The following is a 57,671-nucleotide window of genomic DNA, read 5'->3' as shown; positions in this document are numbered from 1 at the left end:
AGGCAGATGCTATAGTGGTGGCGGTGGCATATAGGCAGGCGCCGGAATATAAGTTTCCAACTGCCAATAATGATGCTTACGAGGCTTACTTGTGGACTTTGGATAATGCTGAATCCTTTAATGGAGATAGCGAAAATGTTGCAGTGGTAGGTGAAAGTGCAGGCGGTAATCTTGCTGCAGGGGTGAGTTTAATGGCCAGGAACAACGGAGTGCAACTTCCTGTTCATCAGACGCTTATTTATCCTATTGCAAATGATAATTTTAGTACAGCCTCTTATTTAGAGTATCAAAATGCGGTACCGTTAAACAGGCCTTTAATGATGTGGTTCTTTGATAAATATCTTAATTCTCCTTCAGAAGGTGATAACCCGTTAATTTCTCTTGTGGAAGCAGATTTGAGCGGTTTACCATCAACCACAGTAATAAGTGCCGAGATTGACCCGCTGCAGAGCGAAGGTAGACAACTGGGGCAGGAACTACAGAGGGCAGGTGTGCAAACAACTTATGAACTTTTTACCGGGGTAACGCATGAATTCTTTGGAATGGCAGCTGTGGTACCACAGGCAGAGGAAGCTCAAAATTTGGTAGCTTCAGAATTAAGGGAAGCATTTAATAATTAGTATAAATAAATTTCTAATTCATTAAACAAAAAAGAGGCTGCCCTTCCAAAGCAGCCTCTTTTTATAATTAACACTTAAAATTAAATTATCCGCATTTGGAAGACCCACAGTCTTTACAGGTAAGGCAACCTTCCTGATAAATTAAACTGGTGGAATTACAATTATTACATTTTTCTTTTCTGGCAACAGTTCCATCGGCAATATAGCGTTTAAGAGCCCTTGCCACCCCATTTTTCCATGTATTGATAGACTCGGTATCAAGTTGAAGGCTGGCGATAAGATCCACCACTTTTTCTATGGACATTCCATGCCTTAGGGTACTGGAAATTAGTTTAGCATAATTCCAGAATTCGGGATTGAATTTATGCGAAAGCCCTTCAATAGTGGTTTTATAGCCTCTTTTATTCTGATACTGAAAATCGTACCTGGAGGTGCCATCTTCATTCCTGTTCTTGATAATGAGGCCTTCATTTACCCATCTCGGAATTAAGATTCCGTCTTCATCATCGGCAAAACCGGTAAAGATCTCGTAAGGACGGTCATCAATAAGGCCTATAAAAGCGATCCACTTATCTTTATTGTTCTGGAACCTTACCACATCGGCTTTTAAAACCTGTGGCCTTTTTGTTGGAAAAACGGCATTGCCTTCTTCCTTTTCTTCTTCTTTTTTCTCTTCATTGGAAATAAGCACTCCGGAACGGGAACCGTCACGATATACCGTCACCCCTTTACATCCCGCCTGCCAGGCTTCCAGATAAAGCTGTCCCACAAGTTCTTCAGAAGCGTCATTTGGAAGATTTATGGTTACACTAATGGAATGGTCTACCCATTTTTGAACCGCGCCCTGCATTTTTACTTTGCTTAACCAATCCACATCGTTGGAAGTTGCCTGGTAATAAGGGGAACTTTTTACCAGTTTATCCAGTTCTTCCTGAGTGTAATTTTTTGTTGTGTCGTGGCCTTTGGCTTTCATCCATTCCTTAAAGCGGTGGTGAAAGACCACATATTCTTCCCAGGAATCCCCAACTTCATCTACAAAATCTACTCTTACATCCTTATCATTTGGGTTCACTTTTCTTCTTCTTTTATAAACCGGAAGGAAAACAGGTTCAATACCAGAGGTGGTTTGCGTCATTAAACTTGTAGTGCCGGTGGGGGCAATAGTCAAAAGAGCAATGTTTCTTCGGCCGTATTCCAGCATATCATAATACAGCTTTTCATCAGCTTCCCGCAGGCGCTGGATAAAAGGATTTTCTTTTTCCCTGTCGGAATCAAAAATGCTGAAAGCACCACGTTCCTTTGCAGTATTTACTGAACCTCTGTATGCTTCCAGCGCCACTTGTTTATGAATATCCACTGAAAAATCCACACCTTCTTTGCTGCCGTATTTCAAACCTAATCCTGCAAGCATATCACCTTCCGCAGTAATCCCGATTCCTGTTCTTCGGCCTTCCTGTGCTTTTTTTCTAATGTTAAGCCATAGGTTTCTTTCTACTCCTTTAATGTCAAGATTCTCAGGATCGGCATCAATTTTGGCGAGAATTCCATCAATTTTTTCCAGCTCCAGGTCAATGATATCATCCATTATTCTCTGCGCGGCTGCAATATGTTTCTTAAAAAGGTCATAGTTAAAAGAAGCATTTTCAGTAAAAGGCTCTTCTACATAAGAGAATAAATTGATGGCCAGCAGGCGACAGGAATCGTAAGGGCAAAGCGGTATTTCCCCACAAGGGTTGGTAGACACAGTCTTATAACCGAGATCTGCATAACAATCTGGTACAGATTCATTTATTACAGTATCCCAGAATAGGATTCCAGGTTCCGCCGATTGCCACGCATTATGAACAATTTTTTTCCACAGCTTTTCTGCTTCAATATCTTTTACATTTACAGGATCTTTACTGTGAATTGGGTATTTTTGGGTGTAGGTGCCGTTATCTTTTACAGCTTTCATAAAAGCGTCATCAATCCTTACCGATACATTGGCTCCGGTAACTTTTCCCTGTTCCATTTTCGCATCTATAAAATCTTCAGCGTCGGGATGGTTGATAGAAACTGAAAGCATTAAGGCGCCTCTTCTTCCATCCTGTGCCACTTCACGGGTAGAGTTGGAATAGCGCTCCATAAAAGGAACGATACCGGTAGAAGTTAAAGCAGAATTCTTTACCGGCGAACCTTTAGGGCGAATGTGCGAAAGATCGTGACCAACACCGCCACGGCGTTTCATAAGCTGTACCTGTTCCTGGTCTATTTTCATAATTCCGCCGTAGGAGTCTGAGTCGCCTTCGTTACCAATCACAAAACAATTGGAAAGGGACGCGATTTGGTATGGATTCCCAATACCGGCCATTGGACTCCCCTGTGGTACGATATATTTGAAGTCCCTGATGAGATCAAAAACTTCATCTTCTGTCATGGGATTAGGATACCGCTGCTCAATTCTCGCTATTTCCTTAGCGATCCTTCTGTGCATATCATTGGGAGTAAGCTCATAGATGTTGCCGAAGGAATCCTTAAGAGCGTATTTGTTGACCCAAACCCTCGCGGCAAGGTCATCTCCTTTAAAATACTCTACAGAGGCTTTAAATGCTTCTTCCTGGGAATATGTTTTAGGAGCCGTTGGTTTTTCTTGTACTGGCATACAATGTTAGATTTTTGGGATTAGTAATTCTGGTAAAAGATGAATGTAAATGTAGGTAAGAAAACCATATGTTTTCAAATATATCTTTTCAAAGTTATCAAGAAAAAGGTGTTAATAAATTGAATTTCAATAATTTGGTAATTTATCAACATACAAAAGTTGACAAATAATTAAAATTTAACTAAGAAGAGTGGAATAAGCTATGAGCGGCTTTAAAGCAGGTTTGGGATGAAAATAAAAAAAAGAGGCTGATTGAAAATTCAATCAGCCTGCTTTGAATTAACACCTATGAAAATTCAAAATAAAAACTTATTCTATAATATACGCTAACAAATAACTTCTTAATTCATGCCCCATTTTCATCGGAGGTAGGGTAATATTTTTACCGGAAAAGCTTAAATTTCATCCGGATAATGTTAATCTTTCTGTTAAAGCAGGCAATATAGGAACTTTTTTTCTGGTTACCATGAAAAATCACTGGTATAACTATTATTGATATCTTGGCTGGTTTTAAAATGCGTTTGGTAAGCAAAAGGTATACTATGAAGAATAGTGGAGCGGTAATATTTGATCTTGACGGGATAGTGGTGGATACTACAGGTTTACAGTTCCTGGCCTGGAGAAAAATAGCCAATGATTTTGGTTTTGATTTTTCCAAAGATCAAAATGAAGGGTTAAAAGGCCTTAGCAGGGAAGATTGCCTGAAGCAAATCCTCGCCTGGGGCAATATTAAGCTTTCTGTGAAAGATTTCCATAAATGGATGGATATTAAGAACAGTTATTACCTTAATTATATATACGAAATGGATGCTTCGGCAATTTTGCCGGGCACTCTTGAGCTAATGGATGTTCTTCAGGAAGAAAATATTCCCTTTGCCCTGGGATCTGCTAGTAAAAGCGGGAAAATTGTTTTGAAGCAACTGGGCATATATTCCCGGTTTGATGCTGTTGTTGACGGGAATGATGTGAAGAATGGAAAGCCTGACCCAGAAATTTTCCTTCTGGCTGCAAATAGATTAGGTTTTGCACCTTCTGCCTGTGTGGTGTTTGAAGATGCCGTGGCAGGAGTGCAGGCGGCTAATCGTGCCGGGATGATAAGTATAGGAGTTGGAAATAAGGGACTGCAGAAAGAAGCTGATTTCACTTTTAATAATCTTACTGAAGTAACCCGGGAATTCTTACAAAATTTCCTTTTATTTCAATCATAGTAAGTAAACCAGATGATATAAACAACAGAGGAATAGAAACTTCGATTATTCCCTTTTCCTGCGGAATCCTGATAATATGGAACCAAAAATCATAAAACTTTAAAAAGCCAAGGTTAAAATTGTTCAAATTTGCTAGTTATTAACCGAAAACGATTTAGTTTTTTACTAAATTAGGTTATGTAGAATAATTAAAATAGCTTTGGCTTAATGTCAAAGAAAATCAACACAATAGGAGTACTAACCTCGGGAGGAGATGCTCCGGGAATGAATGCTGCAATAAGGGCAGTTGTTAGGGCTTGCTCATATTATCATTTAGATTGTAAAGGTGTTTATCGCGGTTATCAGGGCCTAATAGAAGGGGACCTGGAGGAGTTAAACGCTAGATCTGTAAGAAATATTATTAATAAAGGAGGAACTTTCCTTAAATCAACCCGTTCAGAAGAATTCAAAACAAAGGAAGGTCGTGCCAAAGCGCATGAACAATTGAAGAAAGCCGGTGTGGATGCGCTGGTAGTTATTGGTGGGGACGGAACTTTTACCGGAGGGGTTCATTTTTTTGATGAGTTCAGGTTTCCTATTGTAGGAATCCCGGCAACTATAGATAATGATATTAATGGCACAGATTATACCCTTGGGTATGACACCGCTTTAAATACCGTTGTGGAAGCTATAGACAAAATTCGCGATACGGCCAGTTCCCATAACAGGCTTTTCCTTGTGGAGGTTATGGGCCGGGACGCAGGAGATATAGCGTTAAATAGTGGTATTGGCGCCGGGGCTGAAGAAATTCTTATTCCCGAAGAAAGCGCAGGGGTAGAAAGAATGCTAGAATCTCTCCATAAAAGCAAGAAATCTGGTAAAACCTCAAGCATCATAGTGGTGGCTGAAGGAGAAAAAAGCGGTAAGAACATTTTTGAGCTCGCCGATTTTATACATGAACAGGATGAAGATTATGATATAAGGGTTTCAGTATTAGGCCATATCCAGCGGGGAGGTTCCCCAAGCTGTTTCGATCGTGTCCTTGCCAGTAAGCTGGGAGTAGGGGCAGTGGAAGCCCTGCTTGATGGACGTACAAAAGTAATGATAGGCCTGCATCATCAAAAAGTAGTAAGGATTCCTTTGGAAGATGCGATTAAAGGACATTCAAAAATAGATAAAGAATTAAGAAGGGTGGCAGACATCACTTCAGTTTAAATTTTAAAAATAGAAAAATGAGTACAAAAATTGGAATTAACGGTTTTGGCCGGATCGGGCGTATAGCATTTAGAATAGCTGCTGAAAATAATGATGTTGAAGTTGTGGCAATTAATGATTTGCTGGAAGTAGATCACTTAGCTTATTTGTTAGCCCATGATTCGGTGCATGGAAAATTTAAAGGAGATGTTTCTGTAAAAGACGGAAATCTTGTGGTTAACGGAAAAACCATTCGTGTAACTGCAGAACGCAATCCTGAAGATTTAAAATGGGATGAAGCCGGAGCTGAAGTGGTTTTGGAATGTACCGGTATTTTCACCTTAAAAGACAAAGCTGAAGCCCACCTTAAAGCCGGAGCGAAAAAAGTAGTGATTTCAGCACCTTCAAAAGATGCCCCAATGTTTGTTATGGGAGTAAATCATACTGAAGTTAAAGCGGAAGACAAAGTAATCTCTGGTGCTTCATGTACTACTAACTGCCTTGCTCCCCTTGCTAAAGTGATGGAAGATGAATTTGGTATTGTTGAAGGACTTATGACTACTGTTCACGCAAGTACTTCTACACAATTCACTGTAGATTCTCCTTCTAAAAAGAACTATAGGCTGGGAAGAAGTGCTATGGCTAATATTATCCCTAGTTCTACCGGGGCTGCTGTGGCTGTAACCAAAGTAATTCCTGAGCTAAAAGGAAAATTGACCGGCATGGCTTTTCGAGTTCCAACTACAGATGTTTCTGTGGTGGACCTTACAGTAAGAACAGAGAAGTCTGTATCTTATGATGACATTAAAGCTGCCTTTAAAAAGGCTGCGGAAGGTGACCTTAAAGGAGTTATTTCCTATACTGAAGAAGAAGTGGTTTCCCAGGATTTTGTTTCAGATCCACATACCTGTAATTTTGATGCAGGAGCCGGAATCGCTCTTAATGATAATTTCTTTAAACTAATTGCATGGTATGACAACGAGTACGGTTATTCAGCAAAATTAATTGATTTGGCTGCTCACGTTGCTTCACTATAATTACTCCATAAGCCTGAAAATTCGTTGAGCTGTAAATATTGTTACAGGAAACGTGGTTTTCAGGCTTTTTTGTCTCTCATTATCAAATAAAAAATTATGATTTTAATTACCGACGGGGGATCTACCAAATGTGACTGGATTCTTTTGGATCATCAGGGGGAACAGGTATTTAAAACCCGTACCAAGGGATTAAACCCCGCGGTATTCCCAGAGCTGGTGCTGGAACAACGTATTGAGGAAAATCCGGAACTAAGATCTGTTAAAGACAAGATTGAAAAAGTTCATTTTTTTGGAGCTGGTTGCGGGACTGAAACACCACGTAAACTACTTCAGGATATTATTGCCAATTTTTTCACTAATGCAGATGAAGTTCTGGTAAGGGAAGATACAGTGGCCGCAGTATATGCTACCGGAACAAATCCCGGGATTGTTTGTATTCTGGGGACTGGTTCCAACAGTAGTTATTTTGATGGTAAAGAGATTCACCAAACAATACCTTCACTGGGTTATATCCTTATGGATGAAGCCAGTGGGAATTACTTCGGAAAAAGACTCATCAGGGATTATTATTACAAAAGAATGCCCCCGGAACTGGTCTTGAAATTTGAAGAAAAGTTCAACCTGGATTCCGATGAAATAAAAAAGAACCTTTACAGAAGGGAAAATCCCAATACTTACCTGGCTTCTTTCGCGGAATTTATTTTTACCAATGAAAGGAATGGTTATTTCTACAAGCTGGTATATGAGGGAATTCATGATTTTGTGCAAACCCGTGTTCTTTGTTATAAGCAGGCGCAAAGCGTGCCAATCCATTTTATAGGAAGTATAGCTTATTTTAGCGAAGACATCATCAGGGCAGTACTCCAACCATACGGACTGGAAATAGGAAATATAGTGCGTCGTCCCATCGATGGATTAATAGAACATTACAGGACCAATTTTTTCAATAAAACTACTCAGGATTAAAAAATTATCTGAGGAATTATAGAAGCCGGTTTCATGTTGAAGCCGGCTTTTTTGTTGAATTATTTTTCAGGAGAAGAAAAAATATCTCCCTTCAACATAAATTTTGATTACTTTTAAAAGATTCAATTTTATTAAATGCTGGTAAAAGTCTACGGTAGTGCCGTTTTTGGAGTAGAGGCCACCACTATAACCGTAGAGGTTAATGTGGCCACAGGCATAGGATATCACCTGGTAGGTTTACCAGACAATGCGGTAAAAGAAAGCAGTTTTAGGATTGCGGCCGCGCTGCAAAATAACGGCTACAAATTTCCGGGCAAAAAGATAATTGTAAATATGGCCCCGGCCGATCTTCGCAAAGAAGGCTCAGCCTACGATCTTACTTTCGCTCTTGGGATTCTTGCCGCTTCAGATCAAATTAAAGCTGAACAAATAGCAGATTTCATCATTATGGGGGAACTTTCTCTGGATGGAAGTCTTCAGCCCATAAAAGGAGCGCTTCCCATAGCCATTAAAGCAAAAGAGGAAGGTTTCAAAGGTTTTATCCTGCCGGTACAAAATGCCAAAGAAGCAGCTATTGTGAAAGGACTGGATGTTTACGGGGTTGAAAATATACTTGAATTAATCAATTTTTTTAATGAAGGAGCGCCTTTAGAACCCACAGTAATTAATACCAGGGAAGAGTTTTATAAAAACCTGGAAAATCCCGATCATGATTTTGCCGATGTAAAAGGTCAGGAGTCCATTAAGCGTTGTATGGAAATCGCTGCGGCCGGCGGGCATAATATAATTCTTATAGGGCCGCCGGGTGCGGGAAAAACTATGCTGGCAAAGCGCCTGCCCAGCATCTTACCACCAATGACTTTACATGAAGCGCTGGAAACCACGAAGATCCATAGCGTGGTTGGGCGGATAAAAGAAAATGTTGGATTAATGTCCCAAAGGCCTTTCCGTAGTCCGCACCACACCATTTCCGATGTCGCGCTTGTTGGCGGAGGGGCTTATCCGCAGCCGGGTGAAATTTCCCTTTCCCATAATGGGGTACTTTTCCTGGACGAACTGCCGGAATTTAAAAGAAGTGTGCTGGAGGTAATGCGGCAGCCGCTGGAAGATCGTGAAGTTACCATATCAAGGGCTAAATTTACAGTTACTTATCCTTCCAGTTTTATGTTGGTGGCCAGTATGAATCCAAGCCCCAGCGGTTTTTTTAATGATCCCGGCGGGCCTGCCACTTCCTCTCCGGCAGAGATGCAGCGCTATATGAGCAGAATAAGTGGGCCGCTTCTGGACAGGATAGATATTCACATAGAGGTTACCCCGGTGCCTTTTGAAAAGCTCACCGAAGAAAGAAAGGGAGAAAGTAGCATGGCTATTCGCGAACGTGTTACCAATGCCAGAAAAAAACAAACCGACCGGTTTAAAGATTTTGAAAATGTACATTACAATGCCCAGATGAATGTAAAGCATATCCGGCAATTCTGCGTGCTAAGTGATTCTTCCAAGCAGCTTCTTAAAACAGCAATGGAACGGCTTAACCTTTCCGCAAGGGCTTATGACCGGATTTTAAAAGTCTCCAGGACCATAGCCGATTTAGAGGCTTCAGATGCCATTAAAGACGCTCACATTAGTGAGGCTATTCAGTATCGCAGCCTGGATCGTGAGGGCTGGTTGGGATAAATTGTAAGATTTTATCAATTTTATACGAGTTAGTACGAGAACTGTTATATTTACGTGCAACAACATCTTAAACAATGAAAAGAATTCTACTACTGCTTATTTCCCTTGCAATATTTGGATGTAAAGGAGATAAATCTAACGATATGGAAAAATCTTCAGAACCTAAGACAGACAGTATAATGGATGAAGATATTATTCCAGATTCCATAATGGGTGAGGAAAAAGTAGATTTCACAGTTGAAGAGGCTAATAAGCTGGCAGAATTGCCGTTAGGTTGTATAAATACCGAGTATCCGAATAAACTTGGTCAAACCCTTGAAAATGCAGAGGCTATGGGCGAACCAAAGGAACTGCACCCCGCCTTTTATGGCTGTTTTGACTGGCATTCTTCCGTGCATGCGCACTGGTCTCTGGTTAGCCTTTTAAAACAATTTCCTGACCTGGAAAAGAAAGAGCAAATAAAGGAAACGCTTAAAAAGTCCCTTTCTGCGGAAAATATAAAGGCTGAGGTAGATTACTTTAAAAGGCCTCAAAGTGACTCCTATGAAAGAACATATGGATGGGCGTGGCTTTTAAAACTTTCCGAAGAATTGCAGACATGGAATGATCCTCTTGCTGAAGAACTAGCACAAAACCTTCAGCCACTTACAGATTTAGTTGTGGAGCGTTTTATGGAATTCCTGCCAAAACTCAATTACCCGATACGTGTTGGTGAGCATGAAAATACAGCCTTTGCTCTAAGCTTTGCCTATGATTATGCTGAGGCTGTAAAAAACCAGGAATTGATGGAACTCATTTCCAAACGTGCTAAGGACTTTTATTTAAAAGATGATAATTGTCCTGTAAGCTGGGAACCGGGAGGATTCGATTTTCTTTCCCCATGTTTGGAAGAAGTAGACATCATGCAGAAAATTTTGCCTAAAAATGCTTTCAATCTCTGGATCCAGGATTTTATGCCAGAGCTAACACAGGAGGATTTTAGTATGGAAGTAGGAGAAGTTTCCGACCGTACAGACGGCAAGTTGGTGCATCTGGACGGCCTTAATTTTAGCAGGGCATGGGTTTTTTATCATCTTGCCAACAAATATCCTGAAGATTTTAAACATCTTGAAACTCTTGCAAATGAGCATATTGCTTATTCTTTTCCCAATCTTATGGAAGATAGTTATGAAGGTGGGCACTGGCTGGGCATTTTTGCCATTTATGCTTTGAAGCAATCCAGGGCGGGAGAGTGAAGAAATTTTTAAACCAGTTAGGCCCGGGTGTATTGGTGTCGGCGGCTTTTATTGGGCCGGGTACGGTCACCGTATGCACCCTGGCCGGGGTACATTTTCAGTACGGGCTGCTTTGGGCGCTGGTTTTATCTATAGTTTCCTGCATTGTACTTCAGGAAATGTCTGCCAGGCTTGGGCTTATCTCCCAAAAAGGATTAAGTGAATGTATAAGGGAAGAGATTAAAAATCCAATTTTCAGGATTTTTTCCCTTGTGCTTATTTTTTCAGCTATTGTATTGGGAAATGCAGCTTACGAAGCTGGAAATATTACGGGTGCAGTCCTTGGAGTGGAAGCTTTTTTTGGGCCGGGCAATTTTATCACGGGCAATTTACAAATAAACCTCTGGAGTTTTTTAATTGGAGGTGCTGCTTTTATTATGCTCGCTATAGGAAACTATAAAGCACTGGAAAGAATTTTTATTGCCCTGGTAATACTTATGAGTCTTTCCTTTTTAATCACGGCAGTAATCACAAAACCGGAAATTATCGGAATTTTGAAAGGTTTTATTCCCTCTGCCAATTCTGCTGAAATCCTTACAGTTATTGCTCTTATCGGTACCACTGTCGTGCCTTATAACCTTTTTTTACACGCTTCCCTCGTAAGCGAAAAATGGCAAAATGCTACCGATTTGCCTGTTGCCAGAAAGGAGCTTATTGTTTCGATTATCCTGGGCGGACTGGTTTCTATGGCGGTAGTAATTTGCGGGGCATCTTCAAGATTAACCGAAATTTCTTCAGCGGCAGATATGGCTGCAGGCCTGGAGCCGTTATTCGGCAAATCCGCCACTTTTTTTATGGCAATGGGATTACTGGCAGCCGGAATAACATCGTCTGTTACAGCACCTCTTGCAGCTGCTTACGTAGTAAAAGGTTGCCTTGGCTGGAAAGGCGGCATGAAATCTTTTAGATTTAAGTTGGTATGGGCAATTGTACTTCTAATGGGCATCTTTTTTTCTTCCCTGGGCTTAAAACCCATACAAATTATCCAGTTTGCCCAAATTGCCAATGGTATTTTGCTGCCTGTCATAGCATTTTTCTTATTTTGGATTGTAAACCAAAAATCTGTGCTGGGCGACTACAGCAATACGAAAAAGCAAAATATCATTGCGCTTCTTGTATTGGCTATTGCCTTTTTTCTTGGAGTTAAATCCATTTATGCAGTGATTTCGAATTTTTAGAAGATGAAAAAAATACATATTAACTGCGACCTTGGGGAGGGGGCGACTTTTGATGCTGAACTTATGCCACACATTTCAGCCTGCAATATTGCCTGTGGCGGACACGCGGGGGACGAGGAAAGCATCAGGAAAACCATACATCTTGCGATTGAAAATAATGTTGAAATTGGGGCGCATCCTTCTTATCCCGATAAGGAAAATTTCGGAAGAAATTCATTAAATATTTCTGCGGAAGATCTTAAGGCATCAATTAAAAAGCAGGTAAAACTGGTCCAAAAAATAGCTGAACAAAAAGGAGTAAAGGTTACTCATGTAAAACCTCACGGCGCATTGTATAACGATGCTGCAAAAAACAAAAAGATAGCCGAGTTGGTATTAGAATCTTTGAATGAGGTTGAAGGTGATTTTTCCCTTTATGCGCCTTTTGGTTCTGTGATTTCCAAACTTGCTGAAGGTAAGATAAAGGTAGTTTTTGAGGCTTTTGCAGACCGTAATTACAACCCCGATTTAAGCCTGGTTTCCCGTTCAAAAAAACATGCGATAATTCATGAAAAAGAAGCGGTTTTTGAGCACGTTTTCAGGATGTATTCTGAAGGGAAAATACAGATGGAATCAGGGGAGGAATTGCCTATTAAAGCAGATACTTTTTGTGTACATAGCGATACGGAAAACGCAGTGGAAATTCTTCAGTTTTTACAGCAGAAGCTGCGTGATAAAAACGTAAAATTAGCGAAGATATGAACCAGGAATTTCCAAAGATAAAACCGATGGGGGAGCGGGCAATTTTGGTGCAATTTGAGCCCGAAATAAGTGAAGTCATGCTTCAAAAAGTCCTTTTTTATAAGGATAAAACAGAAGTATTTTATGATGAAGTAAAGGTTGAGGTAATCAATACATATAACTCGTTATTAATAAATTATGAATCATATATAGAGGATGTCTATGGAGAGGTTTCTGCACTGGAAAAGTTATTTAAAAATGCTAATATAGCTGAAACCGCTGAAGCCAGACTTTTCAAGCTTCCGGTTTGCTACAGCAGCAAATTGGGACCAGATATGGAATTGATTTCTTCAGAAAAGAAAATGGAACCTGAGGAAATTATCAGGCTGCATTCGGAGGCAATTTATACGGTCTATTTTGCTGGTTTTTTACCAGGCTTTTTATACCTGGGCGGCCTGGATGAAAAACTTCATTTTCCACGAAAAAATGAACCCAGATTGAAGATAGAAAAAGGAGCGGTTGGAATAGGTGGAAAGCAAACCGGAATTTACCCTAAATCCAGCCCCGGCGGATGGCAGATTATTGGCAATTGCCCGGTGCCGGTTTTTGTAAAAAATAAACTTCCGCCGATTGAAATTTCAGCAGGAGATAAGATAAAATTTTATCCTGTTTCCGAAGCGGAATTTGAGAAGATTTCCGAAGAGATAAACACTGGAAAATTTAATTTAAAAGCTGAAAAATATGATGGGTGAAATTGAGGTTTTACAGCCTGGTTTATTCTCAACTATCCAGGATTATGGGAGAATGGGATTTCAGAAATATGGAGTTCCATTAAGTGGTGCAATGGATACCTATGCCGCTAAAACCGCAAATTTGGTTCTAAGAAATAAAGTCTCAGATGCCGTACTTGAAATCACCCAGATGGGGCCAAAATTAAAATTTCATCAACCTGCCAAAATTGCCATTGCCGGGGCAGATTTATCACCACGGGTAGAAGGAAGAGCTGTTGCGCAAAATTCTGTAGTAAAAATTAACAGCGGCGAAGTGTTGTCCTTTGGAAGGCGAAAGATTGGATGCCGTGCTTATTTAGCCGTAAAGGGCGGCTTTAAAACAGAAAGCATTTTTGAAAGCCGGAGCTGGTACGAAGGGATAACAACTTACTTTAAATTGGAAAAAGGCTTAAAATTAGCTTTTGAAGCTAATGAAAAGGAAAAGGCAGAAATTAATGCCGGGCTAAAACCACTTCAGGATTATATAAGATCTGGCGAAATTGAAGTTTATCCCGGCCCGGAATATGACGTGTTATGCGATGCGCAAAAGCTGCTTCTGGAAAAAACCGAGTATGGAATAGGAAAAAATAACAACCGTATGGCCATACAACTGGCAGAACCTTTGGTAAATGAACTTGATGCTATCATTACCGGGCCTGTTTTGCCGGGAACCGTACAGCTCACTCCTTCGGGAAAAATGATTGTTCTTATGAAGGATGCCCAAACAACAGGAGGCTACCCAAGGATTCTTCAGTTAAGCGAAAAGGGAATGAATGCTCTTGCACAAAAGGTGATGGGGGACAGGATTAAATTTAAACTACGGCCTTATTAAATTGAAAAGTGCCGCTTCAGCTATAAGAAATAATAAAGACCCTACTCAGAACTATTTCCCGCATCCACAGCACTTCTTTCCCCAAAACACTTTAGCTAACTAAAATGACTTTGTAAAACTACTTCCTAAGGCTGCGCACCACAAGGGGAAAAATCCCCTTTTTGGTTTTTCATGCTTGCTCTTTTTGATGAAAAAGCTAGTTTTACGATAACAAACTATAAAATTCCAAAGAAAAGTGGCAAAGCCATTACAAAAGATTAGCGTAAAAGCAGCAAAAGAACTGCAAGAGCGATGGTGGAAAACAAGAAGTAAAGTAATTACCGATGGCGAAGAACACAGGGATACCTGCGAATTTAAATTCAGCATAGCAGAACTACAGGAGTATCTTGATTATGTAAAAGAAAAATCGGCCCGGCAGGGAATAAAAGATCCCGGGATAAGCATCTGGCTTGGTGCTTATGCTAAAACGGAGGAGAAGCCAGGTTTGACCACTCTCTTTTTTTCTGCTACTAAAGAAAGTGCAGCCGAAGATTGCCGTTATGAAAGTAATGATGAGATAGAACCATCGAATGAGATAACCGGCAAGTGGCCACCTGAACCTTATGGTGGATAATGGACTTACTCGAATATATTATTTCCAACAAGTTTTATTTTACTTACCTTCTGGAGCTTGGTGCAGCAATTTGCGGTAGCTACTACCTTAAAAAAAATCCGTTTGCCACAAAAGAGCTTAGATGGTTTGTGTATTATCTCTGGCTCGTTTTTGTAGTGGACTTCTCCGGGACTTATGCTATCTGGGCGTACCTGGATAATTACGAAACCTTTCCTGCATTGCGAAATTCTGTTTTTGCGCGGAATACCTGGATGTACAATATTTTAAAGATTATATCTTTTTTAGCCTATTGTCAGCTATTTATACTTCAGTTGCAAAATCAAAAAACAAAGAAGATACTCAAAGCCTGCCTAGGGTTATACCTTATTTTTGCTGTTTACCAGTGCCTTACTTCTGAAAATTTTTTTATAGATTATATCGTGATTAACTCCTTCGTAGGAACATTTTTGCTTCTAATTTGTATAGGAGCCTATTTCTATGAGATGCTGATTAGTGACAAAATCCTTTACTTTTCAAAAAATGTTGTGTTTTACATTTCCCTGGGAGCAATGATCTGGCACTTAACCTACATGCCACTTAACATTTACAATGCGTACTTTAATGCAAACAATGTGTTCTTTATGAAAATCTACAGCTTTGTGCTCACGTACTCTAATGTTTTTATGTATTCCGTTTTTAGCTTCGGATTTATCTTCTGTTCCCGAAAGAAAAAAGAAAAGCTGTAAAAAAACAGATTTCAAAATAGTCAATTTTCGGCTTGATAAAATATATGTTTTTGTATTTTTGGTGATAACCTGCCTTAATGCTTGAAAAAGAACAAATACTGCTTATTGTTTATTTTATCCTGGTGGTTCTGTTTCTTGCAGCGTTTACCGTGATCTTCTTCATTACCTATCAGAAACGAAAAAATAAGCTTTTACAGGAAAAATCCCAGGCTGAAAAACAATATGAAGAGGAAATTACCAAATCCAGGATAGAAATTCAGGAACAAACCCTTAAAAATGTAAGCAGAGAGCTGCACGATAATATTGGGCAGTTACTATCGGTTGCTAATTTGCAGCTGAATATCTTATCCAGGAACAATAATAATCCTGAAAATGAAGGGCTTATGGAAATAAAAGAAATTGTAAGCACCTCTTTGCAGGAAGTACGCGCCCTTTCAAAATCATTAAATAATGAAGTAGTCGGTTATGCCGGCTTAAAGGAATCGGTTCAGAATGAATTGCAGCGTTTCCAGCGCCTGAATATTTTAAAAACGCTATTTAAAATTTCAGGAGAAGAATTTTACATCAGGGGAAATGATGAAATTATTCTATTCAGGATCCTGCAGGAATTTTTTTCCAATGTGATTAAACATGCCAACGCAACAGAACTGGTTGTTAGGTTTAATTATTCCGTAGAAAATTTACATATTGAAGTTAAGGATAACGGTGAAGGTTTTAATCCTGAAGAAGTGCGGAAAAGTTCCGGCCTGTTAAATATGCAGAGCCGGGCAGACCTGATTGGGGCAGACTTTACCCTTGAATCTTTCCAAAACAAGGGAACTTCCTTATCTTTACAATATCCAGCCAACCAACCACAATATGAAGAAAAAGATCATAATAGTTGATGATCATACGCTTTTTGCCCAATCCCTTCACGGATTAATTAAATCCTACGAGAATTTTGAAGTTCTGAAAGTTTGTAAAAACGGAAAAGAACTTATGGAATATTTTAATGCGGGTAATCTTCAGCCAGACCTTATTCTTCTTGATATTATCATGCCTGTAAAAAATGGCCTGGAAACCATGGAATGGTTAAAGAAAACAGTTCCTGAGCAAAAGGCGCTTGCGCTAAGCATGGAGCATGATGAAAAAACTATTATTGCCATGCTTAAAATGGGCTGCCGCGGTTATTTGCTGAAGGATATTGATCCCGATGAATTTATTCATGCCATGAATTCAGTTTTAAACACCGGTTATTACTACAGCAAAGAAATTTCTGAACTTGTAATAAATGGAGAGAAAAAGGATGCTTTTGAACTTACCAGCCGCGAAAAAGAATTTCTCTATTTTGCCTGTACAGAAATGACGTATAAAGAAGTAGCCAGCGAAATGCAGCTAAGCCCAAAAACCATTGATGGCTACAGGGAAAACCTATTTGGGAAGCTGGATGTGAAGAGCAGGACGGGCCTTGTGCTTTTTGCGATAAAGAACAATATTTACCAGATCTAAAAATACCTTCAGAAGTTTTTCCATTCCTGCTTTTTATTTCGCAATCACTGTTTTAGGCAGTATCTTTGCAGCCAATAAACGAAAAAGAAAAAGTGATTGATTCAGCGAAAATAGAATTACGTAATCTTAGGGTTAAAGATTATGAAGAATTAAAGATATCCATGATAAAAAGTTATCATGCGATGCCTGATGAATACTGGTCTAAAGGAGAGATCAAAACTCTGGTCAATAAATTTCCTGAAGGCCAGCTGTGTATCGTTATTGATAATAAAATTGCCGGCTGCGCACTTTCCATCATTGTAGATTACGATAAGTTTGACGATAATCACAGTTACGAAGAGATCCTTGGGGGTGAAAATTTCTCCACGCATACCAGGAATGGAAATGTGCTTTACGGAATAGATGTTTTTATACACCCGGAGTTTCGTGGAATGCGCCTGGGAAGGAGGCTCTACGAAGCACGAAAAGAGTTATGTGAACATCTAAATTTAAAAGCGATTGTGTTTGGAGGGCGTATTCCTAACTATTCCAAATATGCCAGTGAGTTAACGCCTAAAAAATATATAGATAAGGTAAAACTGCAGGAAATTCATGATCCTGTGCTTTCTTTTCAGCTTTCTAATGATTTTCACGTAAAGAAGGTAATAAAGGGTTATCTGCAGGGAGATCATGAAAGTAAAGAATATGCCACTTTAATGGAGTGGAACAATATTTATTACACTAAACCCCAAAAACTCGTAAATACCACCAAGACCGTGGTGAGGCTTGGCCTGGTGCAGTGGCAGATGCGGTTGTTTAAAGATTATGACGCCCTGGTTTCTCAAATTGAATTTTTTGTAGATGCGGTTAGCAATTACCAGAGTGATTTTATTCTTTTTCCTGAATTGTTTAACGCGCCGCTAATGGCACAATTCAACGATCTTTCAGAACCGGAAGCCATTCGGGGACTTTCAGGATATACCGAGCGTTTGCTGGAAACCTTTAGGGAATTCGCCATTAATTACAACATTAATATAATCACCGGAAGTATGCCTCAGGTAATTGGGGAGCATATGTACAACGTTGGTTACCTTTGCAGAAGGGATGGTAGTTATGAGCGTTACGAAAAGCTGCATATTACTCCTGCGGAAGAATCTGCATGGGGGATGAAAGGGGGCAACAAACTGGAAACTTTTGATACCGATTGCGGGAAGATTGGAGTGTTGATCTGTTATGATGTTGAATTTCCGGAAGTCTCCCGCCTTTTGGCAGAAGAAGGCATGAACATTCTTTTTGTTCCTTTTATGACTGATACTCAAAATGGCTATTCCAGGGTTAAAATTTGCGCCCAGTCCCGTGCGGTGGAAAATGAGTGTTATGTAGCCATTGCGGGCTCTGTTGGAAATCTTCCAAAGGTGAACAATATGGATATCCAATATGCGCAAAGCGCAGTGCTAACCCCTTCAGATTTTGCCTTTCCTGTAAACGGAATAAAAGCTGAAGCCACGCCAAATACTGAAAGTACCTTACTTGTTGATGTGGACCTGGATTTGCTAAAGGAACTTCATAATTTTGGAAGTGTCAGGAATATGAAGGATAGGAGAAAAGACCTGTATTCCCTCAAAAAGAAAAAGTAGTTTTAGTGCAAATTACAATGATAAAAAGGACTAAAAGCACCTGACAAATGTCATTTGGAGCGAAGTCGAGAAATATTTCGATTCCAATTAAATAGTTTTCCTACTTCGCTCATTTTGACTACAGGATATTTTTTCCTGTCCAATCTACAATTACCTGCATTCCTTACTTTTTTAGCTTTTTAAAAATAGCGATCACATCTTCATCTCCTAATTCTGCTTCGGCATTTTTAAAACTTTCATAAGCTGTATTTCCCAAAGGGCTATCCAGTCCGCTTTCTTTGGCAAGCCTGAGGTCCTTCGTGAGGTGGGTAAGGGTGAAAGCGGCATTGTAATCTTCCTTTAGAATAGAATCGCCCTTTAGTTTTACAAATGGACTTCCCAAGGCACTGTTATTTATAATCTCCATAAGGTCCTTGTTATCTATGCCCATTTGTGCAGAGAACTGCGCTACCTCAGCCAGCCCCTGGGTTATCACTCCCAGGAATGTATTTACCGCCAGTTTAGCCGCATTTCCAAGTCCGGTCTCACCAATATATATAACAGATTTACCAATTTTTTCCAGTAGGGGTTTTACCTCTTCAACCACATTTTTATCTCCTGCGGCAATTACCACAAGGCTTGCTTCTTCTGCCTGTTTTACACTGCCAGAAACGGGCGCATCAACATAATTTCCGCTGCTTTCCTTCAGTTTTTTGGCCATTTCCCTGCTCACATCAGGAGAAACGGTACTCATATTTATTATTGTTTTTCCCGATACATCAGCGGTAAGAATTCCTTCTTCTGAAGTAAAAATTTCCCTCACGGCTTCATCATCAGAAACCATAAGAAAAATGATATCACATTTTTCCACCAGCTCTTTAGGTGTTGATGTTGTAGATGCACCCTCTTGCTTTAATGGTTCTTCTTTGGTTGCTGTCCTGTTGTAAACACTAAGCTCGTATCCTGCCTTTAGAAGTTTTTCTGACATTGGTTTGCCCATTTTTCCCAGGCCAATCCATCCAATTTTCTTGTTCATCTTATTTTACTCTAAATTAATATTCTTGTGTACTGAAGCTTGTAAATGTTAAATTATAAGCCGGACTTCTCCTAATTCCTGCACCCTGTAAGGAAAATGATCCCCGGGAGAACCAATAAACATGAAATTGGTGGGAATATTCCAGCGGTTGGAAAGCTCTTCTATTTTTTCAGGCCCAAATTCCCCTTGTTCAACTATAAACTCAATATGGATATCTGGATAAGCACGATCCAGTACCTCAAGGTCTTTTTCCAGGTTTTCAGGAATCTTGTCCCCGTCCTTTACCACCATTACAATTTTTAATTTGCGGGTGGGTTCATTCTTTTTAATATAAAGCATTACTTTATTAAGGGTTTCCACGTTGTCTCCACCGGTAAAAAAGACAAATTCCTTACCGCTTATTTCAGCAAGTTTGTATTTGGTGCTTCGGTTTAAAGACTTAAATGCGTGGCTTCCTTTAGGTAGCAACCTGCGAATGGCGATAAGAAATCCGCGCAGGATGTAATGCCTGTAAAGCATAAAATACACCACTAGAAGGGTTGGAATAAGATATTCTATAAATATGAGCAGGTATGGAGGATTTAGAATAATATTCCCAATAATGGCTGTAATTACCGCTATAATAGCAATAAACAACGCAATCCAGGAAGCTTTTTCCGGCCTTGGAAGCCTGCCCCTGTTAAGTTTAAGCAAGATGTTCCCCACTCCAAACAGGGCCATCACCGAAAGGAAAGCGATAGTATAAACCCCGGCAAGTTTAGCCAGGTTTCCGCTGGTTACCAGTAGGATAGAAACGGCCAGTACAAAGAAGAGAAGGTAAATTACATAGGAGCTTCCTTTGGAATTCTTCTTCATTAATAATCGCGGCAAAATTCTGTCCAGCGCCATCCTTTCCATTAATCCACCAACGCCAACATAGCTGGTCAAGACCGCACCGCTTAAAACCAGTGCTGCATCCAGGCTTACCAGGAAAGAAAGCCAGTTTCCTCCCGAAATACCTCCCAGAAAAGAAAGCAGGGCTTCCTGGTGTTCCCCGGCTACATCAATAGGTAAAATAGCCAGGGCCAGGAAAGCCAGTAGCGGATTGAAAATACTTACCACAATCCACATATTTCGAAGTGTTTTTGGGAACACCCCGTCTTTTTGTTCTTCAACGTAATTCGCTGAACTTTCAAAACCGCTAATTCCAAGCATTGCTGCGGAAAAACCAAAGATAAGTGCCATGGTAACGCTTCCTTCTATGGGCATTTCAAAATTCCGCATTAAAACGTCAAATCCATGCGTAAAGAAAAAATAGATACAAAAACCTGATAACAATGTAAGGGAAAGGAGGTGAAAAAGGAAAATAGCAATGGCTACTTTAGAAGATTCCCCTATTCCTAAAATCACCAATCCCATGAAAACGAGCAACAAAGCGATGGTTACTGGAAGTATTGGAATAACATGCCAGATGCTGTGAGCGTAATGTATGGCTTCTGTAGCAGAAATAACTGCTGTGGCCATATAGGAAAGCACCGTAAGTGCCGCAGCCAGGGCGGCGGTGGATTTTTTAGTGGTATTGAGCAGCGCGTTATAGGCACCGCCGTTTAGGGGCAAAGCGCCAACCACTTCACCATAAATGCGGCGAAAAAGAAACAAGACTCCCGCAACCATTAAGAGTGAAATCCAGGCATATTGTCCGGCATAAAAAATTGAAAGTGCTGATACATAGAGGCAGGAAGAGCTTATATCGTTACCACATATCGCGGTTGCCTCCAGTTGATTTAATTTTTTCTTGGCCATATTTATAAAACTTCAAGATAAAATTACGCAAGATTTATTTCTTTAGCCTAAACATGCTGTTAAAGCTGCTGCTGCTCCTTTAACAAAATTCAGAAAAAGTGAAGTATGGCTATTCATTATTTTCAGCCATGAGGCTCTCATAAAATGTAGCCCTTATTTTGGGTCCGTTGATAAAGGCATTCTCTACTTCGGCATCGGGATAATAGTCGCTGGTAAGGCTTTCATCTTCTATAATTTGCTCCTTTGTAAAGCCTTCAGCCATAGCCTGCAACATATTTTTCCTGATACCCTCCAGCATTTCCAGGTAATTCTGGTAATCTTCATAACTGGCAGGCGCGCCATGTCCCGGAATAATTTTGGTATTTTCATTAATAATGGCCAGGCCTTGTTTTGCCGCCTCAATATCCCCGGCAACACTGCCCCCGCTGGTAATATCTATGTAGGGAAACCCGCCGTTAAAGAAGGTATCCCCGGTATGGAGAACATTTCCCTGTGGTAAATAAATAAGGGCATCGCCATCTGTATGCGCATTATGCACATGCAGGGCCATAATATCGTTTCCATTAAGGTGGAGACTTATTTCTTCACTAAAAGTAATAACCGGCAGTTTATCTTCAGCAGGATTTTCACTGTTCTCCTTTAGCCTTTGCCGAACATTTTCCTGGGCAACCAGTACCGCCCCACTTTTTTTAAAATTTGCGTTACCTCCCGTGTGGTCACCATGAAAATGGGTGTTCAGCAGAAATTTTACCGGCTGGCCGGTAAGTGAATCCAGGGTAGCTTTAATTTTAGGGGTGAGCGCGGCAAATTGATCGTCTATCATGAAGACGCCGTCCTCGCCGGTTAAAATCCCGATATTACCACCCTGCCCCGTAAGCATAAAAATATTTTCCCTCATGGGAATAACTTTAATCTATACATTATGCATCTCCTGAAATGCGAATAATTGCGTAGCGGACAGGAGGAAGAAAATAGTGAAAATGGAGAAGGCTTTCATAAATCTGGTTTTACTGGAATAAATTTTTCGCTACGGTAAGTTAGGAATATTAAAAGTAAAAACCGGAAAAATAAGGATTAGCTTCAGCAGCAATATATTTTCTGAAACTGATGCTTATGAATTACTCCAGTTCTTTTATTTCAAGTTTATTCTGTAGAAAATCAATGATCTCCTTCAATACTACTTCTGTATCTTCAGATCTTATGCCGCTTCCAAGGAAATGAGTTTTTGGGGAAACCAGGGGCTGCAGTTTTTTTAATGAGTCTGGAGTAGAAAATTGCTCATGCACTCCAGAATAAATATCAACTTCCACATGCTCATCTTCTTCCCAAAAATTTTCATGATAATAAAGAGTGAGCACGGGACAACTTACTTTCTTAAAAGTTGAAGGCACCATACTGGTTCCTACCAGCACCTGGAGATCTACTAGGGCTTCTGCAGGATAGATAGTATCAAAATATTGTGCTGCCCGAGGTTCTTTATATTCAATTTTCTTTTCCCCAAGAGTGATAAGATTGGCAATTTCGTAGCCCCAGCGGGTGTTCAGCATAAAAGCTCCCAACTGATCATCTTTCAGGTTGGGCGACATATTAATAATGGCAAACACGCTTTCGGGAAATTCCGCGGCAAGTTTAATGGCAAGTGTCCCTCCTGTGGAAGTGCTTAAAATAATAACCTTTCTTCCAATGTTTTTGCCAATGGCAAGCGCTTCCCTGGCAGAATACCAGGCATTTTCAGCAGAGAAATTATCCATGGCGGCAGATGGTTGCAGACCATGTCCAGCCCAGCGGCCAAGGTATATATTTGCTTCCAGGTTATCTGCAAGCCGAACATTTACAGGATAACCATCACGGTAACTGCCGGAAAATCCATGTAGATAAACAATGCTATATTCCGTCACCTGGGGAGGCTCCTGCTGAAAGATGATTCTTGCCTCATTATCTTTTCTTACCGGCATGGTGTCTTCTGTTTTTGCCACATAATCCTGGAGTTTCTCAAGGCCTTCCGGAATACCAGGTAGCGTCTTCGCGTAATGTGGTGAAGGAGGAGTAGGGCCCATAAAATAGCCAGCCAGTGCAAAAATCAAGAAAATGAGGAGCAACCAGTATCTTTTTTTCATTCATTTTGGAAATGGAGGAGGCAAAGGTATAACTTCAATCGGGAATTACTACTTACCAGCCTTTTTCCGAATTCTAAAAAGCCGTTAAATTTTAGAATTTCCCCTTTTGTTCCTGTAAATTTATTTTCACGCCCAAAAAATTACTATTTGCATGAATGAAGTTATTTACCTCATACTTGGCGCCCTTCTTTTGGTGCTGGTGATCTATGATTTTTTCTTTACCACTCTTTCAGGAAGCGGTGCCGGTATTATAACTAAGCCTGTTTCTACATTTACTTATAAAATTACCAGGACGCTGGCCGGCTTATTTGGAAGGAAGACCTTTAATTTTAGCGGGTTGGTGGTCAATCTTGTGGTATTGGTGGTTTGGGTAATGATGGTATGGCTGGGCCTTTTCCTGGTGTATTCATCAAACCCGGAAGGAATTGTTAATAGCAAGGGAGTTGTGGCAACAGATTGGGAAAGGCTTTATTTTACCGGCTACACCATTTCTACCTTGGGAATGGGAAATTTCAAACCTGTGACCGTACTTTTTGAGATTTTCACGAGCTGTTTTTCCTTTTTCGGTTTTATTTTCTTTACAAGTTCCATGACTTATTTGCTCTCGGTTTCTTCAGCCTTAATTAATAAACGATCATTAGCGCTTAGTATTCAAAATTTAGGCACAGACCCGCAGGATATTGCTGAAAAGTTCCTGAAAATGAACACTTCCTATAGTTATCAGCAATTCCTGGCCCTTCAGGAAAAAATAGACCGCCATGCGGTAAATCACCAGGCTTATCCTGTACTACATTTTTACAGCCACAAAGATCCTGAAGTTTGCCTGAGCCTGAACCTTACCAGGCTGGATGAAGCAATTAATATTTTGCTTAGTTCTTCCGGGGCTGGAGAGCTTAAAAGGGAGCTGGAGCCACTGCGGGAGGCTCTTAGCAGGTTTCTTGAACATATTAACGAGAATTACCTTCATGTATCTTCTGCAGAAGAAGAGGCGGTGAAATCTTATAAATTCCCTTACCAGACCCTGGGAGTGGAAGAAGAAGCTCTGGACAGGCGCAGAAATATGCTTTTGGCCCTTATAAAAAGTGAAAACTTTACCTGGGATGATGTCACCGGTCGGGATAAGTAAATCAGCGCACTTCTTTGCGGAGGATAACAAGCGGCGGACTTTTTATTACGCTTATACTATTGCTTAGGCCTATTACCAGAACCAGGATTATAATTCCCGGTAACAGCAGGAAGAAAGGAGCGGCAGAAGGCACAAAGGAAGATTCGAATACCTGCCAGGCCAGGATCTGGCTACTCAGCAGGGACAACAGTATCCCTGATAAGGCGCCTATAAGCCCAAGGTAAAAATATTCCAGGGCCAGGATCTTAAAAATTTGTTTGCTTCTTGCTCCCAGGGTTCTGAGTAAAACGCTCTCCTTAATTCGCTGATATTTACTGGTCCTTACTGCGCCCAGCAATACAATAACTCCTGTAAAAATGCTGAAAAAGGCCATAAAGTTAATTAGCCATGAAATTTTACCAAGAATACTTTCTATTACCGTAAGCACCTGGCGCAGGTCTATAATGGAGATATTAGGAAATTTTCTTACCAGGTCTTTCTGCAATGCTGCGGAAGAACCCTCATCCGGAACTTTTGTGGTAAAAACCCTGAATTGTGGCGCGTCTTCAAGGACTCCGGTTGGAAATACCACTGAAAAATTTAGTTGCATACGGCTCCAGTCAACCATTCTTATACTTCCTACAGTTGTATTCAGCAAAACCCCCTGTACATTAAAGGTTACTTCATCTCCTACCGAAACCTTGGCGTCTTCAGCAAAATTATTACTCACCGAAATCGGGACGGTGTCTCCTGCACCTGCGGTGGGCGTCCATGCCCCCGTTTGCAAAATTTCAGAATCAATTAGGGAATCACGGTAAGTGGTGCGGAATTCATGATGGAGAATCCACCCGTTTACGTGGGAGGTAGTGTCTTCCCGTATTTCATCTACTGTTTTTCCTTTTATGCTGTGCACATTCATGGTCACAATAGGAATATTTTCCAGGACTTTTAAATTTTTATTCCTGATTGTCTTGCTCACTTCTTCCTGCTGCGGGCTTTGGACATCCAGGAGGATCATATTGGGACTGTTGGATTGCTCTTCAATAGAAGCCTGGGCCAGCAGCATATCTTTTGTAAAATACAGTGTGCTGATTAAAAATGTGCCCACGCCAATGGCCAAAAACAATATCAGGGTTTGGTTCTGCGGCCTGAATAGGTTTAATAAGCTTTGCCGGGCAACAAAGCCCCAGGAAGAAGGGAAGAACTTTTTTATTCCGCGCATAAAAAGGTGCGCCACTCCAGCCAAAATAGAAAAGGTGATGATTATCCCGGCTACAAAAGAAAAGGAGTACTTCCAGTCCCTTAATATCCAATAGGAAAATAAAAGTATAAAAAGAAAAATGCCGGCAAGTACAAGAATTCCTGGTTTGGTAGATTGTGACCTGCTTTTTGCCTGCACCCTGAGTGCCTGTAAAGGGGAAACATATAAGGTGCTCATTAATGGGTAAAGCGCAAAAAGAACAGACATGGAAATGCCTAATAACAAGCCCATAGCTATTGCCCGAGGTGCCAGGGAAATTTGAACGTCCACCGGTAAGTACTCTCCCAGCAACAAAGGGAAAACCTGCTGCAGGAGAAGTCCGCCTGCTGTACCCAGGATTCCGCCAAGAAATCCTATTACTGCTATTTGAACAAGGTAGATTAAAAAAGTTTGTTTTTTACTGGCACCAAGGCATTTTAGGACCGCAACAGCCCTCAGTTTTTCCTTAATGTAGATATGTATGGCACTTGCTATGCCCACACACCCAAGCAATAAAGCTATAAAGGCAACAAGATTTAAAAATTTGCCAAAGTTTTCATACCTGCGGCCCATCCTGCGGCTGGTGGAAAGATGGGTATCCAGGTCGGCGTCTTCTTTATCCAGCCTTGGGTCCAGGTTTTGATCCAGTTTTTCCATGTCCATTCCGGCCGGGGCTACAAAATAGTACTTGTAATCTATGCGGCTGCCGGTTTGCACCAATCCGGTTTCTTCTATAAATCTGTAAGGTATAAGTACCGGTGGGGCTACCGAGCTAAAAATGGCGGTACTGCCTGGTACAGATTTTAGGGCGCCGGCAACAGGAAGCGTGCTGTTCCCAATTTTTATACTGTCGCCCGGTTGTATCCCCATTTGTAGCATTAGCGTGGCATCCACCAACGCTGCGCCAAGTTTTTGGTACAATCCGGCCGCTGCCGGAGGATCTGTTTCTAAATTTCCATAGAATGGAAAGCCACCTTTTATTCCGCGTACCTGCACCAGCTTGGTGGCATCATTTTTAGTAAAAGCGGCCATAGAAGCGAAATTTATTTCCTGTCCGTTAGGACCGCCAAGGGAATCAATGATGGTTTCCACCTCTTCATTGGCCGGTTGATCACTATCTATAATAAAATCGGCACCCATTAAGGATTTGGACTGCAGGGAAATGTTCTTTTTAAGATTATCCCCAAAAGATTGGATGGAAACCACGGCAGCAATTCCTAATATAATAGAGGCCATGAACAGGCTTAGCTTTTTTCCGCTGGCTTTACCGTCGCGCCAGGCCATCTTTAATATCCAGCCGAATCCCGCTTTTGATCTAAAATTGCTATCTGTTTTCACCATTTTTCAGCAGTTTCGTTGGAGATAATTCTTCCTCCTTTCAGCTTTAAAACATGGCCTGTTTTTTCGGCAAGTTCAATATCATGAGTTACAATTATAAGTGTGGTGCCAAGGTCATTGTTCAGATCAAAAAGCAGCTGTTCCACTTTTTCACCGGTTTCAGCATCGAGGTTTCCTGTGGGTTCATCGGCAAAAAGAACTGCGGGTTTATTGGAAAATGCCCTTGCCAAAGCCACCCTTTGCTGTTCCCCGCCAGAAAGTTGGGAAGGGTAGTGGTGAAAGCGATCGGCTAAGCCTACTTTTTCCAGAAGTTCCATTCCGGTCTTAGAGGCGTTTTTAACAGATTGTAATTCCAGCGGGACAGCGACATTTTCCAAGGCGGTGAGGGTTGGCAACAGTTGGAAGTCCTGAAAAACAAAACCAATATTCCTGTTTCTAAGCAAAGCCCGTGCATCTTCGTTTAAATTATCCAGCTTCTGACCGCACAGGCTGATGCTGCCGGAATCCGGGCGATCCAGGCCGGCGCAAAGCCCTAATAAAGTGGTTTTTCCACTGCCGGAAGGGCCAACAATAGAAAAACGTTCCCCTTTTTCTACCTTAAAGTTAATATCATATAATACTTGAAGCGTTTTGCTGCCGCTTGAATAGGTTTTTTCTAAATTGCTTACCTCTAAAATTTTCGCCATCTTACAATTCTGTTTCATGCTGAAGCAGACAAAATAAAAAAATGATTTCTATTTAATGGGAATGTTATGAAGAACTTGGGAATATGTTGTGCTTTGTTGATGTTCGTATTCTTTTCCTGTGGGGATAGCAACGAAAAGAAGGAAGAAAAAAGGCAAAATCAGGAAGAAGTTATATCGTCGGATAAAAAGAAAGATGAAGCTACCAAAACCATTCTTTTCTTCGGAAATAGTCTTACTGCCGGCCTCGGCCTGGAAAGCGATGAAACTTTTCCAGCCTTGATCCAGGAGAAAATAGATTCTTTAAACCTGGATTACCGGGTGATAAATGCCGGCTTAAGTGGCGAGACTACTGCTGCGGGAAAGAACCGGATCAATTGGGTGTTGAAGCAAAATGTGGATGTTTTTGTGTTGGAACTAGGTGCAAATGACGGCCTGAGGGGCATTGCGCTGGAGGAGACCCGGGAAAATCTTCAGGCTATTATTGATATTGTTAGAGAAAAGAATCCTGAAACTGAAATTATACTAGCCGGGATGCAGATTCCGCCAAATATGGGCCAGGAGTATACTTCAGAATTCAGGAATATTTTTCCGGAACTTGCTGAAAAAAATAATGTTCATATAATTCCTTTCCTGTTAGAAAATGTGGCGGGAAAGCCGGAACTGAATCAGCAGGATGGCATACATCCAACAGCTGAAGGACAGGAAATCGTGGCAAAAAACGTATGGGAAATACTTGCCCCAATTGTAAAGGAAGAAAATTACCAGGAATAAATTTGTTCCTGAAATCTCTTTTTGGGTTGAGTTGGAGAAAATCATTTCCAAAAGGGCGGGAAATATGGATTTAGATTTAAAAACATGAAAATTTTAAATATCTTTCTTCTTGAAAATTAATATCTTCGGCATGGAGACAGGTAATTAAACCTGAAACAAATTTAAGAAACAATGATTTTAAAAAAAATGGTGAGGCTTGTAATTCTTGCAGGTTTTGTATTATTTATCGGAATTTCTGCCAATGCGCAAAAACAGTTTAATGTATTATTGATAACCGAAACCGCCGGCTGGCACCATGAATCTATAGAAGATGGAATAGACGCTGTGGAAAGGCTGGCAGAAACCCATAATTTTGGCCTGGAAAGGCAACAGGAAGCACAACCGGTAACCGCCGAAAGGTTGAACAATTTTGACGCGGTAATTTTCCTGAACACCACTGCAGATATCTTTACTGAGCAGGAGCAGGAAGCTTTTGAAGATTTTATTGAAGCAGGGAATGGATATGTTGGTGTGCATGCCGCTTCGGATACTGAGTATGACTGGGAGTGGTACACAAAACTGGTGGGGAGGATGTTCCATATTCATCCGGCACAACAAACTGCGAGACTGGATATTCTCGACCATAATTTCCCCGGATTAGAACATTTTGGTGATAAACTATTATGGACCGACGAATGGTACGAGTTTGGGGAAGAAAAAACCGGGGGGCTGAATTACCTGATTGCAGTTGATGAAAATTCCTATGATCCTGAAGTGACCTGGAAAAACAGGGACAAAGCTGAAAATGGTGGTATGCAGGACCGGATTGGAAAAGGAATGGGGGATTTTCATCCTATTTCGTGGTACCACGAGTATGATGGAGGAAGGGCTTTTTATACTGCCCTGGGACATATACCAATGATTTACAAAAATCAGTGGTTTTTGGACCATCTTTACGGTGGCATTTATTATGCGGCTACTGGAAAAGGTATTGAAGAATAGCCTCGGTTTTCCCAGATTTTATAGAAATTAAGCAGTTTTAATCATTTTCCTTGAGTACCAAAACCGGGATATTAGGATTAAAATCTATTTCCTCTACGAAAGGCTGGGCAAATAATTTAGAGAAGAAGCCTTGTTTCCTTTTATAAATTGCCAGGAGGTCACTTTGCCTGCTCTCAATAAAAAGGCGGGTGCCGGTGCTAATCGTGGTTTTTGTAAGCGTATGGAAACTGCAATCAAATTTCGAGAAGTAATCTTTTAATATTTTTTTGTTAGTCTCCTGTTCTTTATTCAGGCCCTTATTATCAGTATCTATATAAAGTACCAGTATTCCTGCTTTAAAGCTGGAAGCAATGTCCATAAGAGCAGTGAGTTCTTTAAGCTTAAAGATCATTCGGAAGCTGGTTGGGAAAACCACTTCTCTTACCACATCTGTAGTTGGTGAAGATTCTTCGGGTATTACAAGAATCGGACATTTTTCAATTTTTTCTGAAATTGCCGTTACCGTATTCTCGTATGCCGAATTAATAGAAACATTTTCACCTTTTGACCCCATAAGGATCAGGTCTATATTATGTTTGTCCACAGCGTCCTGTATAGCCTCAGGCAGGGGCTGGCTGGAGGATAGCGTTTCAAACTGATGCCGCTGATTTTCCTTTCGGAAGGATAAACCCTGTAAAATTTTTTCCAGCCCTTCCCGGGATTCCTCCCTGGCTTTTTCATGCGCGTTTCTTCCGGAAGATTTAGATAATGAGAATTTTTCGGGAAGGGAGCTTCCGCTTTGATACGCATTCAGCACATAGAAGGTGCAGGGAATATTCTTGTACAAGCCAAAGCCGTAAACCAGGGCATTCCATGCGTGCTTCGAAAAATTAGTGGGGACAAGAATTCTTTTCTCCATATAGTATGTTTTAAATTTTAGGAAGAGGTAACCGCTTGTAAATATAGTATTTCATAACTACAATAGTAACAGATGCTCTGGCTATAAGGAAAGTTTTTGGGATTCTTTTTCTGCGGAAGAGGTTCTCGCAGCAAGGAAAGCGAAAGGCCTCACAACTGTTCTTTAAGTTTTTTAAATTCCTGTTCCAGGTAATCAAGCTTATTTGCCAAAGCTGAAGTATTATCTGTCACTCTTTTCATAAAAGTGTACTTTATCAGCCACAATTCTTTCAGGTCTGTCAAAGAAATTTCAGTGTCCTCAATCTCTTTATTTGCAGCTTTTAAAGTTACTTTTTCTCCAAGGATGTAGAGCTTGCGCAAGCTCAAACGTTCCTTTACAAGAGTAAATACAAGGCTGCCGTTTTCTGTTTTAGAATAATCTTCTTCTTCAACTTTTTCCCCAATAACAATATCATTTGGCCTAAAGCCACGTTCATTCTCCAAGTTATCTTCATTAGAAATCACAAAGCCCCGGAAGACTCCTTTTGGATCAACCGGCACACAAAGGGAGGGAAGATCTTCTATAAAATATGGTTTATCGTAATGCTGAATATAATCCTGTTGGCTGGCTGGCACAATACAGGGTACTTTAGGAAAACTTTTATTTTTAAGGGTTCCCTGTAAAGGCAAGTTGTCTTTAAATTTTAAAAGCTTATCTCCGGTAAGTTCTTTGGTGAGCAGATCGTCTATGCTGATGCTAAAATAATTAGCTATTTTAACAATAGTCTCAATCCGGGGTTCGCTCCTTTCTTCTTCGTAAGCCCCTAAAGTACCACGTTTTAAATCGAATGTTTCAGCAAATGCCTGTTGGCTCAGCTTTTTGGCATTCCTGATCTTCCTGATGTTTTTCCCAAAATAAGACATACCTGGCAAATATAATTTTCAGCAGTTAAATTAAAGCATTAGCTAAAATAGTTAACGGATAAAATAAGCAATTAGCATTGAATTTAGGACTGAAGGCTGTGGGGAAGTACTTTATTAAAAAGGAGAAATTCTTTCATTATCAATTAAAAATTGGTCAATTAGTAAATCTGGACTAAAGCAATATTGCGTCCGTCCATGAAATAAATCAAGAATACGTTCTTTTTTTTATTGTCAACTTAAATGGCTTCGGAAGAAAATCATAAAAGTCTGGATAAAGTTGTGTAAAATATTTTAAGAGACTGGCACCATTTGTTTAACAATTTTTTGTAATGGTTTTCTATAGGTTAATTTAATTTTAATCTCCAACCTAATCAAAATTAGTTATGAAAGAAAAAAATGAAAAGCCTTCTAAAAAGATAGAAGACCTCAAGAAGAATACCTCCGATCCTAAGGGAACAAGTATGACCACTAATCAGGGGCTAAAGGTGAACGATACCAATAACTCCCTGAAAGCAGGGGAGCGTGGAGCCACACTTTTGGAAGATTTTATCCTGAGGGAGAAAATTACCCATTTTGACCATGAACGTATTCCGGAAAGGATTGTGCACGCAAGAGGAAGTGGAGCCCATGGCTATTTCGAACTTTACGAAAGCCAGGAAGAAATTACAAAAGCAGGGATTTTTACCGATACTTCCAGAAAAACTCCTGTTTTTGTAAGATTTTCGACCGTGGCAGGTTCAAAAGGATCGGCAGACCTTGCCCGTGATGTTCGTGGTTTTGCCACTAAATTTTACACAGATGAAGGTGTTTTTGACCTTGTAGGGAACAACATGCCCATTTTCTTTATACAGGATGCAATGAAGTTTCCAGATTTAATTCATTCTGTAAAGCCGGAACCAGACCGGGAAATTCCGCAGGCAGCTTCAGCCCACGATACTTTTTATGATTTTGTTTCGCACACTACAGAAACGCTTCATAACCAGATATGGTTAATGAGTGACCGCGCGATTCCCAGAAGTTTCAGGATGATGGAAGGTTTTGGGATCCATACTTTCAGGCTTGTAAATGCTGAAGGGAAATCTCATTTTGTGAAATTTCACTGGAAGCCATTACTGGGAGTGAAATCCGTAACCTGGGACGAGGCTGTTAAAATTCATGGCGCCGATGCCGATTTTCATCGCAGGGATCTTTGGGATGCTATAGAAGCAGGAGAATATCCCGAATGGGAACTTGGTTTCCAGGTGGTGCCGCAGGAAGACGAGCATAAATTTGATTTTGACCTGCTGGATCCAACAAAACTAATTCCGGAAGAAATGGTACCGGTAAAACGCATAGGGAAAATGACCCTTAACCGAAACCCGGATAATTTCTTTGCAGAAACCGAGCAGGTGGCATTCCATCCGGGACATGTAGTGCCGGGAATAGATTTTACAAATGACCCTTTACTACAGGGAAGATTGTTCTCTTATACAGATACGCAACTATCTAGGCTGGGAAGTCCAAACTTCCATGAAATTCCAATTAACCGCCCGGTAAATGATGTTCATAATAATCAGCGGGACGCGCATATGCGAATGACGGTAAACAAAGGAAAAACAGCCTATTTTCCAAACTCCATTGGTGGAGGATGCCCTCACCTGGCGAAGATAGCCGAAGGCGGGTTCAACAGTTATGAAGAGCGTATAGACGCTAAAAAAATAAGGGAACGAAGTGAAAGTTTTAATGACCATTTTTCCCAACCCGCCCTGTTTTACCGCAGTTTAACTGAACATGAGCAGGAACATGTGGCGCAGGCATACTCTTTTGAATTAGGAAAGTGTACCTACGATCATATAAAACAGCGAATGCTTTATATTTTAGCTCAAATAGATGAAGACCTGGCAGCAAAAGTTTCTGTAAATCTGGGCATGGAAATTCCTGAAGAAATCGATAGTCCGCTAAACCAGGCGATAGGAGCCGATGCAGATGTTGAAAAGCACCAGCCGGGGCCAAAAAAAATGTACCTGGAAAAGTCAAAAGCCTTAAGCCAGGAATTTCTTCCTTCAGAAGGCATAGCCACAAGGAAAATCGCCGTACTGGCTGGAGATGGCTTTAGCGAAAGTGATTATTATAAAATGAAGAAGCCGCTGGAAGAGAAAGGGGCAATGGTTCAAATTGTGGGGGTGCACGGAGGCACTATTAAATGCGACAAAGGAGACAGCCATAAAGTTGCACATGCACTAATGACCACAGAAAGCGTGGTTTTTGACGCGCTTTACATTCCTGGTGGTAAGAAAAGCATAGACGCTTTAATGAAACAGGCAAAAGCCCGGAAGTTTATTAATGAAGCTTTAAAGCACTGCAAGGCCATAGCAGTAGATAGCGAAGGAGAAAAACTTTTTGATGCTACTTATGGTAAAGATTTTAAAGATGACGAGGCGGTTTGCATTAATGAAAAGCCTGAGAAATTTATAAAGGCCATCAGCAAGCACCGAAACTGGAAAAGGGAAAAAGCAGCAATGGAAATTCCTGCTTAAGAAATTAATTTTATTTTTTTCAAAGCCATCGTTTTCATACGGTGGCTTTTTTATACACCTAAAGCTATATTAATTTCTGATTATCACAAACAGGTAAATTATATTGAAAGGCAGGAGGAAAGCGCGAATGGAAGAATTGAATGTGCAGATTAATGCTATTAATAATATTTTTAACGATAATCAAAATAAGCGAATGTTAACAATTGTTAATCCCTAATAGATGTATAATTTTAAAAAAAAATTCCAGGTCTTTCCAATTCTTTAGTCTGAATTTAGAAGAAATGGGCAATTATAACACATCATAAGCAGGTCTATAAAAATTTCGTTTCTTTCGGCTGCGGTTCTTTCAGTAGCACTTGCAACGCTCATAGGATGGATTCTAAAGATACCTTTTCTTCTAAGCATTTTTCCCGGCGCACCTACCATGAAGGTGAATACTGCATTATTATTCGTGCTATCTTCTGTGGGAGTTTTATGCCGGACTGGCCGGAAAAAACCTTTGGCTTATTGTAATTATTTCCTTGGTACTACCATCCTGGTAATTGGTAGCCTTAGTTTTCTTCAATATCTGCTTGAAATAAACCTGAGTATAGACAACTTTTTGATTCAGGATCCTTATTCTGCCCAATTTCCGGGAAGGATGGCAAGAACAACGGCATTGTGCTTTGCACTTTTTGGACTGGGTTTAATCGCTTCAAATTCATCAAAAAGGCTTTTCAAAAAAATAGCAAAATATAGCCTTGGACTGGTAACACTGATTGCTCTTCTGGCTATTCTAACTTATTTTATGCAGGCCATTACCACCACCAGGGTGCTGGTTTTCAATTCCATGGCTTTTCATACTTCAGTGAATTTTTTCGTATTATCGCTGGCACTTTCTTTAACTAATCCCCGACATACCTATATTGACTTTGTTTCCGGGGTAAAGGTGGGAAGCAAACTTGCCAGAAATTTACTGCCATTCCTGGTTATTCTTCCATTGTTGTTAAGTTTCGTGCTACTATACATCATAAGTACGCGCCAAATTGATACAGAACTGGGAATAACATTCTATACTATAAGTTATGCCTTTTTCGGGCTTGTTTATACCTCCTGGTTTTCGGCGAGATTAAATAAAGAAGATTTGCGAAGGCTGAAGCTGGAACACTCCCTATACAATACCAACAAACAACTCTCCCGAAATGTCCTTTTTAAGGAACAACTGGTAAAAACTACCCCGGAATCTATTATAATTATCAATCTTAACAAGAAGAATGTCCGCTACATAAATAAAGACGTTTATGCGGAAGAAGGCTTGACTAAAGAAAGAATTGAAGGTATGCCACTGGAGGAAATTGTGCCTTACATTCACCCGCAGGATCGCCAAAAAATTATAGAGTTACATCAGAAACTTTTAAAATCTTCTGATGAAGATATATATGATATTGAAATACGTCTGAAATTAAAGAAGAAGAGCTGGGAGTGGTTTAGCGTGCGGGGAACTATTTTTGACCGAAAAAATGAATCCTGGGTAAATGAATATATACTCTTAGTGAGGAATATTACAAACTTGAAACAAACCCAGAAGGAGCTGATGAATGCCCGCCAATTTTCTATTTTTGGAGACGTTGCCCGTACCCTGGCGCATGAACTTCGAAATCCTATCGCTAGTATAGCAATGGCTACAGAAATGTTGGAGCATACTGTTAAGGGCCAGGAAAAAGAAGAAGTGAAGTCTTATCTTAATATCCTTAACAGGAGTAACCATACATTAAACCAGCTTGTTTCCGATCTTTTAAATGCTTCAAAATATAAAAAGACAGAACTCCAAAGGCAAAACCTGGCAAATGTAGTTGATGACACTTTAGGCAAAGCAGCAGACAGGATTTATCTTGCGGGCATCAGGCTTGAAAAGAATTATAATGGCCCATATTTTATTTTAGCCGACAAGGAGAAACTGGAAATAGCTTTGCTTAACCTGATTATTAATGCTGCTGAGGCAACCACTCCCGGAAAGGGAAGAATTACTATTAAAATTACTGAAGAAGAGGCAGATGTAGAATTTACTATATCGGACAATGGCCACGGACTGGAAAAAGAGCAGGAAGAGAAATTGTTTAATAATTTTTACACAAACAAGGCCAACGGCGTGGGAGTGGGATTAAATTCTGTCAAGAATATTCTGGAAGAACACGATGCAGAAATCAAGGTAAATAGTAAACTTCAAGAAGGGACTACTTTTTCTATTCTTTTCCCCCGGGCCGATAATTAAACCTGATTTGTCAGTCCATTTAAATCAACCCTGCGGAAATTGCCTTTGCAGCTAATTTCACAAAAGCTTTCACGATATTGGAAGCTTTTTCTATTGCTTTTGCCACACCGGCCAATTTTTCTGCTGAATGGTTTATTTCATCGGCAAGTTTATCTAGGGCTACGGCATCGGCAGTAAGGGTTTCCACCAGTTTGTTAGTCTTTACCCTTATAATGGATCTTTCCACGTTTCGCAAACTAACCGAAGCTTCCTCCAGCTGCACCCTTTCCTCAGGAGTGAGGCCATCGATAGATCGTGCATTTTCCACTATTTCTATAGTGTCCAACAACTTTTCCAGCGTTTTTATTTTTTCAGTATTCATAAGCTATGTTTTAATCTTGATTCAGTGCATTCAGCGTTTGTTGGAGGTTTTTCACCTGCTGGTAAAATACCTGAAGTTCACTGATAGTTCGCTCTAGTTTTTGCTTCTTATGAAGAACTTCAACTAACTCATCATGCGCTGCTTTTAAATCTTTGGTTGCCTGGATAGTTTGTACTCTCAGGTCTTTTGCAGCATCTAAACTGCTTTTTAGATCCAAATAATCCCTTTGCGATTCAAAAGTATTTACTTCAGTTAATTGTAAATAGGTAAGGTAGTTACGTCTAATCATGCTTTGTTCGTAGGAAATTAATTCCTGAAGATTAGAAGATTCCAGGTATTCCAAAAGATTAGTGGTCATTACAGCAATTAAAGTGTCTGCTTTAGTTACATATTCCTTTATTTTTTCCGCCTGTTTCCCCCTTATGTAGCGGCCTCCGCCGTAACTTACTATATTTCCCAGTGCCTCTCCAATCCCGGGTGGTAAGTTTCTGGTATTATTTTTAGTATTGTACAGGCTTACAAGCGAATCCATACCTACGCCAATTTCACCAACGTGGCTTTGAAGACTGGCAGTATAATCTTCAGAAGATAACAGGATAAGTGATTGGGCATATTTATCGATGACCCTGAAGGTAATATCAATTTTTTCAGATACTTCATAGTCGTATTTTTTCTGGCTATATATGCTGTCCAGTTCATTAAGGTGCCTCTCAGGATCTGTTAAAGTGCTGGCGTAATAGAGTCCCCTTTTTACCCGTATCTTGGCCAGCTCGTTCATTATTGCTGAAGGATATGCAGAGAAATTACTGGTAACTTCTCCAAACTGATGTACACTTTCAATTTGTGATTTAGATAGTGTGGAGCAACTATAAAGCAGCATACAAAGAAGAAATAGAAATATAGCTTTTTTCATTTACATTAGAATTTTGGCTGAAGCAGAATGTCTTTTAAAAATAAGCATTGATTATCAATTATTTGTAGCAGGCAGCAAATTAATAGTTGCTTCTTTTCAGCATAAAAATAATAAGTAGGAGTTATTCCTAATATTGGAAATAATCCAAATTTAAATATATTTGTAGGGATGGAAGAGAAAACTTACGCGATTATAGATGTGGAGACTACAGGTGGTGGTATAAGTGGAAACCGTCTTACCGAGATTTGCATAGTTCTTCTAAAAGGAGCTGAGGTTATAGATAAATACACCAGCCTGGTAAATCCTGAAAAAATTATTCCGCACCAGATTACCTCCCTAACAGGTATAGATAATGAAATGGTGGCAGAGGCCCCTAAATTTCATGAAGTGGCAGATGATATTGATGAATTTACAAGGGGAGCGGTTTTTGTGGCGCACAACGTAAATTTTGACTATAATGTGCTGAGGAATGAGTTTAAAGCTCTTGGCAGAGAGTTTAAAAGGAAAAAGCTTTGTACGGTACGCCTTTCCCGAAAACTTATACCTGGCCTTTTTTCATACAGCCTGGGTAAATTGTGCAGTTCCATTAATATTCCCCTGCAAAACCGACATCGTGCTGAAGGAGATACCGATGCTACGGTAATTCTTTTTCAACGCTTGATGGAACTTGATGAAGGAGGTGAGGTAATCAATTCCTTTCTACATCCACATTCTAAAAACGCGACTTTACCGCCCCACATCCCGGCTGAACAAATTAATGATTTGCCGGAAGACCCGGGGATTTATCTTTTTAAAGACCGGCATCATAAGATAATTTATGCCGGGAAAGCCAAAAATATCCAAAAGCGGGTATTGTCCCATTTTTATGATAAGAAATCCAGGGAATATCACCTTGGCCAGGAAACAAGCTTTATAGACTTTGAAACCACAGGAAGTGAATTGATTGCACTGCTGTTGGAGTCAGACTATATCCTAAGGCATTACCCAAAATATAACCGGGCACAAAAGAAGCCAACCAGGACGTACCAGATCATCAATTACATTAATCAAAGAGGCATTGTCCAGCTGGCAATAGGCCAAACAAAACAAATACAGGATTCTGTTCACACCTTTTACAAAAGAAACGAGGCGCAGGAGATGCTGGAAAAGCTTTGTGAAGATTTCAGCCTCTGCCCTAAATATTGTACGCTGCAATCTAACGTGAAAGTCTGTTCCCATTACAGTATTAAAAATTGCGAGGGAATTTGCAACGGGAGTGAAACTGTAGAAAACTATAACCACAAAGTAAAAAATGCTATTGCTTCTTTAAGTACAGCAAAGCAAACCTATATTATTAAAGAAAAAGGAAGAGAACCCGGCGAAGAAGCTTTTATTCTTGTAAGAGAGGGGCGATACCAGGGCTATGGTTTTGTAGGGCCTGAAGCTCAAATTAGCAGTTTTGAAGCTTATGAACCCTTCCTGAAGCTACAGGAATCCACATTCCATACCCACCAGATTATTAATAGTTACCTGCGGAAGAAAACTGAAAAGAATATGATACGGTTTGAGGAAGAAGCAGTTTTAGGCTAAAGATCCTTTTGTTTCCAGAATTTAAAAATACTTAATGAAGTTGAAGGATTCAAGTTTAGATTTTACTTTAAAATGTACTGCAGGATTCACCTTCTTGGGTGGAATTCTTCCATAACCTGGCGCAGATGGCTGCGGTCTACGTGCATATAAACTTCAGTAGTAGTAATACTTTCATGTCCCAGCATCTGCTGGATCGCCCTTAAATCGGCCCCGTTTTCAAGCAAATGGGTTGCAAAAGAATGCCTGAAGGTATGCGGACTTATTTTTTTGCGGATACCTGCCTTCTGCGAAAGCTGTTTTACAATGGTAAAAATCATCGCCCGGGTAAGTTTTTTTCCACGGCGGTTGAGAAAAAGGGTATCTGAAGATTCCTTCTCCACATCCTGGTGAACCCTAACCTGGTGTATGTAAATTTCCATAAACTTTCGGGTATATTCAGAAACAGGAACAAAGCGTTGTTTATTCCCTTTGCCTGTAACCTGTATGAAACCTTCTTCAAAATAGAGGTCAGATATTTTTAATTCTGTAAGTTCAGAAACACGCAGGCCGCAGCCATAAAGCGTTTCAATAATGGCACGATTCCGCTCGCCTTCAGCTTTACCAAGATCTATTGCGGCAATTAACTTATCAATTTCAACAACAGAAATAGTATCTGGCAATTTCCTGCCAATTTTTGGAGATTCTATTAAATCCATAGGATTATCACGCCGGTATTCTTCAAAGATCAGAAAATTAAAGAATCCGCGTAAGCCCGAAATCATCCTGGATTGGGAACGTGCACTATGCGTTTTTGCAACCTCATAAATAAATAACTGGGTGATTTCTTCAGAAATTGAAAGAGGGGAGACCGCTATGCTTTTAACTTTTAAAAAGTTGATAAGTTTAATAATATCCAGTTCATAACTCTGGATGGAATTATCTGAAAGTCCCCTTTCTATCTTTAAAAAATGACGATAATCCTTTAGTGCATTTTCCCATTTCATGTGTTAAATATAGGAACAAATTCCCAGTCATCTTAGTAATACTTTAATCTTGACTAACATTTTCTTAACGGGTACGGGGCCTACATTTGTGGTCAAATAATAAAAATAGAAATTATGAAAAAGTCAGTTTTAATTATTGCTTTAGCCATTTTTGGAGTAACAGGAATGAAGGCTCAGGAATTTGTACAATTTGGTATTAAGGGTGGAGCTAATTTTTCTACGTTTACCGGAGATGGTATCCAGGGTTTTGAAGATCCGGACTCCCGCACAAGCTTTAACGTTGGGGTGCTGGCCGAGATTCCTTTAATAGAAGATAGATTTTCTATCCAGCCGGAAGTACTTTATTCTGCTCAGGGATTTGATATTTCTGATGACCAGCAGGATAATATCTTTGATGTTGATGACAATGTGGAGTATCAATTAGACTACATAAGCGTACCGGTATTGGCGAAAATTTACCTGGTGGATGGCCTTAGTGTAGAGGCAGGTCCTTCTTTTAACTTTAAAGTAAATGAAGAAATAGATAATGCCCCGCTACAGGATGGAGGAGACACAGATGTTTCTGATGTTAGTGCAGTACAAGATTTTGAAATAGCCGGTGCTGCAGGATTGGAGTATAAGTTCAACAATGGATTTTTTATCCAGGGAAGATATACCTATGGATTCTCTGATGTGGTTGAAGATTATGATGTTCACAATTCCGTATTCCAGGCAGGTATTGGATTTTTCTTCTAAAGAGCTTAACACCTATTGAAAATTAAGAAGGCGGAGGTTATGCTTCCGTCTTTTTTTGTGAAAAAATCCTGGAAGAATTTTGTAGAACTATGTTTTTAGTTTAGGTTTGGGGCTTAAATTTTTAACCTCAATAAGATGACGAAAAATTATTTTATTTATGTTTTCTTCCTGTTATTCTCTGTAAACACAGCGATTTCACAGGATTTTTCTTTCGGCATAACAGCCGGTGTGAATTTTGCAAATCTTTATTCCTCTAATATGCCCACTGAGGAATATGCAAAGATGAAAGCAGGATTTCATGCTGGACCCATGGCTCAGGTCCGTTTCAGTAATTTATTTGCAATCCAAACAGAATTGCTTTATTCCCAACAGGGCTCCAAAATGGAAATACCTTATATAGAAATCACCCCTCCCGGGGAATTGGGTTATTCTAATACAGAGCCGGCAGCTAATCAAACTACAATCAGAGGAGCAAAATCTAAATATGACTATCTTAATTTACCTGTTTTGGCCAAGTTCTATGTATATAAAGGACTGAATGCATTTGCCGGGCCTCAGGTTTCCCTTCTTTTATCTGCCAAAGATGAATATGAATCTGAAGAGGTTAATGTAAAAGAAGAAATTGATGCTTTCGATTTTGGTATTTTAGGTGGAGTAGGTTACGAGCTGAAGATGGGATTACTTCTTAAAGCTTCGTATTATCTTGGTTTAAACAATATTAGTAATATTAATTACAAAGAAGCGCTGGGTTATGATCCAGATCTTCATCAGGGGGTAATCCAGATCTCGGCCGGATATATTTTCTGATGAAAATATTGGAGAAAGCGCGGAAATCTCTTCAAAATCCACGCTCAAGCCCAACTTTGCCAATTTCCCTTAAACCGCTTAATTTGAAAGCTCCCGCTGCAACTCAGAATTTTTGCTGAGCAGAAATTACGGGGAGTTATGTTTGAAGAATTAAAAAATAATCAGGGGTTATAAAAAATTATTATTAGTCCTATTATGTTAATATTCAGAATAATATAAATTAAGTTAGTACATTTATTTAGTTAACCGACTAAATATAACTAATATGAAAAAAGCAATTTTACTTTTAGGATTTATCTTTTTTGGCCTTCAGTCTTCATATAGTCAGGGTGGAGAATTTCTCCTGGGCGTAAACGTTGGACTTCCTGTTGGGGATGTGGAAGACATTTCGAATTTTGACGTGGGCGCAGATATTGGCTACCTGTTTGGTCTGGCCGATATCGTAAAAGTAGGGCCAACAGCTGGCTACATGCATTTCTTTGGAGAAGATGATGTAGATGACTTTCAATTTATACCTGTTGGTGCTGCCGGGCGCGTGGATCTTGGTTTTATAGTGGCAGGGCTGGATTTAGGTTATGGCATTGGGGTAGATGACGGAAATGACGGCGGCTTTTTCTACAGGCCTAAAGTTGGTTTCTCTGTGGCAATGCTGAACATTGTAGCTTCTTACACCAACATAAGTATTGAAGACAATTTTAGTGTTGGCACTTTAAACCTGGGCCTGGAATTTGGGCTTTAGATGTTATCAGTTTTAAATTAAAAAAAGCAGGAGAGATCCTGCTTTTTTTATTGGATTAGGGGAATTTCCCCCTTTTTTAATTCAAGCTTCTTCATGAATTAATTTTTTTATTATTTTCGGCGCCGAAACAATCTAACTTTATAAAATGAAAAATTTATTATTAGCAGCAATGCTATTTTTTGCAAGTGTAAGTTTTACGCAGGCTCAGGAAGTCAATTTTGGTGTTTCTGCAGGATACACTAATATTACAGGGAGGTCTTCAAATTCTACATCTTCTATTGAGTCTTCGGCAAGTTCTTCCGGATTTTATTTGGGGGCTTTAGCAGACTTTTCGTTATCTGAAAATTTTCATTTACATCCGGAAGTGAATTTCGCTATTGCAGATGAGACTAATTTTCTTGTAGTACCTGTATTTGCACAATATTACATAGGAGATTCTTCATTTTATTTACAGGCGGGTCCACAGGCTACTTTTCTTTTAGAAGATACTATGGGAATTTTAGATACTTTTGGTTTGGATTTAGCTTTTGGTGCCGGCTATCATATAAATGAAAACTTTTTCCTTCAGGCAAAATATTCCTTTGAAATCACAAACAGGCTTTCTAGTGATGCTATGGATATCCTTGAGAGCCAGGGACAGGATGGCGATTCCGGATTTGATGCCTTTACTGTTGGAGTGGGATATAAGTTCTAAAAACACTATCAAAAATAAATTCAAGAAGCGGGCTGTTTGTCCGCTTTTTTTATGCCTTAAAATTAATATCTTTATAATTATGAAAATACTCATCATTAACGGTCCCAATTTAAATTTACTGGGTACACGGGAACCTGAAATCTACGGCGGCAAAACTTTTGAAGAATACTTTTCCCATCTTCAGTTTAAATTTAGAAAACTGGAACTTTCTTATTTCCAAAATAATATAGAAGGAGAAATTATAAACGAACTTCATAAAGCCAGCGAAACATTTGACGGAGTAGTATTAAATGCTGCCGCCTATACACATACATCTGTAGCTATAGCCGATGCTGTAAAGGCAATAGCAGTGCCTGTTGTTGAAGTGCATATTTCCAATATTCATGCCCGCGAGGAATTCCGCCATAAATCTTTTATATCTCCTCATGCAAAAGGAGTGATTTTTGGTTTTGGATTAAAAAGTTATGATCTTGCCATTAGTTGCTTCATAGAAGATGAATCATGAAAAAGGCTTATCTCAACTGGAGCAGCGGCAAAGACGCGGCCTTGGCCCTTTATAAAGCCCTTCAGAATAAAAATATTGGTATAGGAAAACTTGTTACTACAGTAAATACTGAAGTAGACAGAATTTCAATGCATGGGTTGCGGAAAGAACTTTTATTGCAGCAGGTGGAAAATATAGGCTTGCCACTGCAGCTAATTCCTTTGCATGGTGCGGTGTCTATGCAGGAATATAATGCAGCAATGAAAGAGGCTACAGCTGCTCTTATTGCAGAAGGTTTTACTCATAGTATTTTTGGCGATATTTTCCTGGAAGACCTGCGTGTATACCGGGATGAACAGTTGAAACTTGCGGAACTGGAAGGAATTTATCCTCTTTGGAAGCAGAATAGTGTAGGGCTAATGGAAGAATTTCTGAAGCTTGGCTTTAAGGCTATAACGGTTTGTACCAATTCCCGTTTGCTGGATAGTTCTTTCTGCGGAAGAATTATTGATGCAGATTTTTTAAAAGAATTACCTGAAGGTGTAGATCTATGCGGAGAAAATGGTGAATTTCATACTTTCGTTTATGACGGGCCAATCTTTAAAAAGCCTGTGGAATTTACAGTAGGAGAGAAGGTAGAAAGAACATATACTGCCAGAAACTCTAAAGAAGAAAATTGCTTTAAAGATGAAGCAGAAGAAAGCTGGGATACCGGATTTTGCTATTGTGATCTTATTCCGAATAAGCAGTAAGCATTAAGCTTAAAGCTTTAAGTTTAAAATAAATGTGGGGCTTTGATTAATAAATGTCGAATTTTGAATTTTGAATTTTTGAATTTCATTGCTCATTGTCCTTTGTTAATTTTCAGCATTTACACTCCAAACCCCGAACTACAAGCTCAGAACTCCAAACTCCGAACTCTGAACTACAAGCTCAGAACTCCAAACTTCGGTTTACAACAACACTAATTTAAAACTGGGAGAATTTGTAATAAAAAATCCCGAAAAACTCTTTAGTTCTCCGGGATCTTATAATTTTCTACAGTCTACAGTCTACAGTCTACAGTCTACAGTCTATATATGAATCACTTCATCATAAGCTGCGGCCACGGCTTCCATCACGGCTTCACTCATAGTTGGGTGAGGGTGCACTGCTTTTAGCACTTCATGGCCAGTAGTTTCAAGTTTTCGGCCTAAAACTGCTTCAGCGATCATATCTGTCACGCCGGCACCAATCATATGGCAGCCTAACCATTCACCGTATTTGGCATCAAAAATTACTTTTACAAAACCATCAGATTTTCCTGCGGCTTTTGCTTTTCCTGAGGCTGAAAACGGGAATTTTCCCACCTTGATTTCATAACCTGCTTCTTTTGCCTGTTTTTCAGTCATTCCCACAGAAGCAATTTCAGGAGTGGCATACGTACAACCGGGAATATTTCCGTAGTCCAGCGGCTGAACTTTCATGCCTTTAATTTTTTCAACACAAAGAATACCTTCCGCAGAAGCTACATGGGCAAGAGCGGGACCGTGAACCACATCTCCAATGGCATAAACACCATCAGCATTGGTTTTATAAAAATCATCAACTACAATCTTATCCTTTTCAGTTTTGATTCCCAGTTCTTCAAGGCCAATATTTTCGATATTTGTTTTAATTCCTACTGCAGAAAGCACAATATCTGCCTCAAGGGTTTCTTCGCCTTTTTTGGTCTTAACTTTTGCTTTTACTGTTTTTCCTGAAGTATCCACGCTTTCTACAGAAGAATTGGTCATTACCTTAATTTTCGATTTCTTCACGCTTCTTTCAAACTGCTTGGAAACTTCTTCATCTTCCAGGGGAACAAGGTTTGGAAGAAATTCCACAATAGTAACCTCGGTTCCCATGGAATTATAAAAGTGGGCGAATTCTACCCCAATAGCTCCTGAACCTACCACAATCATTGATTTTGGCTGTTTTTCCAAAGTCATTGCCTCCCGGTAGCCTATTACTTTTTTACCATCCTGTTTTAAATTTGGCAATTCACGGGAACGTGCCCCGGTGGCAACAATAATGTGATCTGCCTCGTAATCTTTGGTTTTATCGTCTTTGCCTGTTACAGCAACTTTTTTACCTTTTTTCAGCTTTCCGTAGCCCTCAATAACATCAATCTTATTTTTTTTCATAAGGAACTGTACGCCCTTACTCATCCCGTTTGCCACATCGCGGCTTCTTTTTACCACGGCGCTAAAATCCTTATCTGCTTTTTCCAGTTTTAAACCGTAATCTTCAGCATGTTTAAGATAATCAAAAACTTCAGCACTTTTCAAAAGCGCTTTTGTTGGGATACAACCCCAGTTAAGGCAAACACCACCAAGGTTTTCTTTTTCAATAATAGCTGTTTTAAAACCCAATTGCGAAGATCGAATTGCGGTTACGTAACCTCCCGGGCCACTGCCTAAAACTATGACATCATATTTACTCATTTCAGTAATTTTTTGTGAGGGTTTAGAAGTTGCGAATTTAAGGAATTAATGCTTAAACAAAAAGGATTAAACAGCTGCTTTAGCCATGTAAGTACACAAAAAGCCTATCGGTGAGGATAGGCCTGGGATTTATGCAAATTCCAATCAGATTTTAATTTTTTATTGTAGATATGCTTGTGATTTCTGAAGTGTCTATTCCCAGTTCATTAACCACTGCGTTATAATCTGCAATATCCACATTAGTATTTTCTGCAAAATCTGCTGGTACAATAATTATTCTAAATAATTGATTATCGGTATAGGTGGGATCTATGGTTTCAAAATCCTCATCAGGAATACTGCTGAATAAAAAGATATTGAGGTCAAAGTACGTATATTCAAAAGTGTACTGGATCTGCTCTCCGTCATCTGTATAAATTACTTGTGGAAGTTGTCGCCAAACATAATAAGGTACTCCATCAGGATCTTCGTATTGCCCCCATGCCATATATACAAAAACGGCATCGTCTTCGTCAACCTCAATTCCCTCAGTTTCAAAATCCACAGAGAGCGTATAATAATTATCTGCAGTAAAGTTTGAGACTTCTAAATCCAATACAGTACCAACTACGGCTTCACCGGGCTCCCCTTGAGGCCCTTGTTCACCCTGTTCCCCTTGAGGACCTTGAGAACCCTCAGGCCCTTGTTCGCCCTGAGGACCTTGTTCTCCTTCAGGACCGGGAGGGCCTTCAGTAGAACAGGAAAAAATACTGGTGCAAAAAAGTAACAAAAGTAGTGTTTTCTTCATATTGAAAGTGATTTAAATGAATAATGTGGTGAAGATAGAAATATTTAAAGCAATTTTGAAACTAAGTACTAAAAGAAGATTACAAAAAAATGCCTGTTTGAGTTTCAAACAGGCATTTAATTCTGATAATTAGTTGATGTTATTTTTTTGTTTTTAATTGGAAAGCTTTTAAAACTGCCTCCATATTTGCAGGATCTACTTCTGAAGAAGCAAAAGTATCTGATGGAACTACCACAATTCTAAATGTTTGTCCATCAGTAAATCCTGAATCTAAATTGCTTAAGTTATAGTTGCCGTCAATAATTATTTCAACATCACCAACGGTATGATTATAAACATATTGAATAGTACCTTCTTCAAGGAAAAAGTTTTGAGGGATTAAACTCCATCCATCCAAATCATTTCCATTCTCATCTTCAAGAATTTCAAGACGGTACACCAATACCGCATCTGCGTCAGGATTTATTGTTGCAACGTCGTCTGGAATATCTATGATAACAGAATATTGATTCGCATCTTCTAAATAATCGAAGTCAACAGTTTGTTCAAAGGTATAGCCTAGGCCATTCACTCCATCTTCTCCCGGAGGTCCCTCTGGCCCTTGTGGCCCCACTTCTCCGTCATCAGAACATGATACAAATAGAAAAGTGGTCATAAATAAAAGTGAAAATATTTTTCTCATAATTTTAAGTGTTAAGTTATTTATCAAATTCAATACTTGCCGAGTTAACGCAAAATCGCTGTCCGGTTTCGGTAGGGCCGTCATCAAACACATGCCCCAAATGGCTGCCGCAGGTGGCGCAAAGGATTTCTGTTCTAATCATTCCAAAACTTTTATCCTGTACATATTCCACTTTACCTTCAATAGCCTGGTCAAAGCTTGGCCAGCCACACCCGCTTTCAAATTTAGCATCACTTTCAAATAGTTTAGTGTGACATGCGGCGCAACGATATTCCCCATCTTCAAAATGAAGATTGTACTTACCACTGTGGGGCGCTTCTGTTCCTTTTTCACGCAGCACCCGGTATTGCTCTTCGGAAAGCTGCTTTTTCCATTCTCCTTCTGATTTTTCTATGGCGTATTTTTTCATTGTATTATCTTATTTGTTAGCGGGTACAAAATTCATGGCTACTCCGTTCATGCAATACCTTTTGCCGGTGGTTTCGCGGGGGCCGTCATCAAAAACATGTCCCAGGTGCCCACCACATTTTGCACAATGCACTTCATCCCTGGTATATCCCAGTTTGGTATCACGCCCCAGCTCTACACCACCTTCTACAGGTCGGTCAAAACTAGGCCACCCTGTGCCGCTCATAAATTTGTTTTCAGTTTTATAAAGTTCATTTCCGCAGGCCGCGCAAATAAATGTACCCGGTTTTTTAATATTATTTAAATCACTTGAGAAAGCAGGTTCTGTTGCAGCCTTTCTTAAAACCTGAAATTCTGCATTTGTTAATTCCTGTTTCCACTCTTTTTCAGTTTTACTTACTTCAAAGTTTTCTGAAGATTTTTTTTTCTGTGCATTTCCGTTACAACTCATCATTATTGTTGCTAACAGTAGAAATATGATCTTTTTCATGTGTTTATTTTTTCTTTTTAAAATTTGAAAAATGGCTACATATTTAAATTATTGCCTTGTGCCATGTCTTTCTTTGGGTCAGCAAGGTGCCAAATTCCGGCTTTTATTTTTAAAAGTACAAAGATTATACCGCGATGAACGTTGTGATTCTGTTAATTACCCCGGGATCTCCCAAAATTCGCCTGTGGCCTAAGTTTTTGGTGATTAAAATGCTGCTGTTTTCAAGAACACGATTAATTTCGTAAGCACAGTTTACCGGTACATCCACATCATCTTCATCATGAATAATAAGGCTTGGAATAGTAATCCCTTCCGCAGAAACAGCTCCGGAATAAGTGTCCATATCCTGCCCTAATTTCGTGTCCAGGTATGCTTTCATCTTTTTAGCAACTGCTTCATTCATTTTCATATTACGGGCAAATTCCCTGGTGATGTGGGTAATACTGTTTGCAGTTCCAATTACAACAAGTTTCTTGGTTTTTAGCCCGTCTTTTACTGCACGCAGGCTGGCCATGCCTCCCAAAGAATGGCCAATTACGGCTTCAAAGGGGCCATATAATTTGTCCAGATGATGTGTAGCTTCAATAAAATAGGGCATCATACTCATCTTTCCTTCTGCTTTTCCATGTGCGGGAGCATCAAAACTAATTGTGGCATATCCATGGGCAAGGAGTGCATTTGCAATTTTAGAAAGTTGTGTTCCGCTGCCACTCCAGCCATGCACAAGCAAAACTTTTCTAGCCGATTCTCCATATTCGTACACCACAATTTCCCGGTTAATTGAAGGAACAATTATTTTTGTTTGCCGGGAACGGGCATCCATTTCTTTTTCCCTTTCAGGTAATTTATACTTAAAAGGGGAGAGGAACAGCCTGGCAGCAAAGCGGCTGGCCAGGAAAGGGCTGATGATTTTGAGTATCCTGTTGAGACTAATAATATAATCGGGTATAAGAAGGCGCTGTACAGGAATAGATTCCTTGTTTTTCTTGGACATAGAATTAAATAGTCCGCAATTTAGTCATTATAAAAGGTTATCTCTAATTTGATTAGGATTAAGTTTTTCTGGTACTGTTGTTGAAGAAGCCTTTTTGTTAAATCCTACTTAAACACCTCAGGAGGAAGTGCCTGCTTTTGTAATTTTAACAAAAATAAACCCATAATTATGAGAATCAAAAAAACACTAATAGGAATAAGCGCAGTGCTGCTGATGATAGTGGCCTGTAAAACAAATCCTTTTACAGGAGAGAAAAATCTCAATTTTGTTTCTAATGACCAATTGTTTCCATCTTCCTTCGAGCAGTACAATCAGTTCTTAGATTCTGCTGAAGTAGTACGGAATACACAGGCTTCTCAAATGGTAAAAAATGTAGGACAGGAAATAGTTACGGCAGCTCAAAGATATTTAAATGCTAATGGCTACCAGGGCTTTATGCAGGATTTTGAGTGGGAATTTAATCTTGTGAGGGATGACCAGGTGAATGCCTTTGCCATGCCGGGGGGAAAAGTAGTGGTTTATACAGGAATCCTTGATGTAACCCAGGACAGGACAGGACTTGCTGTGGTAATGGCACACGAGATTGCCCATGCCCTGGCCGATCATGGTGCGCAAAGGATGAGTGCAGCCCAGTTACAACAATTGGGAGCAGTTGCCGGATCTGTTGCTTTAAGCGGAAAAAGCACCCAGACACAACAAATTTTTGCACAGGCTTATGGATTGGGAACGCAGGTGGGAGTAATGTTGCCCTTTAGCCGTAGCCATGAAGCTGAAGCAGACAGGATAGGCCTTACTTTAATGGCTATCGCGGGATATAACCCAGATGAAGCAGCCGATTTATGGCGAAGGATGGCAGCGCAAAGCAACGGCCAGGCGCCGCCGGAATTTTTGAGTACACACCCCTCTAACCAAACAAGGATAGAAAATCTTACCGAGTGGGCACCGGAAGCAAAGGCCGAAGCTGAAAAATATGGTGTCACTTCTTTTTAGAGGTAAAAAAATTAAATTTTTTACTAAAGAGGCTGTTACAAGGATAGCCTCTTTTTTTATACAATAATTTATAATTTCTTGCAGGTTGAACTATAATTAATAAAGCTGATTTTTTAAGGATAGCCTTTAAACTTCTTTTTCTTCAGCTTAAAATTTCCTTAGTCTTAGAATTGCTTATTTTTGTGCCTTCACTCAAAACTTGATTTATGAGTAATAAAATTACTATTGCCATAGACGGCTTTTCTTCAACAGGTAAAAGCACCATTGCCAGGGAGCTTGCCAAAGAACTGGGTTATATCTATGTAGATACCGGGGCAATGTACCGGGCCGTAACACTTTATGTGATGCGGCATTTATTTGTAACCGAATCCAATTTTGATGAGGAAGCTATTTTACGGCATTTGCCATTTATAAACCTGAGGTTTGTTTTTGATGAAAAACTTGGTTATGGTGAAATCTACTTGAATAAAGAAAATGTGGAAAAGGAAATCCGTTTAATGGAAGTTTCCAACAACGTAAGCAAAGTGGCCACTGTTTCTAAAGTAAGGGAGATGCTGGTGAAGCAGCAGCAGGAAATGGGAAAAGATAAAGGTGTGGTTATGGATGGCCGTGATATTGGAACAGTGGTTTTTCCAGATGCCGACCTAAAGCTTTTTATGACCGCCTCAACCCAAACCCGCGCAGAAAGAAGGTTCAAAGAACTACGCGAACGTGGAGAGAAAGTGGAATTTGATGAGGTGCTCAAAAATGTAAAAGACAGAGATTATATGGACTCCACCAGGGAGGATTCTCCACTTATAAAGGCAGAAGATGCTATAGAAATTGATAATTCCAATATGAGCCTGCAGGAACAGTTTGATAAAATCCTGAAACTGGCCAGGCAAAAAATAAACGCCGCACAACGGGGCTAATTTTAATGGATAGGAAGAAACTTTCCAACCCGGTTTTGTACCTCATGGCAGCCGGGGCAGGTTTGGTGGTGGCTAATAATTACTACAATCAGCCACTACTTAATTTAATTGCCGGTACTTTTAAGGTTTCAGAATCTGAGGTGAGCCATATTCCTTTGTTTACCCAGCTGGGCTATGCAATGGGTTTGCTTTTTATTATTCCCCTGGGAGATAAATTTCCGCGGAAAAAATTGATCCTGATAGATTTTGTGGCTATCGTATCTTCATTATTGGTCGCGGCAGTGGCACCATCACTTCTTATCCTGGGAATCGCCAGTTTCTTTATTGGTTTTTCCTCGGTAGTGCCGCAACTTTTTGTGCCCATGGCGGCACAATTAGCTGATGAGAAAGAAAAAGGAAGGGCCATAGGAATTGTAATGAGCGGCCTGTTAATTGGCATTTTAGGTAGCAGGTTTTTAAGCGGACTCATAGGTGAATACTTCGGCTGGCGCATCATGTATGTAATCGCCACAGCTCTAATGCTGATTTATTGGATCTTGCTGAAGTGGAAATTGCCCGAATTACAACCTGATTTTAAAGGTACATACGGCGCGCTTATGAAATCTTTGGCACATTATTTTAAAACAGAAAGTTCGGTAAGGCTTGCTGCAGTCCGTGGCGGGTTGGGTTTTGCCGGGTTCAGTGCTTTCTGGACTACCCTGGTGTTTTTAATGGAAGATTCATTTAACTACGGCAGCGGGATGGCAGGAACATTTGGTTTGCTGGGAATAGGAGGAGCGCTCGCAGCCACGTGGGCCGGTAAATTAAGCGACAGGCTAAACCGGAATAAGCTTATTACTATTTCAAGCTTAATAATGATTATTTCCTGGGTTATATTTGGTCTTTCCGGTAGTTCGCTTATTGGTATTATTGCAGGGGTATTGCTTCTGGATATGGGGCTGCAGTCTCTTCATATTACTAACCAGAACATTATTTTTTCGAAACATCCCGATGCCCGTAACAGGATTAATACTATTTATATGGTAGGATATTTTATTGGTGGGGCGGCAGGTACAATTTCGGGCGCTTATGCCTGGGAAATATATGGATGGAAAGGCGTTTCAGGTATCGGCTTCATCTATTCGCTGCTAATCCTGTTTTTTCATTTCGTTTTTAAAAAACCTGATGCTGAAAATATCTCGTAAAGTAGTTATCATAGGTTTGATATTCAAAAATTAAGTTGTATTTTTGCGCTCCTTTTTGGCAATTGTCCGGAAGAACAAAAAGGGCTGAAAATCAAATACTAAAATCACTTCTGTGTTTTTAAATTGCAGAATTTCTTCCGAAGAAACACAGGATACAAATATTATTATCAGCAATGGCTGAAGAAACAAAAAATCAAGAAACTCAGGAGTCTAATGCACCTGAAGTTCAGGAAGTAGCAGGAATGGCGACAGATTCGCAACCAGAAGTTGTAGAGCAGCAGCAGGATCCTGAGAAGTTTTTAGAGGAATTCAACTGGCACAATTATGAAGAGGGAATAGACCCGATTGATGACCAGAAGCTGGAAGAATTCGAGAAACTGGTAGAAGAGAATTTCGTAGATACCTTAAATGATGAGGTTGTTACGGGAACTGTGATCAATATTACAGATCGTGACGCTATTATAGATATCAACGCGAAAAGTGAAGGAGTTATTTCTTTAAACGAATTCCGTTACAACCCAGATCTTAAAGAAGGAGATGCGGTTGAGGTATTGATTGATGTGCGTGAAGACGCAACAGGACAATTGATCCTTTCTCACCGTAAAGCCCGTGTGATCAAAGCCTGGGAACGCGTAAACAAAGCGCACGACGAAGGCCTTATCGTTAACGGATTTGTAAAATGCCGTACCAAAGGTGGTATGATTGTAGACGTTTTTGGAATCGAGGCGTTCCTGCCAGGTTCTCAAATAGACGTTAAACCAATCCGTGACTACGATGCATATGTAGGTAAAACAATGGAATTTAAGGTTGTAAAAATCAACCACGAATTCAAAAACGTTGTGGTTTCTCATAAAGCGCTTATCGAAGCCGATATTGAAGAGCAGAAGAAAGAAATCATCGGTCAGCTTGAAAAAGGCCAGGTACTTGAAGGTACTGTTAAAAACATCACTTCTTACGGGGTGTTTGTTGACCTTGGAGGTGTTGACGGACTTGTTCACATTACCGATCTTAGCTGGTCAAGAATCAACCATCCAAACGAGATTGTTGAGCTAGACCAGAAACTTAACGTGGTAATTCTTGACTTCGATGAAGCCAAGACAAGAATCCAGTTAGGTCTTAAGCAGTTGAGCCAGCATCCTTGGGAAGCGCTAGACAATGAGCTTAAAGTTGGAGATAAAGTAAAAGGTAAAGTAGTTGTAATCGCAGATTACGGTGCGTTTATCGAAGTTGCTGAAGGTGTTGAAGGCCTTATCCACGTTTCTGAAATGTCATGGAGCACTCACCTTAGATCTGCTCAGGATTTCGTAAATGTTGGAGACGAGGTTGAAGCGCAAATCCTTACTTTAGACAGGGAAGACCGTAAAATGTCTCTTGGTATCAAGCAATTGACTCCAGACCCATGGACAGATATTACTTCTAAATATCCTGTAGGTTCAAGACATTCAGGAATCGTACGTAATTTCACCAACTTTGGTGTATTCGTAGAACTTGAAGAAGGAATTGACGGGTTGATCTATATCTCTGATCTTTCATGGACCAAGAAAATCAAACATCCATCAGAATTCACTAATGTAGGGGATACTTTGGAAGTGGTTGTATTGGAACTTGATGTTGACGGCCGTAAACTAAGTTTAGGTCACAAACAAATCGAGAGCAACCCATGGGATAAATACGAAGAAGAATTCGCTGTAGGAACTACCCATACTGCTGAAATTTCTGAAATCGTAGACAAAGGCGCTACTATCGACTTCAATGAAGATATCACCGCATTTGTTCCACAGAGACATCTTGAGAAAGAAGACGGAAGTAAACTGAAGAAAGGTGAAGAAGCAGAATTCCAGATTATTGAGTTCAACAAAGAATTCAAGAGAGTGGTAGCGTCTCACGCTGCTGTTCACAGAGAGGAAGAGCAGAAGATCGTTAAGCAGGCCGCTAAGAAAGCTGCCGCGCAAAACAGTTCAAACAACACCACTATTGGTGATGTTAATGCCGATCTTCAGGCACTTAAAGATAAGATGGAAGGAAAATAATCCTGAAGTTGTTAAAACACGAAAAGCTCCCTGGGAAACCTGGGAGCTTTTTTATTTTAAAAGGGTGAATACCCCGAGGCTCGCCTCGTTAGCAGATATTGTAAAGTTTGAAAACGTGTTCCACCAAAATGCTCCGTAGGCTTACCCCGGAAAAATTTACTGTGGAAGGCTTGGTTCTCGCCCTATAGGGTAATTTCTGCTCTCCATCATGCTCCGCAAGGTGCTGGGCTCGGGCAAATATGACTATCAGGGTAACTTTTAATCGCTTGGGAGACTGCGTAGAAACACTTAGTTTTCTTTTTTTAATAATTTGTTCTTAACATAGATTTTGTTAGCTTCTCTAACTTTGTCTCTCCATTTAAACTTTTCAAGATTAGGCAAAAAAGGTCCTTCTTTAGACGTTTTGCCGAAAAGCTGTGGAATATTTTTATCCAGGATAGTAATTATAGGAGCACATAGAAGCATACTCAACAAAACAATTACGGAGCAATAAAGGCTCGTCCAAACCACGGAATCCGGTGGAGCATATAAATCTACAATCTCACCATTAATGAAGTGGTGGAAAATTCCATTTAAGCCTAACAAATAAAGCGTGTTTTTACCGATGTACTCGAAAAGGCTATTGAATGGTAATATAATGCACAAAGAAATAAGGAAAAATGCTCCTGCAAAAGCAGTTATGAGGAATGGAATAATATAACCATGTTGTGAAAGTACCATAAGTACAGTGAAATCTTCTGTTGGAGAATTAAGATTAAAAGTGAAAAATGCAATAAAGAAAAATATAGGTAATAGCAGGTAAACCATCCATTTTTTCGTGGCCGCTATTTTTTTTATAAACGGGAAGATAGAAAATCCGGTAAAATAAAAGCCCATAGCTACTATGGCTTCATGAATATACCAGGTATTTAAAGTGACACCCGTTAGTTTAGCAATAGAAAGATGATAACGACATACCAGTAAACCTGTTACAAGAATTAGAATTCCCCAAAACAAGCTCCTGGTTCGGGATTTAATTTTTGGAATTATAAAAGATGCCAGAATTTCACAGGTAAAAAGACATACAAGAAACCAGGTGATAAGGTTTAATTGTGGGCTGCCCTTTAAATAATATAAGATCTTGACGATGATTTGGTACCAGTCTACAAATCCAAACTTCATATAAAAATATGTGATCCAAAGCGGTATAAAAAGAAGGCCAAAGACAAAAACAGGCAATAACCTCCTTAGAAATAGCTTTTTAAAATTATCATTAAAATTCCCGTGAGGTTTAAAGAAAAAACCGGAAATAATAAAGAAAACAGGCATCAAAAAGGCATGATCAAATTTCAACTGGTAAAATGCTATTGCACTACCTGCGGCAGCGACACGTTCGGCAATATGATCATAGAACACCAGGAACATACCTACAGCCTTAATGGAATCGACCCATAAAATTCTTTCCTTTGTTAGTCTCAGCATAACTTACATCTTTTAAGCGAAGGGATAAATAATTTAATTGTGCAGGAAAATATTTAAAGAGATGGGGGATAGGGATTAATTGACTTCTAAACCAGATAAAACTTATAAATTAAAACATATCTAAACCCTTTAAAACGGATATTGAAATTACCACTGGCATGGACAGGGTCCACTTTTAGGTACATCCCTGTATACCAAGAATTTTTTTTCCATCCACGAGATTCTATTAAATTGGGGTAAATTTTGATCTTTAGGTAATTGTACTTTATATGTTTTTTTTCTATAGGAATACGTTAGATTCTTAGGTTCTTCTGAATCATAATTTTGCACCTCCCTTTCTATTTCGAATAATGTTACTAATTCATGTTTTTCTTTGATATGGATAAAAGGGGGATAATCTGAATCTTCAATTTCAACAAAATCATTGTTGTACTGTAGAAGTGGTAAGGTCTCAGCGATAATTAGATGATTTGATTTTTCTCCGGCTACTTTAAGATTAGAAAACATTGAGAAATTAGTAGCTGTTTTCAGCCCCAGGTAGGGGGTTATTCCATTGAAAACAGTTAGAAAAATAAAAAAAATAAAAGCCGGTGCTGGTATATTTAATAACTGTCTGGTATGTAATCTGTCTTCAATTTTAGTTTTAAAGATGTACCTAAGCGTTAGTAATATTAAAAAACTACACCAGGCGTACAAGCCAAAAATGATAAATTGCAGGTAATTAGGAGGAACTGCAGGTACGGGATTCGTCTTGTAGATCCATAGTATTAAAACGCCTGCTGGTATTAGCAAAGCAATGCTTAGCTTAATCTTATCTTTTTGATTCAAAAACATCAGTTTTCTCAAGATGTTTGTGATAGTTATGTGAATATCCTTTACTGTTTTTATAGGTAGAAATAAAGTATACAGCGCGTAAATTTCTGTAGTAAAGCTAAAAATCATAAGATTAGGATGTATAGCCAGTAGGAAATGAAAAGCGAGACCTGTAATTATAGCGAATAGTCTATAACCGAGGATGAGAAGAAGTACAGGAATTAAGGTTTCTATAATTAGAGTGCCATAAATAGTTATCCAGGCAACAAGTTCATTATTGGGTAAAAAGGGAAGGATTTTTGTTATTTCCCCATATAAAGCTACTCCACAGCTTACCGTGGGATCAAAATAGCTATGGTTTAATTTATGGAATACGGTAAAGAAATATAAAATTATTACCAGCCATCGCAGAACTGGTGCAACAATTTTATACATCTGCCCTATATTTTCCTCAAGGTTTCCTGATTTCTTCCAAAAGTACATATATAGTATTCCTGAAATTGTACAAAGATTAACAATAAGAGCAAGTATAATATGGTTGGGAATAAAGGGCATGTTCCCAAACTTAATGCCGCTCCATATCAGTAATCCGGCTGCAAATATTAAGGGTTTTCGAGGGTTTAAAACAGACAGGATTATTACGAATGGTAAAAATACGCAGAGTCCTAAAAAGAAATAATTTCCAGATTGTAAAAAGTTATTTCCAATTTTTGTCCAATCACCTGCCGTAATGGTATGATGTACTAAAATGAAAAAACACCACATAAAATGGAATATCCTGTAGCTTTTAAAACTGATAGGAAACTCTTTATTTTCTTTCATTTTACGTGGTTTAATTCCTGAATGTCAGTATTAAAGTAAAATATTTTTTTGAAACATTTCAGTGTTTTAAGGCTTTACCTGTAAAAGGAGAAAAAAAATAGTTATAATTAAAGTTAAAGTGTTTATAAAAAGAATATGAAAGAATTTTATTCCTTTTTGTAAGAAAACATAGCTGCTTTATTAAGACAGGAAGATAAAAGCAGGCTTTTTTA

General features: G+C 39.6%; 52 protein-coding genes (1 of these 52 running past the window's edge). 32 read left to right on the top strand and 20 right to left on the bottom strand.

From position 1 onward, the window contains the following. Window positions 1–620 carry the 3' portion of an alpha/beta hydrolase gene (locus tag RM553_RS16000; RefSeq protein WP_311535960.1) on the top strand. Its footprint begins 1,405 nt before the window's first position, so the window shows 620 of its 2,025 coding nt (coding positions 1,406–2,025); its start codon lies off the left edge, out of view; it ends in the stop codon at window positions 618–620. An 85-nt stretch (window positions 621–705) separates the two neighbouring features. Here RM553_RS16000 and RM553_RS15995 read toward each other — a convergent pair whose 3' ends face one another. Next, complete coding sequence (locus RM553_RS15995; protein ID WP_311535959.1) at window positions 706–3,261, bottom strand: adenosylcobalamin-dependent ribonucleoside-diphosphate reductase; 2,556 nt, start codon at window positions 3,259–3,261, stop codon at window positions 706–708. 542 nt (window positions 3,262–3,803) lie between these two features. On the opposite strand from RM553_RS15995, the gene pgmB reads away from it, so the two are divergent. The 15 genes from pgmB to RM553_RS15920 all read left to right on the top strand — a co-directional run bounded on the left by pgmB (window position 3,804) and on the right by RM553_RS15920 (window position 18,535). Further along, entirely contained in the window at window positions 3,804–4,469 is a 666-nt protein-coding gene (pgmB, locus tag RM553_RS15990; protein ID WP_311535958.1) for a beta-phosphoglucomutase, read from the top strand. Between the two features lie 207 nt (window positions 4,470–4,676). Further along, window positions 4,677–5,663, top strand: coding sequence for a 6-phosphofructokinase (pfkA, locus tag RM553_RS15985; protein ID WP_311535957.1), 987 nt, complete (start codon window positions 4,677–4,679; stop codon window positions 5,661–5,663). A 17-nt stretch (window positions 5,664–5,680) separates the two neighbouring features. Further along, on the top strand, window positions 5,681–6,679 hold the full coding sequence (gene gap, locus RM553_RS15980; RefSeq protein ID WP_311535956.1) for a type I glyceraldehyde-3-phosphate dehydrogenase: 999 nt from the start codon (window positions 5,681–5,683) through the stop codon (window positions 6,677–6,679). Window positions 6,680–6,775: 96 nt separating this feature from the next. Continuing rightward, a complete protein-coding gene (locus tag RM553_RS15975; protein ID WP_311535955.1) occupies window positions 6,776–7,645 on the top strand; it encodes an N-acetylglucosamine kinase in 870 nt (289 codons plus the stop codon). A 135-nt stretch (window positions 7,646–7,780) separates the two neighbouring features. Beyond that, window positions 7,781–9,319 (top strand): YifB family Mg chelatase-like AAA ATPase, encoded by a 1,539-nt coding sequence (locus RM553_RS15970; RefSeq protein WP_311535954.1) that lies wholly within the window; start codon window positions 7,781–7,783, stop codon window positions 9,317–9,319. A 74-nt stretch (window positions 9,320–9,393) separates the two neighbouring features. Further along, a complete protein-coding gene (locus RM553_RS15965; RefSeq protein ID WP_311535953.1) occupies window positions 9,394–10,554 on the top strand; it encodes a DUF2891 domain-containing protein in 1,161 nt (386 codons plus the stop codon). After that, entirely contained in the window at window positions 10,551–11,771 is a 1,221-nt protein-coding gene (locus tag RM553_RS15960) for an Nramp family divalent metal transporter (RefSeq protein ID WP_311535952.1), read from the top strand. The genes RM553_RS15965 and RM553_RS15960 overlap by 4 nt, the downstream gene beginning before the upstream one ends. 3 nt (window positions 11,772–11,774) lie before the next feature. Further along, window positions 11,775–12,512 carry a 5-oxoprolinase subunit PxpA gene (gene pxpA / locus RM553_RS15955; RefSeq protein WP_311535951.1) on the top strand — a complete coding sequence of 246 codons (738 nt, stop codon included), beginning with the start codon at window positions 11,775–11,777 and terminating at the stop codon, window positions 12,510–12,512. Continuing rightward, the gene (gene pxpB / locus RM553_RS15950) at window positions 12,509–13,243 is read left to right on the top strand and encodes a 5-oxoprolinase subunit PxpB (protein WP_311535950.1); all 735 of its coding nucleotides are present in this window, start codon (window positions 12,509–12,511) and stop codon (window positions 13,241–13,243) included. The genes pxpA and pxpB overlap by 4 nt, the downstream gene beginning before the upstream one ends. Continuing rightward, the gene (locus RM553_RS15945) at window positions 13,233–14,093 is read left to right on the top strand and encodes a 5-oxoprolinase subunit C family protein (RefSeq protein WP_311535949.1); all 861 of its coding nucleotides are present in this window, start codon (window positions 13,233–13,235) and stop codon (window positions 14,091–14,093) included. Before pxpB ends, RM553_RS15945 begins: the two co-directional genes overlap by 11 nt. Before the next feature lie 235 nt (window positions 14,094–14,328). Then, window positions 14,329–14,706, top strand: a complete 378-nt coding sequence (locus tag RM553_RS15940; protein WP_311535948.1) for a hypothetical protein — start codon at window positions 14,329–14,331, stop codon at window positions 14,704–14,706. Further along, window positions 14,706–15,431 carry a hypothetical protein gene (locus RM553_RS15935; RefSeq protein ID WP_311535947.1) on the top strand — a complete coding sequence of 242 codons (726 nt, stop codon included), beginning with the start codon at window positions 14,706–14,708 and terminating at the stop codon, window positions 15,429–15,431. Before RM553_RS15940 ends, RM553_RS15935 begins: the two co-directional genes overlap by 1 nt. 77 nt (window positions 15,432–15,508) lie before the next feature. Next, window positions 15,509–16,315 (top strand): sensor histidine kinase, encoded by an 807-nt coding sequence (locus RM553_RS15930; RefSeq protein WP_311535946.1) that lies wholly within the window; start codon window positions 15,509–15,511, stop codon window positions 16,313–16,315. Next, window positions 16,290–16,919, top strand: a complete 630-nt coding sequence (locus RM553_RS15925) for a response regulator transcription factor (protein ID WP_311535945.1) — start codon at window positions 16,290–16,292, stop codon at window positions 16,917–16,919. The genes RM553_RS15930 and RM553_RS15925 overlap by 26 nt, the downstream gene beginning before the upstream one ends. 92 nt (window positions 16,920–17,011) lie before the next feature. Then, on the top strand, window positions 17,012–18,535 hold the full coding sequence (locus RM553_RS15920; RefSeq protein ID WP_311535944.1) for a carbon-nitrogen hydrolase family protein: 1,524 nt from the start codon (window positions 17,012–17,014) through the stop codon (window positions 18,533–18,535). A 163-nt stretch (window positions 18,536–18,698) separates the two neighbouring features. On the opposite strand, the gene RM553_RS15915 is transcribed toward RM553_RS15920, so the two are convergent. The 4 genes from RM553_RS15915 to RM553_RS15900 form a co-directional block, all read right to left on the bottom strand. After that, on the bottom strand, window positions 18,699–19,550 hold the full coding sequence (locus RM553_RS15915) for an NAD(P)-dependent oxidoreductase (RefSeq protein WP_311535943.1): 852 nt from the start codon (window positions 19,548–19,550) through the stop codon (window positions 18,699–18,701). A 48-nt stretch (window positions 19,551–19,598) separates the two neighbouring features. Next, window positions 19,599–21,332, bottom strand: coding sequence for an APC family permease (locus tag RM553_RS15910; protein WP_311535942.1), 1,734 nt, complete (start codon window positions 21,330–21,332; stop codon window positions 19,599–19,601). Window positions 21,333–21,441: 109 nt separating this feature from the next. Continuing rightward, window positions 21,442–22,230, bottom strand: coding sequence for an MBL fold metallo-hydrolase (locus RM553_RS15905; protein WP_311535941.1), 789 nt, complete (start codon window positions 22,228–22,230; stop codon window positions 21,442–21,444). Window positions 22,231–22,450: 220 nt separating this feature from the next. Further along, window positions 22,451–23,449 (bottom strand): alpha/beta hydrolase, encoded by a 999-nt coding sequence (locus RM553_RS15900; RefSeq protein ID WP_311535940.1) that lies wholly within the window; start codon window positions 23,447–23,449, stop codon window positions 22,451–22,453. Window positions 23,450–23,600: 151 nt separating this feature from the next. Between RM553_RS15900 and RM553_RS15895 the strand changes: the two genes are divergently transcribed. Continuing rightward, window positions 23,601–24,575, top strand: coding sequence for an ion channel (locus RM553_RS15895; RefSeq protein ID WP_311535939.1), 975 nt, complete (start codon window positions 23,601–23,603; stop codon window positions 24,573–24,575). 1 nt (window position 24,576) lies between these two features. Here the strand turns inward: RM553_RS15895 and RM553_RS15890 are convergent, their stop codons facing one another. Together RM553_RS15890 and RM553_RS15885 are read right to left on the bottom strand one after the other, a co-directional pair. Beyond that, window positions 24,577–27,135, bottom strand: coding sequence for an ABC transporter permease (locus tag RM553_RS15890; RefSeq protein WP_311535938.1), 2,559 nt, complete (start codon window positions 27,133–27,135; stop codon window positions 24,577–24,579). Continuing rightward, on the bottom strand, window positions 27,129–27,818 hold the full coding sequence (locus tag RM553_RS15885; protein WP_311535937.1) for an ABC transporter ATP-binding protein: 690 nt from the start codon (window positions 27,816–27,818) through the stop codon (window positions 27,129–27,131). Before RM553_RS15885 ends, RM553_RS15890 begins: the two co-directional genes overlap by 7 nt. 66 nt (window positions 27,819–27,884) lie before the next feature. On the opposite strand from RM553_RS15885, the gene RM553_RS15880 reads away from it, so the two are divergent. Next, window positions 27,885–28,589 carry an arylesterase gene (locus tag RM553_RS15880; protein WP_311535936.1) on the top strand — a complete coding sequence of 235 codons (705 nt, stop codon included), beginning with the start codon at window positions 27,885–27,887 and terminating at the stop codon, window positions 28,587–28,589. Window positions 28,590–28,760: 171 nt separating this feature from the next. After that, window positions 28,761–29,570 (top strand): ThuA domain-containing protein, encoded by an 810-nt coding sequence (locus RM553_RS15875; protein WP_311535935.1) that lies wholly within the window; start codon window positions 28,761–28,763, stop codon window positions 29,568–29,570. A 37-nt stretch (window positions 29,571–29,607) separates the two neighbouring features. Here RM553_RS15875 and RM553_RS15870 read toward each other — a convergent pair whose 3' ends face one another. Continuing rightward, entirely contained in the window at window positions 29,608–30,468 is an 861-nt protein-coding gene (locus tag RM553_RS15870) for a universal stress protein (protein ID WP_311535934.1), read from the bottom strand. 149 nt (window positions 30,469–30,617) lie between these two features. Continuing rightward, a complete protein-coding gene (locus RM553_RS15865) occupies window positions 30,618–31,370 on the bottom strand; it encodes a helix-turn-helix domain-containing protein (RefSeq protein ID WP_311535933.1) in 753 nt (250 codons plus the stop codon). Between the two features lie 383 nt (window positions 31,371–31,753). On the opposite strand from RM553_RS15865, the gene RM553_RS15860 reads away from it, so the two are divergent. Together RM553_RS15860 and RM553_RS15855 are read left to right on the top strand one after the other, a co-directional pair. Then, entirely contained in the window at window positions 31,754–33,886 is a 2,133-nt protein-coding gene (locus RM553_RS15860; RefSeq protein WP_311535932.1) for a catalase, read from the top strand. A 424-nt stretch (window positions 33,887–34,310) separates the two neighbouring features. After that, entirely contained in the window at window positions 34,311–36,137 is a 1,827-nt protein-coding gene (locus tag RM553_RS15855) for a sensor histidine kinase (protein WP_311535931.1), read from the top strand. A 19-nt stretch (window positions 36,138–36,156) separates the two neighbouring features. Here the strand turns inward: RM553_RS15855 and RM553_RS15850 are convergent, their stop codons facing one another. Both RM553_RS15850 and RM553_RS15845 read right to left on the bottom strand, forming a co-directional pair. Further along, the gene (locus tag RM553_RS15850) at window positions 36,157–36,498 is read right to left on the bottom strand and encodes a hypothetical protein (RefSeq protein ID WP_311535930.1); all 342 of its coding nucleotides are present in this window, start codon (window positions 36,496–36,498) and stop codon (window positions 36,157–36,159) included. A gap of 10 nt (window positions 36,499–36,508) precedes the next feature. Continuing rightward, window positions 36,509–37,411: a hypothetical protein gene (locus RM553_RS15845; RefSeq protein ID WP_311535929.1), complete on the bottom strand. Its 903-nt coding sequence runs from the start codon at window positions 37,409–37,411 to the stop codon at window positions 36,509–36,511. 168 nt (window positions 37,412–37,579) lie between these two features. On the opposite strand from RM553_RS15845, the gene RM553_RS15840 reads away from it, so the two are divergent. Beyond that, a complete protein-coding gene (locus RM553_RS15840; RefSeq protein WP_311535928.1) occupies window positions 37,580–38,980 on the top strand; it encodes an exonuclease domain-containing protein in 1,401 nt (466 codons plus the stop codon). A gap of 86 nt (window positions 38,981–39,066) precedes the next feature. On the opposite strand, the gene xerD is transcribed toward RM553_RS15840, so the two are convergent. Beyond that, complete coding sequence (xerD, locus tag RM553_RS15835; protein ID WP_311535927.1) at window positions 39,067–39,963, bottom strand: site-specific tyrosine recombinase XerD; 897 nt, start codon at window positions 39,961–39,963, stop codon at window positions 39,067–39,069. A gap of 114 nt (window positions 39,964–40,077) precedes the next feature. Here xerD and RM553_RS15830 point away from each other — a divergent pair, with 114 nt between their 5' ends. The 6 genes from RM553_RS15830 to RM553_RS15805 all read left to right on the top strand — a co-directional run bounded on the left by RM553_RS15830 (window position 40,078) and on the right by RM553_RS15805 (window position 44,174). Beyond that, complete coding sequence (locus RM553_RS15830) at window positions 40,078–40,698, top strand: porin family protein (RefSeq protein ID WP_311535926.1); 621 nt, start codon at window positions 40,078–40,080, stop codon at window positions 40,696–40,698. 135 nt (window positions 40,699–40,833) lie between these two features. Next, window positions 40,834–41,505 carry a porin family protein gene (locus tag RM553_RS15825; protein ID WP_311535925.1) on the top strand — a complete coding sequence of 224 codons (672 nt, stop codon included), beginning with the start codon at window positions 40,834–40,836 and terminating at the stop codon, window positions 41,503–41,505. Window positions 41,506–41,770: 265 nt separating this feature from the next. Further along, a complete protein-coding gene (locus RM553_RS15820; protein ID WP_311535924.1) occupies window positions 41,771–42,244 on the top strand; it encodes a hypothetical protein in 474 nt (157 codons plus the stop codon). 145 nt (window positions 42,245–42,389) lie between these two features. After that, window positions 42,390–42,938, top strand: a complete 549-nt coding sequence (locus tag RM553_RS15815) for an outer membrane beta-barrel protein (protein ID WP_311535923.1) — start codon at window positions 42,390–42,392, stop codon at window positions 42,936–42,938. A 79-nt stretch (window positions 42,939–43,017) separates the two neighbouring features. Continuing rightward, on the top strand, window positions 43,018–43,443 hold the full coding sequence (aroQ, locus tag RM553_RS15810; RefSeq protein ID WP_311535922.1) for a type II 3-dehydroquinate dehydratase: 426 nt from the start codon (window positions 43,018–43,020) through the stop codon (window positions 43,441–43,443). Next, window positions 43,440–44,174 (top strand): Dph6-related ATP pyrophosphatase, encoded by a 735-nt coding sequence (locus RM553_RS15805; protein ID WP_311535921.1) that lies wholly within the window; start codon window positions 43,440–43,442, stop codon window positions 44,172–44,174. The genes aroQ and RM553_RS15805 overlap by 4 nt, the downstream gene beginning before the upstream one ends. Before the next feature lie 321 nt (window positions 44,175–44,495). On the opposite strand, the gene lpdA is transcribed toward RM553_RS15805, so the two are convergent. The 6 genes from lpdA to RM553_RS15775 all read right to left on the bottom strand — a co-directional run bounded on the left by lpdA (window position 44,496) and on the right by RM553_RS15775 (window position 49,248). Further along, the gene (gene lpdA, locus RM553_RS15800; protein ID WP_311535920.1) at window positions 44,496–45,887 is read right to left on the bottom strand and encodes a dihydrolipoyl dehydrogenase; all 1,392 of its coding nucleotides are present in this window, start codon (window positions 45,885–45,887) and stop codon (window positions 44,496–44,498) included. 151 nt (window positions 45,888–46,038) lie between these two features. Further along, window positions 46,039–46,674: a collagen-like triple helix repeat-containing protein gene (locus tag RM553_RS15795; RefSeq protein WP_311535919.1), complete on the bottom strand. Its 636-nt coding sequence runs from the start codon at window positions 46,672–46,674 to the stop codon at window positions 46,039–46,041. Window positions 46,675–46,813: 139 nt separating this feature from the next. Continuing rightward, window positions 46,814–47,356, bottom strand: a complete 543-nt coding sequence (locus RM553_RS15790) for a hypothetical protein (RefSeq protein WP_311535918.1) — start codon at window positions 47,354–47,356, stop codon at window positions 46,814–46,816. A 16-nt stretch (window positions 47,357–47,372) separates the two neighbouring features. Continuing rightward, a complete protein-coding gene (gene msrB, locus RM553_RS15785) occupies window positions 47,373–47,765 on the bottom strand; it encodes a peptide-methionine (R)-S-oxide reductase MsrB (RefSeq protein WP_311535917.1) in 393 nt (130 codons plus the stop codon). Between the two features lie 9 nt (window positions 47,766–47,774). Beyond that, window positions 47,775–48,254 (bottom strand): peptide-methionine (R)-S-oxide reductase MsrB, encoded by a 480-nt coding sequence (msrB, locus tag RM553_RS15780; RefSeq protein ID WP_311535916.1) that lies wholly within the window; start codon window positions 48,252–48,254, stop codon window positions 47,775–47,777. A gap of 124 nt (window positions 48,255–48,378) precedes the next feature. After that, complete coding sequence (locus RM553_RS15775; RefSeq protein ID WP_311535915.1) at window positions 48,379–49,248, bottom strand: alpha/beta fold hydrolase; 870 nt, start codon at window positions 49,246–49,248, stop codon at window positions 48,379–48,381. Window positions 49,249–49,416: 168 nt separating this feature from the next. On the opposite strand from RM553_RS15775, the gene RM553_RS15770 reads away from it, so the two are divergent. From RM553_RS15770 to rpsA, 4 genes are all read left to right on the top strand, one after another. After that, window positions 49,417–50,238, top strand: coding sequence for a M48 family metallopeptidase (locus tag RM553_RS15770; RefSeq protein WP_311535914.1), 822 nt, complete (start codon window positions 49,417–49,419; stop codon window positions 50,236–50,238). 206 nt (window positions 50,239–50,444) lie between these two features. Next, entirely contained in the window at window positions 50,445–51,149 is a 705-nt protein-coding gene (cmk, locus tag RM553_RS15765) for a (d)CMP kinase (RefSeq protein WP_311535913.1), read from the top strand. Window positions 51,150–51,154: 5 nt separating this feature from the next. Further along, on the top strand, window positions 51,155–52,333 hold the full coding sequence (locus tag RM553_RS15760; protein WP_311535912.1) for an MFS transporter: 1,179 nt from the start codon (window positions 51,155–51,157) through the stop codon (window positions 52,331–52,333). A gap of 173 nt (window positions 52,334–52,506) precedes the next feature. Next, window positions 52,507–54,363, top strand: a complete 1,857-nt coding sequence (gene rpsA, locus RM553_RS15755; RefSeq protein WP_311535911.1) for a 30S ribosomal protein S1 — start codon at window positions 52,507–52,509, stop codon at window positions 54,361–54,363. Window positions 54,364–54,651: 288 nt separating this feature from the next. Here rpsA and RM553_RS15750 read toward each other — a convergent pair whose 3' ends face one another. Then, window positions 54,652–55,824: an acyltransferase family protein gene (locus RM553_RS15750; RefSeq protein ID WP_311535910.1), complete on the bottom strand. Its 1,173-nt coding sequence runs from the start codon at window positions 55,822–55,824 to the stop codon at window positions 54,652–54,654. Between the two features lie 147 nt (window positions 55,825–55,971). Beyond that, window positions 55,972–57,459, bottom strand: a complete 1,488-nt coding sequence (locus RM553_RS15745) for a hypothetical protein (RefSeq protein WP_311535909.1) — start codon at window positions 57,457–57,459, stop codon at window positions 55,972–55,974. Between the last annotated feature and the right edge of the window lie 212 nt (window positions 57,460–57,671).

It is taken from the genome of Autumnicola tepida, assembly GCF_031846485.1.
GTDB lineage: Bacteria > Bacteroidota > Bacteroidia > Flavobacteriales > Flavobacteriaceae > Autumnicola > Autumnicola tepida.
This window is presented reverse-complemented; position numbering and strand designations above follow the sequence as displayed.

Coding starts and splice junctions, on each gene's coding strand:
- RM553_RS15855 (WP_311535931.1), top strand. CDS start 34,311: ATGAAGGTGAATACTGCATTATTATTCGTGCTATCTTCTGTGGGAGTT.
- RM553_RS15750 (WP_311535910.1), bottom strand. CDS start 55,824: ATGCTGAGACTAACAAAGGAAAGAATTTTATGGGTCGATTCCATTAAG.
- RM553_RS15760 (WP_311535912.1), top strand. CDS start 51,155: ATGGATAGGAAGAAACTTTCCAACCCGGTTTTGTACCTCATGGCAGCC.
- pfkA (WP_311535957.1), top strand. CDS start 4,677: ATGTCAAAGAAAATCAACACAATAGGAGTACTAACCTCGGGAGGAGAT.
- RM553_RS15885 (WP_311535937.1), bottom strand. CDS start 27,818: ATGGCGAAAATTTTAGAGGTAAGCAATTTAGAAAAAACCTATTCAAGC.
- RM553_RS15850 (WP_311535930.1), bottom strand. CDS start 36,498: ATGAATACTGAAAAAATAAAAACGCTGGAAAAGTTGTTGGACACTATA.
- RM553_RS15995 (WP_311535959.1), bottom strand. CDS start 3,261: ATGCCAGTACAAGAAAAACCAACGGCTCCTAAAACATATTCCCAGGAA.
- aroQ (WP_311535922.1), top strand. CDS start 43,018: ATGAAAATACTCATCATTAACGGTCCCAATTTAAATTTACTGGGTACA.
- lpdA (WP_311535920.1), bottom strand. CDS start 45,887: ATGAGTAAATATGATGTCATAGTTTTAGGCAGTGGCCCGGGAGGTTAC.
- RM553_RS15875 (WP_311535935.1), top strand. CDS start 28,761: ATGATTTTAAAAAAAATGGTGAGGCTTGTAATTCTTGCAGGTTTTGTA.
- RM553_RS15900 (WP_311535940.1), bottom strand. CDS start 23,449: ATGAAAAAAAGATACTGGTTGCTCCTCATTTTCTTGATTTTTGCACTG.
- RM553_RS15890 (WP_311535938.1), bottom strand. CDS start 27,135: ATGGTGAAAACAGATAGCAATTTTAGATCAAAAGCGGGATTCGGCTGG.
- rpsA (WP_311535911.1), top strand. CDS start 52,507: ATGGCTGAAGAAACAAAAAATCAAGAAACTCAGGAGTCTAATGCACCT.
- RM553_RS15895 (WP_311535939.1), top strand. CDS start 23,601: ATGAATGAAGTTATTTACCTCATACTTGGCGCCCTTCTTTTGGTGCTG.
- RM553_RS15905 (WP_311535941.1), bottom strand. CDS start 22,230: ATGAGGGAAAATATTTTTATGCTTACGGGGCAGGGTGGTAATATCGGG.
- msrB (WP_311535916.1), bottom strand. CDS start 48,254: ATGAAAAAGATCATATTTCTACTGTTAGCAACAATAATGATGAGTTGT.
- RM553_RS15805 (WP_311535921.1), top strand. CDS start 43,440: ATGAAAAAGGCTTATCTCAACTGGAGCAGCGGCAAAGACGCGGCCTTG.
- cmk (WP_311535913.1), top strand. CDS start 50,445: ATGAGTAATAAAATTACTATTGCCATAGACGGCTTTTCTTCAACAGGT.
- msrB (WP_311535917.1), bottom strand. CDS start 47,765: ATGAAAAAATACGCCATAGAAAAATCAGAAGGAGAATGGAAAAAGCAG.
- pxpB (WP_311535950.1), top strand. CDS start 12,509: ATGAACCAGGAATTTCCAAAGATAAAACCGATGGGGGAGCGGGCAATT.
- RM553_RS15840 (WP_311535928.1), top strand. CDS start 37,580: ATGGAAGAGAAAACTTACGCGATTATAGATGTGGAGACTACAGGTGGT.
- xerD (WP_311535927.1), bottom strand. CDS start 39,963: ATGAAATGGGAAAATGCACTAAAGGATTATCGTCATTTTTTAAAGATA.
- RM553_RS15790 (WP_311535918.1), bottom strand. CDS start 47,356: ATGAGAAAAATATTTTCACTTTTATTTATGACCACTTTTCTATTTGTA.
- RM553_RS15870 (WP_311535934.1), bottom strand. CDS start 30,468: ATGGAGAAAAGAATTCTTGTCCCCACTAATTTTTCGAAGCACGCATGG.
- RM553_RS15830 (WP_311535926.1), top strand. CDS start 40,078: ATGAAAAAGTCAGTTTTAATTATTGCTTTAGCCATTTTTGGAGTAACA.
- gap (WP_311535956.1), top strand. CDS start 5,681: ATGAGTACAAAAATTGGAATTAACGGTTTTGGCCGGATCGGGCGTATA.
- RM553_RS15970 (WP_311535954.1), top strand. CDS start 7,781: ATGCTGGTAAAAGTCTACGGTAGTGCCGTTTTTGGAGTAGAGGCCACC.
- RM553_RS15975 (WP_311535955.1), top strand. CDS start 6,776: ATGATTTTAATTACCGACGGGGGATCTACCAAATGTGACTGGATTCTT.
- RM553_RS15915 (WP_311535943.1), bottom strand. CDS start 19,550: ATGAACAAGAAAATTGGATGGATTGGCCTGGGAAAAATGGGCAAACCA.
- RM553_RS15815 (WP_311535923.1), top strand. CDS start 42,390: ATGAAAAATTTATTATTAGCAGCAATGCTATTTTTTGCAAGTGTAAGT.
- RM553_RS15945 (WP_311535949.1), top strand. CDS start 13,233: ATGATGGGTGAAATTGAGGTTTTACAGCCTGGTTTATTCTCAACTATC.
- RM553_RS15825 (WP_311535925.1), top strand. CDS start 40,834: ATGACGAAAAATTATTTTATTTATGTTTTCTTCCTGTTATTCTCTGTA.
- RM553_RS15935 (WP_311535947.1), top strand. CDS start 14,706: ATGGACTTACTCGAATATATTATTTCCAACAAGTTTTATTTTACTTAC.
- RM553_RS15910 (WP_311535942.1), bottom strand. CDS start 21,332: ATGGCCAAGAAAAAATTAAATCAACTGGAGGCAACCGCGATATGTGGT.
- RM553_RS15845 (WP_311535929.1), bottom strand. CDS start 37,411: ATGAAAAAAGCTATATTTCTATTTCTTCTTTGTATGCTGCTTTATAGT.
- RM553_RS15865 (WP_311535933.1), bottom strand. CDS start 31,370: ATGTCTTATTTTGGGAAAAACATCAGGAAGATCAGGAATGCCAAAAAG.
- RM553_RS15930 (WP_311535946.1), top strand. CDS start 15,509: ATGCTTGAAAAAGAACAAATACTGCTTATTGTTTATTTTATCCTGGTG.
- RM553_RS15965 (WP_311535953.1), top strand. CDS start 9,394: ATGAAAAGAATTCTACTACTGCTTATTTCCCTTGCAATATTTGGATGT.
- RM553_RS15925 (WP_311535945.1), top strand. CDS start 16,290: ATGAAGAAAAAGATCATAATAGTTGATGATCATACGCTTTTTGCCCAA.
- RM553_RS15880 (WP_311535936.1), top strand. CDS start 27,885: ATGAAGAACTTGGGAATATGTTGTGCTTTGTTGATGTTCGTATTCTTT.
- RM553_RS15860 (WP_311535932.1), top strand. CDS start 31,754: ATGAAAGAAAAAAATGAAAAGCCTTCTAAAAAGATAGAAGACCTCAAG.
- RM553_RS15745 (WP_311535909.1), bottom strand. CDS start 57,459: ATGAAAGAAAATAAAGAGTTTCCTATCAGTTTTAAAAGCTACAGGATA.
- RM553_RS15770 (WP_311535914.1), top strand. CDS start 49,417: ATGAGAATCAAAAAAACACTAATAGGAATAAGCGCAGTGCTGCTGATG.
- pxpA (WP_311535951.1), top strand. CDS start 11,775: ATGAAAAAAATACATATTAACTGCGACCTTGGGGAGGGGGCGACTTTT.
- RM553_RS15795 (WP_311535919.1), bottom strand. CDS start 46,674: ATGAAGAAAACACTACTTTTGTTACTTTTTTGCACCAGTATTTTTTCC.
- RM553_RS15775 (WP_311535915.1), bottom strand. CDS start 49,248: ATGTCCAAGAAAAACAAGGAATCTATTCCTGTACAGCGCCTTCTTATA.
- pgmB (WP_311535958.1), top strand. CDS start 3,804: ATGAAGAATAGTGGAGCGGTAATATTTGATCTTGACGGGATAGTGGTG.
- RM553_RS15820 (WP_311535924.1), top strand. CDS start 41,771: ATGAAAAAAGCAATTTTACTTTTAGGATTTATCTTTTTTGGCCTTCAG.